Below are 56,514 nucleotides of genomic sequence, written 5' to 3'. Positions count from 1 at the left end.
CATCGTCCGCGCGCGGATTATCGCCGACGGATGTTGCGATGAACGTCGTGCTGCCGGAGCTCGACGGTCGCTTGCTGGCGCGGCCGATCGCATTCAAGGGCGAGATGCCGGCGGATGACCGGCTGCAATTCGCCGCCATGCGTTACGTTCCGCAGGTGGATCGCATATCCTTCGTGGCGCGGCTCGCTGTGCGGTGGGCACGGTTGCGCGCGTTGCCGGCGCGCGAGCGTCGCATCGCGCTGATGCTGTCGGACTATCCGGCCCGTGGCGGACGCCGCGGCTATGCCGTCGGGCTCGACACCAGCGAGAGCGCAGCGGCCATCGCGCAGCTGTTGGGAGAGGCCGGATACGATATCGGCGGTCAGCCTCCGGCGTCGAGACAGGTTGAAGCGCTGCTGCGTGACGAGGCGGATGAGCTGGTCGTACCGCTTGCGGACCATCGGCGCGCTCTCGCGCTGTTGCCGCCCGACCTGCAGCGCGCCCTGCATGACAATTGGGGCGAGGCGGACGCCGACCCGGCGTTTCGCGACGGCGCGTTTCGCTTTCAGGTGCTGCGCGCGGGCAAGCTCGCAATCCTGCTGCAACCGGATCGCGGCAGCCGCGCCGATCGCAAGTCCGGCTACCACGACACCAGCGTGCCGCCGCGGCATGCCTATGTTGCGCTCTATGCCCATTTGCGCGAGGTCGAAAAGATCGACGCGCTGATCCATCTCGGCGCGCACGGCACGCTGGAATGGTTGCCGGGCAAGGCGCTGGCGCTGTCGAGCAATTGTTGGCCGGAAGCCGTGCTCGGTCCGCTGCCGATGATCTATCCCTTCATCGTCAACAATCCCGGCGAGGCGATGCAGGCCAAGCGGCGGTTGTCGGCCGTGACGCTCGGACATCTGACGCCGCCATTGTCTCAGGCCGGTCTGCATGGACCGTTGCTGGAGCTGGAGGGGCTGGTCGAGGAATATGCCGAGGCCGACGGTCTCGACAGACGACGCCTGACGCTCCTGGAGGACGAAATCATCGCCCGGGCGTGGCAGAGCGGGCTCGCCGCCGATTGCGGCCTCGAGCGCACGATGAGCGGCCGCGAGGCGATCGCGCAGCTCGACGCGCAATTGTGCGACATCAAGGAGCTCGCTGTGCGTGACCGTCTGCACGTGTTCGGCCAGGCACCCGACGTCGCAGCGACCAGTCTCCTTGCCGATTCGATCATGGCAGCGGCGGAGCTGGCGGGTGGCACGATCGACCGCATGGCCGTCGAGGCGCGCATCGCCGGGAGCGCTGCGGCCGAAGGCAGCGCGCTGCTCGCAGCGCTCGACGGCCGCCGCGTGGCCGCTGGTCCTGCCGGCGCGCCGAGCCGCGGCCGCCTCGACGTGCTGCCCACCGGGCGCAATCTCACTGCGATCGATCCGCGCGCGATTCCGACCCGCACGGCCGCGCTGGTCGGCGTCCGCGCGGCCGACGAGGTGATCCGGCGCTATTTGCAGGACCATGGCGACTATCCGCGGTCGCTGATGCTCGATCTCTGGGCCTCCGCTTCGCTGCGCACGGGCGGTGACGATCTGGCCCAGGCGCTCGCCTATCTCGGCGTGCGGCCGCGCTGGGATCTCAATTCGAACCGCGTCACGGGCGTCGACGTGCTGCCGCTGGCGATGCTCGACCGTCCCCGCATCGATGCGACGCTGCGGATCTCGGGGCTGTTTCGCGACCTGTTCGAGGCGCAGATCGCGCTGTTCGATCTCGCCGTGCAGAAGGTCGCGTCGCTCGACGAGGACGATGCCGACAATCCGCTGGCTGCGGCGCGGCGCCGCGGCGAGAGTCTCGCGCGCGTGTTCGGCGGCGCGCCGGGCAGCTACGGCGCCGTTGCCGCCGACCTGGCGCTGGGGATGAACTGGGAGAGCCGGTCGCAGCTCGGCGAAGCCTATCTCGACAGCACTGGTTTCAGCTTCGGGGGAGCGCATGACGGCGTCGCGGCCTCCGACACGTTCCGCGCGCGCGTGCGCAGCGCCGATGCGCTGGTGCATCCGCAGGACGATCGCGAGCGCGATCTGCTCGACGGCGAGGAGGTCGCCGACTTTGCCGGAGGCTTCGCGGCTGCCGCGGCGTCCCTCGGCGTTTCGCCCGCTTTGCTGCATCTCGACACCAGCCGTCCCGAAGCGCCGACCGCGCGCACGTTCAGCGAGGAGATCGCGCGCGTGGTGCGCGGCCGCCTCACCAATCCGCGCTGGATCGCGGGAATGCTCGGCCATGGCCATCGCGGCGTCGCCGAGATCGCGCAGGCCGTCGACGCGCTGTATGCCTTTGCGGCCACGTCGGACACGGTTGCCGAGCACCTGTTTGATCTGGCGCATGGGGCGCTGCTGCGTGACGAGGCAGTGTTGGACGCCATGGTCGCGCGCAATCCGGCGGCCGTTGCGGCGATCACGTCGCGATTCGAGGATGCGCTGCGCCGGCAGCTGTGGGTGCCGCGCCGGAATGCCGTCGCGGACGAGCTTGCGCTTGCCCGCAGCCGTCTGACACAAACGGAGAGGGCGTCGTGACGGCCGCGGTCGACATCAAGGGCTGGTGTCCCGGCGCACGCCGGCCGATGCCGAGCGGCGACGGGCTGATCGTGCGCGTCCGGCCACATGGCGGTGCATTGCAGGTCGCAGCCTTGCGCGACCTTGCCGAGGCCGCGCGGCGCTTCGGCAACGGCCAGATCGATCTCACCCGCCGCGCCAATCTGCAGATCCGGGGCGTGGCCACCGAGGGGCTGGCGCCGTTGTGGGAGCTGATGGCCTCGCTCGCGCTGCTCGACGACAGCGCCGAGCAGGAGGCGATCCGCAACATCGTGATCACGCCGCTGGCGGGACTCGACCCGGCCGAGTTCCTCGACATGCGTCCCATCGCCGCGACGTTGGAGACGCTGCTCGCGGCCGACCGATCGCTGCTTGCGCTGCCGGCCAAGTTCGGCTTTGCACTCGACGGTGGCGGCGTGCTGACGCTTGCGGATCTCGCAGCCGACATTCGTCTGGTCGCCTGTGTCCAACATCAGAAGGCTTGCGTCGCCGTCGGCATTGCGGGGCGCGACGGCGTCGTCTGGCTCGGCACGGCCGCCGTCGCCGATGCGGCAGCCGTCGCGACGCGGCTCGCGCGCGATGTGTTGCAGCACAGCCCCACGCGTCGTGCCGCTGCGTTGCCGCCTGAGGCGATCGCTGCTCTGCGTGCCGGGCTGGGTCTCGATGCATTGGATGCGATCGCGATGGTCTCGGCAGCCGCGGAGCCGCAGCAACGACGCGGCGCCTTCGCCTTGACCGAGCAGGCCTGCGCCGTCGGCTTCGGCGCTCCGTTCGGCCGTGTCGACAGCGACATGCTGGTGCGGCTCGCGGCACTCCTGGAGACCTACGCGATCTCCGAGGTCCGGCTGTCACCCTGGCGCACGCTCTATGTCGCTGCGGACCGCAGCCATGCCGAGCCGCTCGTTGCAGGAGCGGCCCGGCTGGGCCTGATCGTCGACGACGTCGATCCGCTGATGCGCATCGATGCCTGCTCCGGCGCCGGCGGCTGCCCGTCGACGTCGCTGGCTGTGCGCGCGCACGCCCGCCTGCTGGCCGGCGCGATGGCTCGCGCGCGCTTCGCAGGCACCTTGCATGTCTCGGGCTGTGCCAAGGGCTGCGCGCGCTCGGCTGCTGCCGACCTCGTGCTGATCGGTGATGGTCGACGGTACCGCATCGTCCGCGACGGAACGGTGAAGAGCGAGCCGTGCGGCAGCCTCGATGCGGCCGATCTCGACGTGGCCGGCGCTGGGCTGTTCGAAGCAAGAGAGAAGGCCGATGTCTGAGCTGCGCGACTACATCAAGGACGGTGCGGAGATCTATCGCCGCTCGTTCGCGACCATTCGCGCCGAGGCCGACCTCTCGCGCTTCCATGGACTCGAAGAGAAGATCGCGGTGCGCATCATCCACGCCTGCGGCATGGTCGAGATCACCTCCGACATCGAGATGTCCGATCAGTTCGCCGCCGCAGCGCGGGCCGCGCTCGATCGCGGCGCACCGATCCTGTGCGATGCCAAGATGGTGGCGCAAGGCATCACCCGAGCGCGATTGCCCGCCAGGAATGAGATCGTCTGCACGCTCGACGACGTGAAAGTTCCGGCTTTGGCGGCGCAGCTCGGCACGACGCGCTCAGCGGCGGCGTTGGAGCTGTGGCGACCGCATCTCGGCGGTGCGCTGGTGGCGATCGGCAATGCGCCGACCTCGCTGTTTCATCTGCTCGACATGCTCGATCAGGGCGCGCCGCGGCCGGCAGCCGTGATCGGAACGGCGGTCGGCTTCGTCGGGGCGCGTGAATCCAAGGAGGCGCTCGCGGCCGACGGCCGCGTGCCGTATCTCATCGTGAAGGGCCGCAAGGGCGGCAGCGCGATGGCCGTTGCGGCCGTCAATGCCGTTGCGAGTGACGTCGAATGAGCCTGCTCGACACCATCGCGGGCTCGGCACATCCGGGCACGCTCTACGGCATCGGCGTCGGCCCGGGCGACGTGCGCTATCTCACGCTGCGCGCGGCCGGCCTCGTCCGATCCGTCGATGTCGTGGCGTTCTTTGCCAAGCGCGGCATCGAGGGCAATGCCCGGCGAATCGTGGCACCATTGATGGAGCCCGGCCGCCATGAGCTACGGCTGGAATATCCCGTCACCGAGGAGGTGCCTGTCGCCGATCCGTCCTATCAGGCGCAGATCGGCGGCTTCTATCATCGCGCAGCCGACAGCATCGCGGCCCATCTTGCCGCGGGCCGATCGGTCGGCCTGTTGTCGGAAGGCGATCCCTTCTTCTACGGCTCCTTCATGCACATGTGGCGACGGCTCGAGCGGGATCACCCGGTCGAGGTGGTTCCCGGCGTGACAGGTATGTCCGGATGCTGGACCAAGGCCAATGCTCCGATCACCTGGGGCGACGATGTGCTCTCGGTGCTACCGGGCACCCTGGCGGAGGACATTCTGCATGACCGGCTGACCCGCTGCGAGGCGGCCGTGATCATGAAGGTCGGGCGCAATCTCGCCAAGGTGAAGCGCGCCATCACTCAGGCCGGGCTGCTCGATCGCGCCATCTACGTCGAGCGCGGCACCATGGAGGCGCAGCGCGTCGCGCCGCTGGCCGAAGTGGTGCTGGATCGCGGCCCGTATTTCTCGATGATCCTGATCCCCGGACAGGGGCGACGGCTATGACGGGCATGCTGACCATCGTCGGTGTCGGCCCGGGGCGTCCCGAGCTGATCACGCCGGCGGCGTCGGCGGCGATCGCCGACGCAACCGATCTGATCGGCTACGGACCTTATCTCGACAGGGTGACGACGCTTCGCGCAGGACAGACCCGCCATGCCAGCGACAATCGCGTCGAGCTCGACCGCGCCCGGCACGCGCTGGCGCTTGCCAGCACCGGCAAGCAGGTCGCCGTGGTCTCAGGCGGCGATCCCGGCGTGTTCGCGATGGCCGCTGCCGTGTTCGAGGCCATCGAGGCTGGCCCGTCGACGTGGCGCGATCTGGACATCCGCGTCGAGCCCGGCGTCACCGCGATGCTGGCTGCTGCAGCGGAGGTCGGGGCGCCGCTGGGCGGCGATTTCTGCGCGATCTCGCTGTCCGACAATCTCAAGAGCTGGACCACCATCAGGCGCCGGCTGGAGGCTGCGGCTGCAGCCGACTTCGTCATCGCGCTGTACAACCCGCTCTCCAAGGCGCGGCCGCATCAGCTCGGCGACGCCTTTGCGCTGCTGCGGCAGATCAAGCCGCCGTCGACCGTGGTCGTAATGGTGCGCGCCGCGGGCAGCGGCGACGTCAGGCAGATCATCACGACACTGGGCGACGTCGATCCCGACAACGCCGACATGCGCACGCTGGTCCTGATCGGATCGACCGCAACGCGCCTGATCGCGCGCGAGGGCAAGGCGCCGTTCGTCTACACGCTGCGCCGCGAAGTCGAAGGCGGCGCATGAGCAAGCGCGGTCTCCAGCCAGAGCAGGGCGGCGCCTGCGCTATCCAGAGCCACGCCATGCGGCTTGTCGGGCCGCGCGATCATCACCACGGGGAGATCGAGCCGCCGCGCCGCCGCGATCTTCGGATAGGTCGCGGCTCCGCCGGAGTTCTTCGAGACGACGAAGGCAATACGTTCACGCGTGAGAAAGTCATGCTCTTTCGCATCGTCGAACGGTCCGCGATCGTAGACGAAGCGGATGTCAGGCGGCAGCGGAATGTCACCGGGCGGATCGATCGTGCGGGCGACGTAGTGGTGTTGCGGAGCTGCGGCGAAGGCCGCCAGCTCCAGCCGGCCCAGGCTGAGGAATACGCGCGCAGTAGCGGTCCCGAGTGCGCCAGCGGCGGCGTCCGCACTCTCGACCTCGATCCAGCGATCGCCTTGGCGGCGCTGCCACGCCGGGCGCAGGATCGATGCCAGCGGCAGCGAGAGCGCATGGCAGGCCGCGACCGCATGCCGGGAAATCTGGTCGGCATAGGGATGGGTCGCATCGATCACCGCGTCGACGGCATGATCGCGCAGCCACGCTTGCAGTCCGGCAATGCCACCGAAGCCGCCGATGCGCGTCGGCAGCGGCTGCGGCTTGGGCGAGATGGTGCGGCCGGCGAGCGAGAGCGTCGCCTCGAACCGGCTGTCGTCGGCCAGCAGCCGCGCCAGCTCCGAGGCCTCGGTCGTCCCGCCGAGAATGAGGATGCGCATGCGGGGCAGGGTCCATGGTGAATCCGGGCGCAACTTGCAACGCGGCGCGCTGGCTGTCCATCGTCGGCATCGGCGAGGACGGTGTGGACGGGCTTTCGGAGCACGCGCGGCGTCTCATCGCGCAGGCGGAATTGGTGGTCGGCAGCGTGCGTCATCTGGATCTCGCGGCCTCGCTTGTGAGAGGCGAGCGGCTGGCTTGGCCGAGCCCGCTGCAACTGGCGTTCGGGCAGATCGCGGCGCGCCGGGGAACGCCGGTCGCCGTGCTGGCGAGCGGCGATCCCTTCAACTACGGCGTCGGCAAGCAGCTGATGCAGCGCTTCGATGCAACTGAGATGCTCTGCGTCCCGCAGCCCTCGGCGTTCAGCCTTGCAGCGGCGCGGCTCGGCTGGCCGCTCCAGGATGCGGCCCAGGTCACGCTGCATGGCCGCGCGCTCGAGGGCATCATCCGCCATCTCGCGCCGGGGGCTCGCATCCTGGCGCTGGCCTGGGACGGATCGACCGCTGGAAAGCTTGCTGCATTGCTGACGTCCCGGCGCATGGGGCGCTCGCGCCTGACGGTTCTGGAGGCGATCGGAGGACCGCAGGAGCGGGTGCGCCGCGTGACGGCGGATGAGTTCGATCTGTCGGACATCCATCCGCTGACCACGCTTGCCATCGAGGTCGAAGCCGGCCCTGACGCGCCGGTGATCCCGCTGACGTCGGGCCTTGCCGACGATCTGTTCGAGCATGATGGTCAGCTCACCAAGCGTGACATCCGTGCCGTCACGTTGGCCGCGCTCGCGCCGCGACCAGGCGAATTGCTCTGGGACGTCGGTTTGGGGTCGGGCTCCGTCGCGATCGAATGGCTGCTGCGTCACGGCGCGCTGCGCGCGATCGGCATCGAGGCGCGGCAGGATCGCGCCGACCGCGCCATGCGCAACGCGCTTGCGCTCGGTGCTCCCGATCTGAAGGTCGTCATCGGGCGCGCGCCGGCGGTGCTCGCCGATATCGAGCCTCCGGACGCGGTGTTCATCGGCGGCGGCATTTCGGAGCCGGGCCTGTTCGAGGCGGTCTGGTCGAAGTTGAAATCTGGCGGCCGCCTTGTCGCCAACGTCATCTCGCTCGAAGGCGAGGGCCGGCTGTCGGATCTATTCGGCAAGCATGGCGGTGAGCTCGTCCGCGTCGCGGTGTCGCGAATAGAGCCGGTCGGCCGCATGCATGGCTGGCGGCAGGCGATGCCCGTGACGCAATGGCGAGTCACCAAGCCATGATCGCGCTCGGGATCGGTTGCCGTCGCAACGCCAGCTCCGACGATGTCGACGCGGTCGTCGCGCAGGCCTTGGCCGCTGCGGGTTTGGCCGCCGGCGATATTGCCGTGGTCGCGACTGCGGCGGACAAGTTGGACGAGTCCGGCGTGACCGAAGCAGCGATGCGGCTGCGGCGGCCGCTACGGGGCATCGGCATCGCAGACCTCGCGGCTGTCGCGGAGCTCGCCGTCACCCGAAGCGATCTCGTGCAGCGGCTCAAGGGTGTTCCGTCCGTGGCCGAGACCGCAGCGCTGGCGGCGGCCGGCCGCAATGCACGCCTCATTCTGCCGAGGCTGGCCAACGCCTGCGCGACTTGTGCAATTGCGCAAGGCGACGGCCCGGTGGAGCCGGCAACATGACGGTGCATTTCATCGGCGCCGGGCCCGGCGCGCCCGATCTGATCACCGTGCGCGGTCGCGACCTGATCGCGCGCTGTCCCGTCTGTCTCTATGCCGGCTCGCTGGTTCCGGCAGCGCTCCTCGCGCATTGCCCGCCAGGCGCCCGCATCATCGACACCGCACCGCTGGCGCTCGACGAGATCATCGCCGAGATGGCTCAGGCCACGGCCGCTGGCGAAGACGTGGCGCGGCTGCACTCCGGCGATCTCTCGATCTGGAGCGCGCTAGGCGAGCAGTTGCGGCGGCTCGATGCGTTGAAGATTCTCTACACGGTCACGCCGGGGGTGCCGTCGTTCTCGGCGGCCGCGGCCGCGTTGGAGCGTGAGCTCACGCTTCCGGGTCTCGCACAATCGGTCGTGCTGACACGCACGTCCGGCCGCGCTTCCGCAATGCCGGAGACGGAGCAGCTGTCGCTGTTCGCGCAATCGCGCGCGACGCTCGCCATCCATCTGTCGATCCATGTGCTCGACAAGGTCGTCGACGAGCTGCGTCCGCATTACGGCGAGGATTGCCCCGTCGCGATCGTCTATCGCGCAAGCTGGCCGGAGCAGCGTATCGTGACCGGCACGCTGGCGTCGATCGTCGGCCAGGTCGCAAGCTCGGCCATGGAGCGCACCGCGTTGATCCTGGTCGGCCGCGCGCTCGGCTCGGAAGATTTTCGCAACAGCGCGCTGTACGACGCCGACTATCAGCGGCGCTTCCGCGGGAGGGGCGAATGAGCCGGTCCGCTGCTCTGCCCGACCAGCCGGCCGTCGCGGTCGAACACGGCGACATCGAGCGCGATGTCATTGGCGCCGAGGGCGCGGCGGGCCGTCTGCCAGGCGGCCCGCGCGACGATCTCGCCCGCCGGGAATCCGATCCGCTCGGCCTCCTGCAGCACCTGCAGCGCGGTGTTGGCGCCACGCGCAAGTGCGACCAGCGCGTCCGGCGCCTCCGCATTGCGCAGCGTGTCCGCGAGCCAGCCGAGATCGACCTCACCGGCGCGCGAATGCAGGTCGAGCAGGCCCTGGCCGAGCTTGGTCATCTTGGCGAAGCCGCCGGCCACGGTGATGCGCGGCACCGGATGCCGGCGCAGATATTTCAGCATGCCGCCTGCGAAGTCTCCCATGTCGATCAGTCCAGCCTCCGGCAGGCCGTAGAGCTGCTGCACGGCCTTCTCCGAGGTGCTTCCCGTCGCGCCGGCGATGTGCGGCAGGCCGGCCGCGCGTGCGACGTCGATGCCGCGATAGATCGAGTGGATCCAGGCGGCGCAGCTGAAAGGCACCACGATTCCGGTGGTGCCGAGAATCGACAGGCCGCCGATGATGCCGAGACGCGGGTTCAGTGTCTTCCTGGCCAGTTCCTCACCGCCGGGAATGGAGATCTCCACGACGACATCGCCGTTCGCGCGGAGCGCTGTGGCGGCTTCGTCGATCGCGGCCGTGATCATCTGGCGAGGTACGGGATTGATCGCGGGCTCTCCCGGCGGCAGCGGCAATCCCGGCCGCGTCACGGTGCCGACACCCGCGCCCGCGCGGAACGTCACGCCGGTCTTCTCGGCACCGCGCTGCACCGTTGCCTTGATCAGCGCGCCGTGTGTGACATCGGGATCGTCGCCGGCGTCCTTCACCACGGCAGCGGTCGCGCTCGCCGTGCTGGTCTCGTGCATCGCGACGGCGAAGCTGACGCGGCGGCCGCCGGGCAGGGCGATCTCGACCGTGGCCGGACAGCTGCCGGTGATCAGCAGCTCATAGGCCGCGCGTGCGGCTGCCGTGGCGCAGCTGCCGGTGGTCCAGCCACGTTTCAGCGGTCGGCGCGGAGTGCCAGCGGTTCCCGTCATGGCTCCTCGCATAGCACATTTTCCTGGGACACAGCGGTGCGCGGGCCATGACCACGACGGTGCCTCGGGGGATCATCATTGCAGCGCCGCGTTCCGGCGCCGGCAAGACCACCGTCACGCTCGGACTGCTGCGGGCGCTGGTCCGGCGTGGCACGCATGTGCAGCCGTTCAAATGCGGCCCCGACTACATCGATCTCGCATTTCACACGGTCGCGGCACAACGGACGAGCTACAATCTCGACGGCTGGGCTATGTCCGTGCCGCAATTGATGGAGCTCGTCGGCGGTGTCGCTGCCGACGCCGATCTTGCCGTCGTCGAGGGCGTCATGGGCCTGTTCGATGGCGCGCCGCAGCCCGGCCGTTCGGGGCGCGGCTCGGCTGCGGATCTCGCGGCTTTGCTCGGCTGGCCGGTGGTGCTCGTTCTCGATGTCAGTGGCCAGACCGAGACGGCTGCGGCCGTTGCGCTGGGTTGCGCGCGCTTTCGCGACGATGTCACCGTTGCCGGGGTGATCCTGAATCGGATCGCGAGCGAGCGGCACCGCGCATTGATTGAGCCGGCTTTCGCAACGGTCGGCATCAAGGTGCTGGGCGCGCTGCCGCGCGATCAGCAATTGTCATTGCCGGAGCGGCATCTCGGACTCGTCCAGGCGCAGGAGATCACGGCGATCGAGGCGCATCTCGATCGTCTTGCGGCGTCCATCTCCGCATCGGTCGAGCTGGATGCGGTGCTGGCATGCGCCCGGCCCATGCGTGCGAGCGGCCGTCCTGCGCCGACGTCCGGCTTCGGCATCAGGCCGCCGGGGCAGCGCATCGCCCTCGCATCCGATGCCGCGTTCTCGTTCAGCTATCCGCATCTGCTGCGGCAATGGCGTGCTGAGGGCGCGGAGATCGTGCCGTTCTCGCCGTTGAACGATGAGGCGCCAGATCCGGCAGCGGACGCAGTCTGGCTGCCGGGCGGCTATCCCGAACTCCATGCAGGACGATTGGCTTCGGCGTCGTCGTTCCTCGGCAGCCTGCGCGCGATGGCTGCGCGTGGCGTGGCCATTCACGGCGAATGCGGTGGCTACATGACGCTGGGAGCGGGTCTGGAGGATGCCGGGGGCACGCGGCATGCGATGGCCGGACTGCTGTCGCTCGAGACCTCCTTCGCCAGGCGACGCCTGCATCTCGGCTATCGCCGCGCAACCCTGTTGGCAGACTGCAGCCTCGGCCGGAAGGGCGCCTGCGTTTACGGCCACGAATTCCACTACGCGACAATCCTGAGCGAAGCTGATGATCCCCTGATCGACTGTCGCGATGCTGCCGGCCGCGCGATCGCCGAGCGTGGTGCGAGGCGGACGACCGTGACGGGATCGTTCCTGCACGTCCTGAGCGGGGAGGCCGCATGAGCGCTACGAAGCGAGAGCCGCCGCAATTCGATGCTGCGTTCAAGGCTCGCTTTGCCGAGCTCGTGCGTTGGCGCCGCGACGTCCGCCGCTTCCGCAGCGATGCCGTAAGTCCTGAGCTGATCACACAGCTGCTGTCCCTCGCATCCCATGCGCCGTCGGTCGGCTTCTGTCAGCCCTGGCGTTTCGTGCTGGTCGAGAGCGCCGGCCGGCGTGCCGCAATCATCGAGAATTTCAGGCGCGCCAACCAGGCCGCGCTTGCGGGCTATGATGGCGAGCGGCGCGCGCTCTATGCGAGCCTGAAGCTCGAGGGGCTGGCGCGGGCGCCGGTGCACCTCGCCGTCTGCGCCGACGAAGGCGCCGCGACCGGTCATCGACTCGGTCGCGCGACGATGCCGGAAACGCTGCGCTACTCCGTCGTCGCGGCGATCCAGACGTTCTGGCTGGCGGCGCGTGCGGAAGGTCTCGGCGTCGGCTGGGTGTCGATCGTCGATCCGGCTGAGGTCTGTCGGGAACTCGAGCTGCCGCCCGACTGGACGCTGATCGCCTATCTCTGCGTGGGATGGCCGGAAGAGGAGCATGACGATCCCGAGCTGGAGCGTCACGGCTGGGAAACGCGGCTCGATCGAACGGCGACCGAGCCGCTGAAGCGCTAGGTCAGATCAAGACGCCATCGCGAGCGCAGGCGCGTCCAGGATGACAGGCTGAGCGGCCGCCGGTGCTGTGGGCGTCAGCTGAAACCGCGTGCCGTGCAGCGTGACCGTGAGCGGAATGCCGCGGAAATCGTCGTGGAACGCGTGGATGCGGCGCTGCATCTCGGCCGGGCCGATGTCGGCGGGCATGTTGCACATCTCGGCATACATCTTTCGGGTGCTCCGGATTCCGCTCCACTCGATGGGAAGAACCGGGAGCGGACCGGAGTGGCAGGCGAGATCACGCGACATGCGCCAGAACAGATAGGCCAGCCGCACGAACGTCATCTGCTCCAGCCCTCGGACATTCACGCCGTTCGGGATATCGAACGTCTCGACGCCGATGATCGCCCCGCAGTCGACGCGGGCCTCCATCACATGGGCCGTGGCGCCGAAACGCGTCGCGCCGTCGTACATCGCAAAATGAGCGGGCGCCCAGCCCGGATAGTCCGGCGGCGCCGGATGAAAATTGTAGGCGCCATGGCCGAGCGCCTGAAGGATGTCGACAGGAACGATCACGCCGGTGGTGAAGGCCAGCAGGCGGGCCGTGGCGAGCACGTCATGCTCGATCGCCTGCAGGTCCTGCAAGGTGACGGCGCAACGGAACGCGAGCGCCGGATTATGCGCCTTGAGAAGCTCGGTCAGGGCAAGCTGCTGATCGCGGCTGCCGGTCAGGAGGATGATCGTGTCGAGCATGGTTGGGGATTCCTTGTTGAGCTCAGTGTCCACGGCCATCGATGCCGATCGGTTGGCGCGTGGCGTCTCCAGCGGTGAGTGAGCGGAACATGTCGGGAGGTAGCTGCTGCCCGGGCACGACCTCGAGTACCCTGTTGTCGGCGAGAAACGCGGCCTCCCTGGCGACCCGCACGTCCCGTTGCCAGGAGCAGAGTGAAAGCTCGAGACGGGAGAAGCCGCCATTGTCGTTGGTGAACGCGCTGGTCAGCGCCTGAATGCTCGCCGCCGTCTCACGCGCATTGCTGCCTTCGACGTCGTGCAGGATCACGGTGATGGCCCGTTCGCAGGCCTGGTCCGATTGAACGATGAGCAGGGGATCGCGAGCACCGGCGCGGCCTGCCCGCCGCGCCGATCGAACCATCTCGGCAAACTCCGGATTCGGACCGAGATCGGCGGTGGTCGGTCTCAGATCATGAACGATCGCGGCGTCTCTCGCTCCAGTCTCACCGGCGAGCGCGTGATACGAGCGCGGCAGCCAGACCGTATCGAGCGGCATCTGCGACGCAGCCAGGCTCCAGGCCTGATCGATGAGATAGCCGTCCCACACATCCGGGTGGGACGACGCGATCTCACGCCAGATCGTCAGCAGCTGTTCGGCGGCTTGCGACCGTCCGAAGTAGAGCGTGCGCGCCGACATCTCCCAGCCGTTCCACTTGTGAACGGCGAAGTCGCAATCGGCGTGGAGCGGCAGCGACGGGACGGATTGCAGCATCACGCCTGCGTCCACGAAGAGCAGCGGAGCGCCATGCCGCCGCCTCATGCGCAGAATGAAATCCGCCTTCTCCGCCGCGCTGACGACATCGCGCTGACGCGTCTCGACCGGCTCGATCTCGAACGGCAGCCCCAGACGTTCCAGCGACCTCCGGAGATGATAGACGTGCAAGTCGCCGACGCTCTTGGGATGGCAGGAGACGATGCGCATCACATCCGCTGCGCGCGCAGCTTGAGGCTGCCGCCAGTCGCGTCCGCCCCACCATAATTCGTGCGGACCGTCCGCCGACGTCCCCACCGTACCGAATTCCGTCAACTTCGATTTCAGGAAATCGAATGCGGCATTTTCGCCGAACGGGATCGCGACGGCGTCACGAGCTGTCAGCGTGCGGCAGAGCAACTCGGCGCCCGCCCCCGTCGGCGGGTCGATGACGACGACGGTGCGTCCGTCGCGCGGCGACGGGAGGTTGCTCCAGGGAACGAGAGGGCCGAACGTTCGCGACAGCCATTGCAGGCGGCGTCCCTGTTCGTTGCCGAGCCTGACGCCGTGCCTCCGCAGGGCTTGCACCGGATCATGATCAATGGGGTTCGGGTCTGGTCGCGACATGCCGGGTCCTCCTGCACAGTAGAACGGATCACGGCAGCCAATCAGGCGCACCGATCGCAAAGTCGTCGGCGCTGAAAGCGGAAAGTGTGATCTATTACTCCGACACGGGGCGCGCGTGTTTCATTTCCGGATGTTGCAGATGACCTGATCGACATTGCAGCAGACGGCAAGATGCCGCGTTTAGCCCCAGCATGGATCGATCATGCCTTACGATGCATGACCGGGTTTGACGCCAAAACGCCTGTCTATAAGGCTGAAAAGCAATGTGCAGTGCAGGCCATCGTCCTTGCACGGCGCCGCGACAGGATCGCTTGCTGAATCGTTGCGATACCATTCCGAAACATTCAGCAATGCGCGCGCAAAATTCGGCGCGCGACGCATCACGTCGAGCGCTTTCAATCTCATTGCTGCCTGCAACTACAACGTATGAGCCTGCGAGATCAGGCGCACAAAGCTGCAAATAATCGTCGTGAGATTCAGAATCTGCATCGTGACAACTGACAGAGTCGAAAAATGCGATAATTTCGTCGATGTGATTCGGAAAAATTTGCCGGGGTGTGACGAGCGCTGCGGGAGTTTCGAGTCCCACGCAATGACGTGCCTTGTGAACCCGCAGGATGCGTCATCGATCGTGTTAGTAAGCGTCGCAGCTGCGTTTTCTGCTGAATTCGTCTTCCGGAATGAATCCCAGCCATGCCGACCTGCGGCTTCACGTCGTCCATGATCCTCCATCGCGTCAGTCTCATGCGGCAGATTTTGCCCGGCTCCCGGCAAAATATTCCAGCTAAGAGTTTGAAAAATAACGAAAATACTCCGCCTGTTTGCTCCGGTCGCAGCGTTCAACGATCGGAAGCCGTCTGCGAGCTGCGCTTTCGGCATTGCGGGTTGGAGAGTCGGATATGAGCTACGCGCTGGACGTCTGGGCCCCGGCCGATGGCATGTCTTCGAAGGAGCCGGCACCAGTGGATGGTGCGACGGTGCCATGGAGCGAGTCGGCCAGCACCGTCCCGGATTGCGCGCCGGCCGCCGAGGCCGCGGTGTTCGACGAGGACAAGGAGTTGCTGGATCGCCTTGCGACCGGCGACGAAACTGCGTTCCGTCTTCTTGTCGAGCGTCACATCGACCGCGCCTACGCCATTGCCCTGCGGATCGTCGGCAATGCCGCCGATGCCGAGGATGTCGTGCAGGACACGATGTTGAAGGTGTGGACCCATCGCGGACGCTGGCAGCATGGCCGCGCGAAATTCTCGACCTGGCTGTATCGCGTCGTCAGCAACCGCTGCATCGACCTCCGCCGCAAGCCACGCACCGAGAATGTCGATGTCGTTCCCGAAGTGGCGGACGGCCAGCCCGATGCGGCAAGCGTGATCGAGCGTGCCGAGATGAGCAGCATTCTCGAAGCTGCAATGCAGCGTCTGCCCGAGCAGCAGCGGATTGCCGTGATCTTCTCCTACCATGAGAACATGAGCAACGGCGAGATCGCCGAGGTGATGGATACGACGGTCGCCGCAGTGGAGTCGCTGTTGAAGCGCGGACGGCAGCAACTGCGCGAGATGCTGCGCCGTCATGAGCGCGACATCCGCGGCGCCTTTACGGATTGCTAACCATAAAATTCCCGGCGCAGGAGAATTCCCGCCTGATTCCCTCAGGCGCTTCCGTTTGATCGGTCAGACGGAGCCGATCCGCACCGTCAGTCCTTCCACGATGCGGCGTGTCTTGCCGATCATTCAGGAGTCCTCACCGTGCCCGCAATTTCGACCAACGTCGCCGCCAACTCGGCCGTCCGCTATCTGAACATCAACTCCGCGCAGGAGACGAGCTCGCTCTCGAAGTTGTCGAGCGGCTCCCGCATCACATCCGCATCCGACGACGCTGCGGGCCTTGCGATCTCCACCCGCATCTCCTCGGACATCACCACGCTGCAGCAGGCCGCGACGAACGCATCGCAGGCCACGTCGATCCTGCAGACCGCGGATGGCGGCGCCTCCAACATCAGCGACATCCTGGCGCGCATGAAGTCGCTGGCCTCGGAGTCGGCGTCGGGCACCACGGTCGGGACCAGCCGCACCTACATCCAGTCGGAATTCTCGCAGCTCATCAGCGAAATCACCTCGATCGCGACCGGCACGCGCTACAGCGGCCAGAGCCTGCTCGACGGCACCAGCACCTTCTCGGCCGGCGTCTCGGTGCTGGTCGGCTCGTCCGCCACCGACACCATCGACATCAAGCTGTCGGACCTCACCGCCAGCACGCTCGGCGTCTCCGCCCTCGACGTCAGCACGCAGACCGGAGCGACCGCTGCTCTGACGGCCTTGGACACGGCGATCGACACCGTATCGAAGGCCCGCGCCGACATCGGCGCGCAGGAGTCGCGCTTTAACTTCTCCGCCGATTCCATCTCGACGCAGACGCAGAACCTGCAGGCCGCCAATTCGGCGATCAAGGACGTGGACATCGCATCCGAGCAGGCGAAGCTGTCGTCGGCCCAGGTGAAGACCCAGGCCGCCGTGTCGGCGGAAGCCGCCGCGAACCAGATCCCGCAGTACCTCTTGAAGCTGCTGGGCTGAGCCGCGATCTGCCGGACCGGCGTCATGCCGGTCCGGCGCCTCGTTCAAAGGATGTCGACGAATGACCGTGAGCAGCGCCACCTCGAGCACGAGCAGCACGACGACGTCGTCATCCTCATCATCGACGAGCTCGAGCAGTTCGCTCACGACATCGGGAACGAGCACCACGAGCACCATCGACTGGACCGCTCTGATCGAGTCCGCGGTGAATGCCAAGCTCACCCAGGCGACCCAGATTTCCACCAAGATCACGGCCAACGAGGCCAAGATCACCGCCTATGAGACGCTGCAGACGGCGCTGAAGACGCTCTCATCGGGACTGTCGTCACTGGCGACGTCGATGGTGAACTCGCTCGCGACCAACGCCTTCGCGACGCGGGCGGCCACGATCAGCACCACCGGCGACGTCAGCGCCTCATCCGCTCTGTCGATGTCGGTGAGCAACGGCGCGGCGACCGGCAGCCACACGCTGACCATCAGCCAGATCGCCACCGCCCACAAGGTGACGGGAACGGCGCAGTCCAGCCAAACCACGGCGCTCGGCTATTCCGGCACATTCTCGCTCGGCCTGTCCGGCGGCAGCACGGCCGACATCACGATCACGAGCGGCATGTCCTTGCAGGACATGGTCGACGCCATCAATGCGCAGACCTCCACCACGAATGTCGAGGCATCGATCGTTCAGGTCTCCAGCAATTCCTACCAGCTCGTGCTGACCGGCACGCAGGACGCAGCCGACATCACCTATTCCAGCTCGTCCGGCGACGACATCCTCAACCAGCTCGGAGTGACCGACAGCTCGGGTGCCTTCGCCAATGTGCTCCAGACTGCGCAGGCGGCGGAGTTCACGCTGGATGGGATCAGCCTGACCCGGAACACCAACGACATCACCGATGTTCTCAGCGGCGTCACCTTCGACCTTCTGCAGGCGACCCCGTCGGGTGCCACGCTGAACATCACCATCGGCACGGACACGAGCCAGATCTCGTCTGCACTCCAGACCTTCGTCACCGACTACAACGCATTCCGTGATGCCGTTCTGGCGCAGCAGACGACCAACTCGGATGGGACGGCCTCGTCCAGCTCGGTTCTGTTCGGCGACGGCACGATGCGCGACATCATGAACACGCTGCAATCCGTGCTTGGATCCTCGGTCGGCGGCCTGACGATGGCTGACCTTGGCCTGTCGTTCAACGAGAAGAATGAGCTCGAGCTCGACACCGGCACGCTGTCGACGATCCTCAGCACCAATCTCAGCGGCGTGACGACGCTGCTGTCGGCTCAGACGAAGACATCGTCGAGCCAGCTCAGCGTGGTCAATACTGGAACCTCGCCGCAATCCTTTACCCTCGATCTCACGGTGGATTCGTCCGGCAATCTGTCGGCCGCGTCGGTCGGCGGCGACAGCTCGTTGTTCACGATCAGCGGCAACACCATCGTCGGCAACTCCGGGACGATCTACGCCGGCATGGCCTTCACCTACACCGGCTCGACCTCGCAATCGATCACGGTGACGTCGACACAGGGGCTTGCCACCCAGATCTACCAGCTCGCGAAGACCGCCTCATCCAGCACCGGATCCTTGCAGACGCTGATCGACAATCTGACGTCCCGCGACGAGACGCTGCAGGCCAAGGTCAACGACATCAAGAGTGCGGCGGCGACGTTTCAGACCCAGCTCACGGCGCAATATGCGAAATACCAGGCCGCCATCGAGAGCGCCAACAACATGCTGACCTACCTCAAAGCTCTCCTCAACGCGAGTTCCAGTAACTGATGACCCAGAGTTCAATGGCCCAATTTGCAAGTCAGGCTTATCGCGGCGCCGCCGTGGCGGTGCCTCCGCTGCGGGCCGTCGTCATGCTCCTCAACGGAGCCGTGAGCTGTCTCCAGAAGTCGCTGCAGGCGCAGGAAGCGCGCCGCTTCGAGGAGGGGCACGGGCACCTGACCCGCGCGATTGCCATCCTGCGCGGATTGAGTCTGCATCTCGATCCCAATCGCGGCGGGGCGGTCGCCGACCAGCTGTTCGCGACCTACAACGCTCTGATCCTCGCCGCCTTGCGCGCCTATGGTCGCCCTCACATGCGCGAGAACTTCCAGCGGATCACGGCCGGTCTGCTGGAGCTTCGCGATTCGTGGGACGCCGTCGACGCCGCTGCACGCGGGGCGCGCATGTCGGGTGATTCGGCCAGCCGCCGGTAGCAGCCGCCGAATCACGTAACTGTTGCGCTGCAGAAATCTCGCGAAACCGAACGGAAACAGCCGGCATTGTCTCAAGGCTGCGGTATTCGGTGCAGCCTTTCATGCATACGCCTCCCGGAACTTACGGGTTTTGACCGGCCTGCTTGCGGTCGTTCGTCACAATTGGCCAATATCAATTTCGTTCGCCGGGTGAATACTTTAAGAGGGACGGAGTAACGCTGGACCGAGCGGACGATGGACGTCAGGGAATTCGAGGATCTGATCGACCGCCTGGGAGAGGACATCTCCCGATGGCCCGCCGAGCGGCGTCAGGCCGCGGCCGAGTTGCTCGCGTCCTCGCCCGAGGCCGGCCAATTGATCTCCGAGGCCCGCCTTGTCCGTGAGGCGTTGTCGTCCCCCCCGGTTCGCGCGCCCGCCGGTCTTGCCGCCCGTATCGCGGCAGCGGCCAACCGGGAAACGCCGGAGGAGGCTACGGCTGTCTCTGCGGACGCTCATCAGGCCGGTTGAGCCGCCTGCCGGGCACGTTGTCCTGATCGCCGCGCCCGCGTCATCCTCTCACTGATCGAACTTGCTCAGGTCTGCCGCATCCGGCGCGTTGCGCTCGACGCGATGATCGCGGCGACGCGACGTCGTTCATGCGGTGGCCGCGCAGCCAGCTGGGCGCTCCAGAGCAGCCGGGCGGTCCGACATTCCCGATTCCGTCGCTTCCAGGCGATCGCTCGGATGAGCCGCGCTGCCTATCACCACGATGCGCCGCACCAGGCGATTTTTGCCGCCTCTGCCCAATGGCGCGGCGGCAAATTCTGCCGCCATATCAACTAATTCGCCCAACTAATTGTGCGCCTGAATTCGGCGCTCCGGCCGTTTGATCAGCAGACGCCTTCACCGCCATCGGAGGCGCTGTGTCCCGCCGTTTGTCACGGCGAGAGCCGGAGTTCTGCCATGACCGTTTCCGCGACGAGCTCGTCGACCACGACCACCTCATCGACCTCATCGTCCAGCGACTCGCGAACGACGCTGAGTTCGAGCGACTTCCTTCAGCTGCTGGTGAGCGAACTACAGAACCAAGATCCGCTCAACGCGACCAGCGTGACCGACTTCATCAATCAGATGACGTCCTATGCCAATTTCACCCAGCAGCAGTCGATCAACACAAGCATGAATTCGCTGGCCAGCTCGTTCTCGAGCCTGGTGACGCTGAACTCGGTCAACTACATCGGCCACACTGTCGAAGCCAAGAGCGACACCGCCGTCCTCTCCAACGGCTCCGCGACCTTTGGCTACTCGCTCTCTTCGGCCGCCTCGACTGTCTCGGTTTCGATAAAGGACTCCTCCGGAAGCACGGTCTGGACCGGCACAGGGACCGGCAACAAGGGAAGCAACTCCTTCAGCTGGGATGGCACCGATTCCAGCGGCAATCAGCTCAGTGACGGCGGCCAGTACACGATCTCCGTTACTGCCACCGACTCGGCCGGCAACTCGGTCCTCAACTACACGACCATCACGGGGACGGTGACCGGCATCGACACCTCGACCAGCACGCCGTCGCTCACCGTCGGCGGCGTACCGGTCAGTGCCAGCAACATCATCGGCGTCACCTCCTGACCGCACCATTCGGAGTAGAATCATGAGTCTTTCTGGAGCCCTTTCATCGGCGATCTCGGCGCTCAACGCGCAGAGCTCGTCGCTCGCCATGATCAGCGACAACATCTCAAACGCCGATACGACCGGATACAAGACCACGTCCGGCCTGTTCGAGCAGCTGGTGACGGCGTCGAGCAGCTCCAAGGCCTATTCGTCTGGCGGTGTGTCGGTTTCCGGCCGTTCCAACATCACCCAGCAGGGGCTGCTGGCTGCCACGACCAACGCGACCGACGTCGCAATCCAGGGGGCGGGATTCTTCGTTGCCACCAACTCGACCTCGGCCGGCGGCGAGACCTTCTACACGCGCAACGGCGCCTTCTCGACCGACAATGCCGGCTATCTCCAGAACAACGGCTATTATCTGGAAGGCTGGCGTACCGACGCCAGCGGCAACGTGGTCGGCAACGGTCTCGAGCCGGTCAACACCAAGGTGGCGCTGACGAATGGCGGGGCCACCACCAAGACCTCGCTTGCCGCCAATCTGCCGGCGGATGCCGCGAGCGGCGACACCTTCAGCAGCTCGATGACGGTATACGACTCGCTGGGGCAGGCACACACGCTCAATGTCAACTGGACCAAGTCGGCGACGGCGAACGAGTGGACCGCCGATATCGCCCCCGCCACCGCCTCGGACGGCACCGTGACCAGCGGCACCTATACGATCGATTTCAATTCGGACGGATCGCTCAGCACGGTCTCCTCGACCAATCTCGGCATCACCTGGAACAACGGTGCCGCTGCTAGCTCGATCACGCTCAGCTTCGGAACCACCGGCGGCGGCACCGATGGTCTGACCCAGCTGGCGTCCGGAAGCACGACCCCGAGCGTTTCGAATTTCAGTGCCAACTCGGACGGCATCTCCTTCGGCACGCTGAGCAGCATCGCGGTCGGCAAGGACGGTCTGGTCGAGGCGACTTATTCCAACGGCCAGACCGTTCCCATCTATAAGCTCGCGGTGGCCACCTTCTCCGATCCGAACGGGCTCGTGGCGCACTCCAGCGGCATGTACACCGCCACGGCGACGTCGGGCAACGCGACCCTGCAGGCGTCGGGCGAGAATGGTGCGGGCACCATCTACGGCAGCGAGCTCGAGTCGAGCACGACGGATACGACCGGCCAGTTCAGCAACATGATCTCGGCACAACAGGCGTATTCTGCGGCCTCGCAGGTGATCTCGGCCGTCAACAAGATGTACGACACCCTGATCTCGTCGATGAGGTGAGCATGGCCGATCTGATAAAGGAGCGGCTCGGCGAGGGCGAGATCCTGCTGAAGAAGCTGCGGCGGCTGAGGCTGCGCGCCGCAGGTGCCCGCAGGGATGATCGTGCGCGACTACTGGCGCTGATGGACGACATCGAGACGGTCCGCCGGAAGCTCCTGCGCGAATGCGCGCTGCTCGAGGAAGAGTTCCGGGTCGCCGCGGTCCGCGTGACGGCATTGAACACCTATGCGCGGGTCGCGCAGACGAGCCGCCGGCCACCGCGTGAAAACTAGGATTGGGAGCGACAGGATGAAACAGGCAATCCAACCCGACCGACGGCCGGCAAGCGAGAGTGAGGTGAGGACCTTGATCGCGCTGATCGACGAGCTGATCGCGGTGGTGTCCGAGGAGAATGCAGAGCTCGCCAAGGGCCTGCCTGCCTCACGCTCCAAGCAGCTCGACGACAAGAACCGGCTCGCTGGGCTGTTCGAGCAGCGGGTGGCCGACTGCGCCAGGCAGACGGCGAGCCTTGATGTGCGGGATCGCGTCCTGCGCGAGCAGCTCATGGAGCACATTCTCGATCTGCGCAGCGCAATGGACGAAAACCTGGTGCGGCTGCGGGCTGCGATCGAGGCGAGCAATCGCAGGATCGAGGCGGTGATGCAGGCGATCCGCGAGCAGATCGCAAATGCCTCGCCCTATGGCGCCAGCGGACGCCGCGCTGCGCCTCCGACCTCATGCGGGACCAATGTCAGGGCGTGATGGGCATCCAGCGGGAGTAGGGCGATGTCGCTCGATATAGCACGTCTGGTCGCGTTCAGTGGCATCTCGACGACCGAGCTGCAGATCAGCGTCGCGTCGTCGAACATTTCGAACGCCGACACCAAGGGCTACACACAGAAGTCCGCGAACCAGATCGCCAACGTCACCGCGGGCGTTGGAACCGGGGTATCGATCACGGGCATCTCGAGCAATGTCGACAAGCTGCTGCTGAAGTCCCTGATCGGCGCCAATTCGGAGCTCGGCGCGGCCGACACCACGAACAACTACCTGACGCAGCTGCAGCAGCTGTTTGGCAGCGCCTCGTCCTCCGGCACGTCGACCACGGGCACGTCGCTGGCAAACTCGCTGGCGTCGCTGGAATCGGCCCTGTCGTCGCTGGCGAGCTCACCGAGCAGCGTCTCGCTGCAATCGGCCGTCGTCAGTGCACTCGACGACTTTGCGAGTCAGCTGCGCAGCACGTCCAGCGGCGTGCAGGCGCTGCGGGCCGATGCCGACAAGGACATCGCCTCGTCGATCCAGAGCGTCAACGACGATCTCCAGCAGATCGCGGATCTCAACGTCGAGATCCGCAAGATGGCTGCGTCCGGCCAGTCGACCGCCGATCTCGAGGACGAGCGCAACACTGCGCTGCAGGATCTGTCGTCCTACATGAACGTCAGCTACTACACGGCGTCGAACGGGGATCTTCAGGTCTACACCTCGTCCGGACGCGCGCTTGTCGACAGCTCGGCCCATACGCTGAGCTATACCGCGTCGGCCAATGTGTCGGCCTCGTCCAGCTATGCATCCGGCGGCTTCAGCGGCATCTTGGTCGATGGCGTCGACGTCACGTCCCAGATCACATCGGGTGAGATCGGCTCGCTGATCACGCTGCGCGACGAGACCCTCCCGGCTGTGCAGACGCAGCTCGATCAGCTCGCCTCGCAGTTGAAATCGGCGCTCAATTCGATCACCAACGGCGCATCGGCGGTGCCGCCGCCAATCAGCCTGACGGGATCGGCGAGCGTCAGCAGCACGACGGCGCTGTCGGGGTCGGGTACGGTCCGGATCGCCGTGGCCGATCAGAGCGGCAGCCTCGTCTCCTACCAGGATCTCGATCTGTCGTCCTACGCGACCGTGGGCGATCTGGTCACGGCGCTCAACGGCATATCCGGCGTATCGGCCTCGATCGATGGAAGCGGTCATCTGTCGATCAGCGCGACGTCGTCGGCCAACGGCATCTCGATCAACGACATGACGAGCGCGATCGGCGGCAGCGGCTTTTCCGATTATTTCGGCATGAACGATCTCGTCACGGGCTCGGGTGCTGCCGATTTCGCCGTGAACAGCAGCATTCTCAGCGGTGCTGCCGGCCTGCCGACCGGGACGCTCGACAGCTCGGCGACATTGGCGGCCGGCAGCCAGGTGCTCACGGCAGGCTCGGCGACGGTCATCAGTCGGCTCTATGACAAGCTGACCGGCTCGACCAGCTTCTCGTCCGCCGGAGGCTTGAGCGCGACCACCGGAACCTTTGCCGATTACGCGGCATCGATCGTTGCCAACGTGGCCAGCAAGGCCTCGCAGGCGGCGAGCGCCTACACCGCGAAATCCACCGCTCAGTCGAGCTATGCCAACTCGCTGTCGTCGCAGTCGGGCGTCAATATCGATGAGGAGACGGCCCGGCTGAGCTCGCTGCAGAACAAATACGCGGCCGCCTCGCAGCTGATCTCCGTCATCAACAGCATGTTCTCGTCGCTGCTCAGCGCCGTGCAGTCGACCTAGTTCGGAGCATTCATCATGACGATGCGGGTTGCGACCTTCGCGAACTCCGACCAGATGATCGCCAGCGCACTGCGGACGCAGGCGACGATGGCCAGGCTGCAGGTGCAGGAAGCGTCGGGGCTGAAGTCGGGATACCTGGCCGACTACGGCGCGGACACCCAGCATGTGGTCAATCTGCAGGTGTCGGTCACGCGGGCGCAATCCTACATCGATGCCGCGACGCTGGCCGACAGCAAGGTGCAGGTCATGTATTCCGCGGTCGGTCAGGTGTCCGATATCGTCAGCCAGTTGCGTACCGCCTTGAGCGCCGCGAGCTCCGGCAGCAGCACGGGAACAGCGTCCGCCATCAGCTCGGCGCAACAATTGTTGGAGCAGATGGCCGGTATTCTGAACACCCAGTATGACGGGCAATATCTGTTCGGCGGGGCTCGAACGTCGACGGCCGCCGTCGACACCTCGACCTTCGCTTCTGGAACCGGCTCGCTGACCACCGTCGACACCGGCTACTACCAGGGTGACAGCGAGCTTGCCACCGTGCGGGTCTCCGACGGTCAGTCGGTCACCTATGGCGTGACAGCGGACAATTCCGCCTTCGAGGAGGTCATGCGGGTGCTGAAATTCGTCGCGAACAGCTCGACCCTGTCCGGTAGCGATATCACCTCGGCGCTGACGCTTGCAGATCAGGCCGTGGACGATGTGGCCACCGTCCAGGCGAAGCTGTCCGATGCCGCTTCCCGCATCGAGACCGCAAAGTCGCAGCAGACCGACTTCAAAAGCTACGCCGAGAGCCTGGCGACCGATCTCACCAGCGTCGACGTCGCCGCGGTGACCGCGCAGTTGTCGACCTATCAAGCGCAGCTCACGGCGTCCTATACCGCGATCTCCAAGATCCAAAGTCTCAATCTGGCAAGCTATCTCCGGTGAACCGGTAGGTGGGGGGCCGCAGGGCAGGGCGCGGAACGGGTTGCAGCGGGACGACGCCGGCCGGATTCTAGGCGGGCGCGCGATCCTGGGAGCCTTGGCGCGGGGCGATTGCAACCATACCGCCTCCAAGAGGTTTGTTGACGGGCAACTCGTCGGCGGACCTCTCATGGATCAAGCAACTCAGCCACGAACGATCGGCCATGGCCTGCGGCCGGTCGCGGACAACCTCTGGATCGCCGATGCCGGCCGCATCAGCGCCGCCGGCCTTCCGATGCCGATTCGCATGACCGTGATCCGCCTGTCGAGCGGCGACCTGCTGCTGCACTCCCCGACGCGCTTCTCTCACGCGCTGCGCGACGAGCTGGAGCAGCTCGGGCCGATCAAATATCTGGTCGCGCCCAACGTGGCGCATTGGATGTTCCTGCCGGATTGGCAGGCGGCTCTGCCGAACGCGCGCCTGTATGCAGCGCCAGGCCTTGCCGACCGCCGCCAGATCCGGCGCAACCGCCTGCGCATCGACCGCGAGCTGACCGATGTCACGCCGGACGAGTGGTCCCCGGATCTTCAGCTGGTTCTGATCTCCGCCCCGATGTTCACCGAGGTCGAGCTGTTCCATCGACCAAGCCGTACGCTCATCCTGACCGATCTGGTTCAGAACCTGGCGCCCGAGGGGCTGGGGATTCTGCCGCGTACAGCGGCTCACATGCTCGGAATCACGGCGCCGGACGGCAAGGCGCCGGCCCATCTGCGGCTGCTGCTTCGTCTCGGAGGCCGTGCCGTCCGGCTCGCGGCCGCGCGACTGGTCGCGCTGGCGCCCGAGCGGGTGGTGTTTGCCCATGGCCGGTGGTTCGAGAGCGGCGGTACGCAGCAATTGCGTCGGTCGCTCGGCTGGCTTCTCGATTCGTCGCCGGAGGCGCGGCGGCTGATGCGCGACCTGCGGGGAACCCGCATCGTCATCACCGGCGCCTCGAGCGGCATCGGCCGGGCGGCGGCGCTGGCTTTGGCCCGGGAAGGCGCCAGCCTTGTGCTGGCAGCCCGGCGTGAAGAGGTGCTGAAGGCCGTTGCCGTTGAGTGCGAGACGCTCGGCGGGCGCGCCATCGCCGTCGCGACGGACGTCACGGACGCGGAAGCGGTCCAGCGCCTGGCCGAGCAGGCGGTGCAGACATTCGGCAGCATCGACGTCTGGATCAACAACGCCGGCACCGGTGTGTTCGGCGCCTATCAGGACGCGGACATCGCGCTTCACCGCAAGACGATCGAGGTCAATCTGCTCGGCACGATGAACGGCGCCTATGCCGTGCTGCCGATCCTTCTGCGACAGCGGCGAGGCACCCTGATCAACAACATTTCGTTGGGCGGCTGGGCGCCGACTCCGTTCGCGGCCGCCTATACAGCCAGCAAGTTCGGCCTGCGCGGCTTTTCGGCCAGCCTGCGGCAGGAGCTTGCTGCTCACGAGCACATTCATGTCTGCAGCGTGTTCCCGGCCATGGTCGACACGCCGGGTTTCGTTCACGGCGCCAACATGTCCGGCCGCAACCTGGATCCCGGTCCGCTGTTGTATCGTCCCGAGGACGTCGCCGAGACGTTCGTGCAGCTCATTCGTGCGCCGCGCGACGAGGTTGCCGTCGGATGGCCGGCGCGGCTTGGCCAGATCTCCTACGCGCTGGCACGCCGCCCGACGGAGCGCCTCATGAGCACGGTGTTCCGCTTCCTGCTTGCACGCGCCAAGGGCGCGCCGCGCACCACTGGTGCCGTGCTTGCGCCGATCCCGGCGGGGACTGCGGTGAGCGGCGATTGGCTTCGGCGCAAGCAGCTTCCGCCTGCCGGGCAGCTCAGCAAGATGGGGCTGGCGATCGGGCTCGGGGGCATCGCGTTGCTTCTCATCGTGCGTGCAGGCCGGCCCGCGCGGTCCTCTCATCGTCGCAGCCCGCGTTGACCTGGAGGCGCCATGCTCGGCAAGCTCGATTGGTCGGCCATTCCGCTTGGCCAGCCCATTCCACTCGTGGCCGCAGGGCTTGTGCTGGTCGCGATCCTCGGCGTTCTCGGCTGGGTGCTCGCGAAAGGACATTTTCCGTATCTCTGGCGTGAGTGGATCACGAGTGTCGATCACAAGCGGATCGGCGTCATGTACATCCTGCTCGCCTTCGTGATGCTGCTGCGCGGCGGCACCGACGCGATCATGATGCGCACGCAACAGGCGGTAGCGTTTCACTCCAACGGCTATCTGCCGCCCGAGCACTACAACCAGATCTTCTCGGCTCACGGCACGATCATGATCTTCTTCGTCGCGATGCCGTTCGTGATCGGATTGATGAACCTTGTGGTGCCCTTGCAGCTCGGCGTGCGCGACGTCGCGTTTCCGACGCTGAACTCGGTCGGCTTCTGGCTGACCGCGAGCGGCGCGCTGCTGGTCAACGTCTCGCTCGTCGTCGGCGAGTTCGCCCGCACCGGCTGGCTGCCGTTTCCACCGCTGTCCGAGCTCACTTATTCGCCGGGTGTCGGCGTCGACTACTACATCTGGGCACTCGAGATCTCCGGGATGGGAACACTTGTCAGCGGCATCAACCTGGTCACCACCGTACTCAAGCTGCGAACCAGGGGGATGAGCTATCTGCGCATGCCGATGTTCTGCTGGACCACGCTGGCGTCGAATCTGCTGATCGTTGCGGCCTTCCCGATTTTGACCGCGACGCTGACGATGCTGATGCTCGATCGCTATTTCGGCTTCCATTTCTTCACCAACGAGGCCGGCGGCAACATGATGATGTTCATGAACCTGATCTGGGCCTGGGGGCACCCCGAGGTCTACATCCTGGTTTTGCCGGCCTTCGGCATCTACTCCGAGGTGGTTGCGACATTTTCGAGCAAGTCGCTGTTCGGCTATCGCTCGATGGTGCTGGCAACGATGGCGATCTGCGTCGTCTCCTTCATGGTCTGGCTGCACCATTTCTTCACGATGGGCGCAGGCCCCGACGTGAACGCCATCTTCGGCATCGCCAGCATGATCATCGCGGTGCCGACGGGCGTGAAGATCTACAATTGGCTGTTCACGATGTATGGCGGGCGGGTGCGGTTCACGACGCCGATGCTGTGGTCGGTCGGGTTCATGATCACCTTCATGATCGGCGGGCTGACGGGCGTGCTGGTCGCGGTGCCGCCGGCGGACTTCCTGCTGCACAACAGCCTGTTCCTGGTCGCCCACTTCCACAACGTGATCATCGGCGGGGTGCTGTTCGGCGTGTTCGCGGGCATCACCTACTGGTTTCCAAAGGCCTTTGGATTCCGTCTGTACGAGAGCTGGGGCAAGGCGGCATTCTGGTTCACCCTGATCGGCTTCTACGCCACCTTCATGCCGCTCTACATTGTCGGTCTGCTCGGCATGACCCGGCGCATGCAGCACTATGACGTCGCCGAGTGGCGTCCCTGGCTGGCTGCGGCGACGTTCGGCACGGCGCTGCTCGCAATCGGTGTCACCCTGCAGATCCTCCAACTCGTCTTCAGCATCCGCGACCGCGGGCAGCTTCGCGACACCACGGGCGATCCCTGGGACGGTCGCTCTCTGGAGTGGGCGACGTCGTCGCCACCGCCGGTATTCAACTTTGCCGTGCTGCCGAATGTGACGGGGCAGGATGCGTATTGGCGGATCAAGGAAAACGCCAAGGACCAGCAGCTCCACAACCGGACAAAAGACTATCAGGATATCGAGCTGCCAAGGAATTCCCCCACGGGGTTCGTGTGCGCGTTCTTCGCCACCATCATGGGATTTGCGCTGATCTGGCACATCTGGTGGATGGTCGCGCTCGGCGCAATGGGGGCGTTCGCGACATTCGTCGTGTTTGCCTGGCGCGATCACGACGAATACGTGATCCCGGCTTCGGAGGTGGCGCGGATCGATCGGAGCATCATCGAAGCGAGGCACGGACTCTCGCAGGCGACGGGCGGAGCCTGACGGGCGATCGGTGCGAGCGGGGAGCCGCCCGCACCGACGTCACCATCGCATCACCAGCGGTGATGCACGCCGATCACGCCGCCATGGCCGTGGCGGTGGCCGAAATGGCGCCCGCCGTGCCAGCCATGATGTCCGAAGCCGGGACCGCGGTAGTAGCCGTAGCTGTGCCGCCACGGACGGGGGTGGTGATAGTAGCCGTAGCTGCGATAGACCGGGCGCGGCGCGTAGCCGTAGCCATAACCACCGTAATAGGGACGATAGGTGTGGGCCGGGTAATACCCGCCATAGCCGTACGGGTAGCTCGCATAGCGATAGCCGCCATAGCCATAGGGCGCATAGCCGCCGTAATAGCTTGGTGCGGCAATTGCCGACCCGATCACGGCACCGGCCAGGAGGCCGGCTCCGATCGCCGCACCGCCGCCCCAGCCACCGTGATGCCAGCCACGATAACCGACTTGGACGACGTTCGAGGTCTCGGTCGGCTTCGCCGCCGCCGACAGCGACATCAGCGGCGCTGCGGAGGCCGATTGCAGCGTGGACAAAGAGATCGCGCCGGCGATCGCGAGGGGCGCGGCGGCCTTGAAGGTCATCATTCTGATTTCTCCCGGAGTGTCTGGGTCTTGCTCAAACTAAACGACCGAGGCTTGGTTGCAGTTTTCGCGGAGGACGGATTGTCGCGCCACATTCGTCGTAGGAACGCGCGATGCCAGACCTCCGGCATCGCGCGGAACTTCAGCGACGGCCACAGGGATGGCGGCGGCCATCCTTGCCGCGATAGGTGCCGGAGCGCGCGTCATAGGACCGGTGACGCAGCGAGCAGGAGATCTCCGACGGGCTCGCCTGCGCACGACTGTCGGCGATTGCGCTGCCGGCGGCGAGGCTCCCGAGAACGGCCGGGCCCTTGCTCTCGTGATGGGGCCGGTAGCCGTATTGATAGCCGTGACGACGGCCGAGGCCGGGGTGCCAGTCGTGGCCGCCACGCCAGTGGCGGTACGCGATTCCCTGAGGTTCGCCCGGATGCGATGTCGATGGCGGGGCCGGATGGGTCGGCAGCAGGGGAGCCGCAACTACGGGGGACGCAAGCGACAGCACGACGGCTCCGAGAATGGCGGCCGGTAGACGGTTTCGCAGTTCCATCTGCGTTGCTCCTTTCCGTCGACCACATAGGAGGAGCAACGTTTCGCCACAACTGCCCGGCCCGCGTCACGGTGCCGCCCGATCGAGGGCACAACGTCGCAGCGGCGCCATGTTGTCGCAGCGGCCTCTGTCCATCAGGACCGCTTGCGGTTGGTCTCGAGCATCAGCTTGCCTGCATCAGCGCCGCGGTGCGACGCCCGTCGACGGCGGCGTGGTTTCATTGCGCATGCCGGGCGGGCTCGATGCACCCTGGCCAAGCGAACTAATCGATCAGTGCGTCGAGCAGCGCATCCGGGCATTCCGCCATCATCGTATGTCCCGCACCCGGCAGCACGATCGTGCGCGCCGACGCGATCGCGGCGGCCAGCGTCTTGCCGGCCTTGACGGGCGTCATCATGTCCTTCTCGCCGAGGATCAGACGGGTCGGCACCGTGATCTTGGCCGCTGACGCCAGCGCATCCTGATAGTTGTTGCAGGCGGAGAGATCATTGAACAGCACGCCCGGTGCGCAGCGCTCCAACGTCGCCTGCGCTCCGCCATGCATCCACAGGCCCGGTGCGCGACTGCCGCCGAGCTCGGCGGCAAAACCGAGTCCCCAGATCGAGACCATGTCGATCGCGGCGTGATCGTTCGCTTCCGCCGCCTTGAGGAGATCCGGCCCGACCGTCATCGTCGCCGCGGTGCCGATCAGGCTGAGCGCCGAGACCCGGTCGGGATGACGCGCCGCGGCATCGAGCGCGATCAGCGAGCCCATCGAATGGCCGATCAGATGCGCCGGCTTCGCGTTCACGGCCTGCAAGAGCGCAACCACCCAATCGGCCATCTCGGCGATGGTCGGCAGCGCCGGTCCGGCGGAACGGCCATGACCCGGCAGGTCGGGCGCCAGCACCGTAAAGCCGTGATGCGCAAACCAGCGGCTGTGCAGCGCCCAGACCGAATGATCGAAGCCTGCGCCATGCACGAGCACGACGGCGGGAAGGGACGGATCGAAGTCGCGGCCGCCGGTGGCGGCGAAGACCTCGCGATCACTGATGCTCAGCTGCATGGCTCACACCTTCTGCGAGGCGCGCAGCGCCTGTGCGAGATCGTCGATGATGTCGGACACCGCCTCGATGCCGACCGAGAGCCGGATCAGCTCCTCGCCGATCCCGGCGGCCGCGAGCTGGGCTGCGTCCATCTGCTGATGCGTGGTCGAGGCCGGGTGGATCACCAGCGTCTTGGCGTCGCCGACATTGGCGAGATGGCTGATGAGCTTCAGGCTCTCGATGAACTTGCGCCCCGCTGGGCGTCCGCCCTTGATGCCGAACGACACGATCGAACCGGCGCCACGCGGCAGGAGCTTGCCCGCCAGCGCATGGTCGGGATGCGATTCGAGTGAGGGATGCAACACCCAGTCGACGGCCTTGTTGGCCGTGAGCACGTCCAGCACTGCGCGCGTGTTGGCGACATGGCGCTCCATGCGCAAATGCAGCGTCTCGACGCCCTGCAGCAGATGGAAGGCGTTGGTCGGCGACAGGCAGGCGCCGAAATCGCGCAGCCCTTCGGTGCGCGCGCGCATGATGAAGGCGGCCGGGCCGAACTGCTCGTCGAAGACGATGCCGTGATAGCCGGCATAGGGCTCGGTGAGCTGCGGGAATTTACCGGAGCCGCGCCAATCGAAGCGGCCGCCATCGATGATCGCGCCGCCGATCGCGATGCCGTGGCCGCCCAGCCACTTCGTCGCCGAGTGCATCACGATGTCGGCGCCTTGCGCGATCGGCTGGCTGAGATAGGGCGTCGCGAAAGTGTTGTCGATCAAAAGCGGCACGCCGGCGTCGTGCGCGATCGCTGCCACCTTGGGGATGTCGAGCACTTCCAGGCCGGGATTGCCGAGCGTCTCGCCAATCAGCAGCCGGGTATTCGGCTTGATGGCGGCGCGGAAGCCGTCGTGATCCCTGGGCTTGACGAAGCTGGTGGTGATGCCGAAGCGCGGCAGCGTGTGGGCCAGCAGGTTGATGGTGCCGCCATAGAGCGAGGAGGAGGCGACGATGTGGTCGCCGGCATTCAGAAGCGTGGCGATCGCCAGATGCAGCGCCGCCTGGCCGCTCGCGGTGCAGACAGCGCCGACGCCGCCTTCGAGCGCCGCCAATCGTTCCTCGAGCACGGCCGTGGTCGGATTGGAGATGCGGGTGTAGATGTGGCCGGCGCGTTCGAGATTGAACAGGGCAGCGGCGTGCTCGGTGTCGTCGAACACGTAGGACGTGGTCTGGTAGATCGGCACCGCGCGGGCGCCGGTCGCGGGATCCGGGTGCTGGCCGGCATGCAGGCTCAGGGTTTCGAAAGCGGGCGGTTTCGGCGGCGGCATGCGGGCTATGCTCTCGTCTGACTGCGGGTTCTGCTTTCTGCCACAGATTTCAGCGGGCGTCAGCGACCGGTGGCCTCATGGTTCGAGACGCGCCGTGCCCGAGATCGCCTCGTCTCGCAACGGGCTGCTTACGGCGCGGCGCTCCTCACCATGAGGGTTGAGCGCTGAGGGCGACGCTGCACACCGGACCACGTACACGCCGATCCTCTCTCCGTTCACTGCATTCACCCCTCACCCTGAGGAGCCCGCCCACAGGCGGGCGTCTCGAAGGGCGAGGCCCGGACCTTGGTCTCCGAGCCTCATGGTTCGAAACGCCGCAAGAACGGCGCCCGCAGGGCGACGATCCTCAGCCGAAGCTCTTCGGGAACAGGCCGGACGCGGCGATCTCGGCGATGGCCAGCCGCGGGCTCGGCTTCTCGCGCTCCTTCAGCATCGCCGGCAGCTTCCCGCCGTCGCCCTTGCGGCCGACCGCGATCGCGATCTCGACGGCGAAGCCATCGGGCACGCCGAGCGCCGTCTGCGCGGCGGCGACGTCGAAGCCGCTCATGCCGTGTGTGGCCCAGCCGGACAACGCGGCCTGGTTGGCGAAATTGGCCCAGGCGGCGCCGGCATCGAAGGAATGCGTGCGCGTCGGCGCCGGCTCGGTCTTGCCGGCCGGAATGAAGGTCTTCTTCGACAGCACATAGACGATCGCCGCCGCATGCTGCGCCCAGCCGCGGTTGAACTCGATCAGCGGGGCCAGGAAGGTGTCGAATTCGGCGGAGCCGCGCAACGCGTAGAGGAAACGCCAAGGCTGTGAATTGTAGGAGGAGGGCGCCCAGCGCGCCGCCTCGACAAAGGTCAGCAACTCCGTCTCCGGCAGCGCCTCGTCGGTGAAGCCGCGCGGCGACCAGCGGTCGACGAAGATGCGATGCGCCGGGTGCTCGGTGGCGCGGTCGGTCGGCGGGGGAAGGTGGGTCGTCACAAGGCAGCTCCTTGGTTCAGGCACGTCGTCGGGCCTCGTGCTCGGCTTCGCTGCGGAGCACAATCCTCGGTTCCTGTCTGTCTCACGGCGCCCTCGGTGTCCAGATCGCCAACGCAGATGTGTCCAGCTTCGCTGGCAGCACACGTTCGGCGAGAAAAGCGTCGGCGATCTTCTGCTGCTCGGCGAGGCCGGCTGCGGTGACCGCGCCGACCCGGTAGGAGCGGTGGCTGTTCGCCTCCTCGACCGTGGCCGCATCGATGCCCCAGAGCGCCGCGAACTGGCTCGCCGCCGCGGCCGGATCGGCTTTCACCCATTTGCCGGTTTCGACGAGCTTGCCATAGATGACGTTGAGCGCGTCGCCATGCTTGGCGACGTAATCGGCCGATGCGAGATAATAGCGCTTGTAGCTGGCGAGCCCACCGGCGCCGTCGGCGAGCACCCGGGCGCCCGATTGGCGGATGGTGCTGCTCAGGAACGGATCCCACGCCACCCAGGCATCGACATTGTTGCTGACAAAGGCGGTGCGGCCGTCGGCTGGCGGCAGATAAGCCGGGGTGATGTCCTTGAACGAGAGTCCCGTCTTGGCAAGCGCCGACAGCAGCAGATAGTGACTGCCGGCGCCTTTGGTCACCGCAATCTTCCTGCCCTTGAGGTCGGCGAGGGTCTTGATCGGCGATGCCGTGGCCACGAGGATCGCCTGCGCCGACGGCGAGGCGGCTTCCTCGGCGACATAAGCCAGCTTCGCGCCCGCAGCCTGCGCGAACACCGGCACGGTGTCGGCGACATCGGCGCCCAGATCGATGCTGCCGATATTGATGGCCTCGAGCAGCGGCAGTCCGCTGGAGAATTCGTGCCAGGACACTTTGATGTCGAGCGGCGACAGCGCCTTCTCGAGCTCGCCATTCGTCTTGAGCAGTGCCATCAGGGTGGAGGATTTTTGATAGCCGATGCGCAAGGTCTCGGCCGCCTCAGTGCGCGATGTCGCGAGTGCGCCCAGCACGCCGATGCCCAGCATCAGGACGCCGCGACGGAGGAGATGGAAGGGCCGCGCGCGGCGCGGGCCGCTGATCGATGATGCCATCGGAAATCTCCTGACGGGGGATTGATCGCATGTGTCAGAAGGATCATTCGCAGGATCGACTGCCCGGCGCAATTTTGCAGATCGGTTCAGATGGAGAGGAAAGTTCTTCATTCGATGGGGCCGCGAGAACTTTGTTCCTTGCCGGCTGTCAACGAGCCAGCCGTCGATGTGCTCGCGGCGCCTGAGCGTCCGAGATGTGTCTGCCGTTCGTCCCTCTTTTCGAGAGAGGGCGCAGGGAAGGCCGGGCGTCGACTGACACCCATGGCCCGCGTGCAAAAAGGAAAGCACGCGGCGGTCACCACAGGATCAGCCGGACATCCGGCCTTCCCTGCGCGATGGGCTTACGGCTTATACGCGATCTCCCCGGTGCGCCGGGCTTTCTGGCCACCGTTGCGCATGATGCTTGCGCATCAGCGCGTGATACTAGCGTCGGAGTATCAGGACCACGCGACTTCGCCGTCCGGCTCTCCTCGTTCGTCCGCGCGCATGACGCACGCTGCGACGAGAACCGGCCACCGCATCCCACCCAACGTTTCGTGACGTTCGCGAAAGCGCCCCTCGATCGGGCGGGATGCGCAGATATGATCATGACTTCGGTAAAAAAGAAACAAGAATATTTTTCGCTGCCGGACTGGACAGGGCAAATCAGCTTGAGATCGCGGGTGAATTTCACGTGTTGGCGCATGCGGCTGTGGGAATGCCTGTCATGCCGTCGCCTCCCCACCGCTGCGCAAAGCAGTGCCCTCGCCCCTTGTGGGAGAGGGCATCTAGGAACGTGCGGCAGGCTCGGTTGGGTGAGGGGTATGCCTCCAAGAGTTCGGCTCGCGGAGACATACCCCTCACCCAACCGCATGCGCGGATGGGCCACAGATGCCCTCTCCCACGAGGGGCGAGGGCGCATGAACTGGGACCGGCTTCGCTGCGGCATTGGGAGGGCGCAGATCGACTCTCGAATGACGAGGGCGGAGAGTGCGTTGCCGCAACGCCGGCCCGCCTAGCTTTTCGACCGCGCCTTCTTCGGCCGCGCGCCAGCCCTCTCCAGATACGCGCAGAACATGTCGGCCATTGCATCGGCATAGGCCGTGATCTCGGCGCGGCTGCGCGGGGTCTCCGAGAAGTGCTTGCCGACCTGGCCCAGCGTCGTCTTGATCAAGTCGGCGGCTCGCGCGCGCTCGGGGTCACTTGCGTCGGGCAGCGCCTCGCGCATGAAGGCCTTCATGGCGCGGCGGCCGCTCGCTTGGGCAGCTTTCGATTCCGGAGCATCGCGATAGAGCGGGGCGGCGTCGTCGAGCGCGCCGCGGACCGCGGCCTCTTCGCATTCCGATTGCAGGAAGGCGTGGACCAGCGCGCGCAGCCGTGTGAGCGGCGAGCGGCTCTTGTCATCCAGGATGCCGTGCAGCAGTGCCGTCGTCTGCTGCCACTCGTCGCTCTGCAGCCGGAACAGGATCGCGGCCTTGTTCGGGAAGTATTGATACAGCGAGCCGATGCTGACGCCCGCTTTCTCGGCGACGCGGGCGGTGGTGAAACGCTGCGCGCCTTCCGTCGTCAAAACCTGAACAGCCGCCTGCAGGATGGCCGCGACGAGGTCGGTCGAGCGCGCTTGTTGTGGCTGTTTTCTCGCGGAAATCTGGGCTTTTCGAGCGGGAGCCATGGCGCGGTCCGGAATGCGATTAGCGAATGCGAATGATTAGTCGTATTCTGACCTGGACGCAAACGACACATCTCGGGGAACGGAGAACGATCATGGTCACCCTCACCACCCAGCCCGTGGCGCCGCTGCTGGATCGCCTGCTGACCGAGGCCGCGCGGCTGCGCCCGGAGACGAGCCCGATCTTTGCCGGCATGGCCGAGCGGGGCGAGCAGCTGATGCGCAGCAAATCCGGCCATGTCGAGCTCTACGCGCAGCTGAAGGATTTTCCACTGCCGGTGTCGCGCGACACGGGCACGCTGCTCTACATGCTGGCGCGCAGCTGCGGCGCGAAATCGATCGTCGAGTTCGGCACCTCGTTCGGGATCTCGACGCTGTTCCTTGCCGCGGCGTTGCGCGACAATGGCGGCGGCCGGCTGATCACCACCGAGTTCGAAGCGTCGAAGGTCGCGCGGGCCCGCGCCAATCTTTCCGAGGGGGGCCTCGCCGATCTGGTCGAGATCCGTCAGGGCGACGCGTTGCAGACGCTGCGCGGCGATCTGCCGGAGACGATCGACCTGGTGCTGCTCGACGGCGCCAAGCCGCTGTATGGCGACATCCTCGCGCTGCTCGAAAACAGGTTGCGTGCGGGCGCGCTCATCGTGGCCGACAATGCCGATTATTGTCCGGAGTACCTTGCTCATGTCCGCTCGCCTGCGAACGGCTATCTCTCAGTACCGTTCGGCGACGAGGTCGAACTGTCGATGCGGATCGCACGCCCGTAGCCCGCATGAGCGCCAGCGACATGCCGGTTCGGCGCCGGCGTGTGTGGCCGCGGCGGCTCATGCGGGCTACGGGACCGGGCCTCGGTCTCGCCGATCGGCACGCCCGTTCGGAGCCCGGGAGTTGACGGACGGGCAGCGATTGGTCAGGAGGAGAGTCCCGTCATCATGCGCGACCCAGCCTGCATGCCTCGCATTCTCCTGATCAATCCGAACAGCTCGGCTGCGACCACCGCAATGATGGTGTCGATTGCGGCGGCCTGCTGTGCCGGCCGTGCCGAGGTGGTCGGCGCGACCGCAGCGCGGGCGCCCGCCATGATCGTCGATCCCGCGGCGCTGGCGGCGTCCGCGGCGGAGGTGGTCGAGATCGGACGCGCGCATGGCGAGGCTTGCGACGGCATCATTGTCGCCGCGTTCGGCGATCCCGGCGCAGCCGAGCTTCGCAGCCTGTGCACTCAGCCGGTGATCGGGATCGGCGAGGCGTCGATGCAGGCGGCCGCGCAGGGTGGGCGGCGTTTCGGCGTCGCGACGGTGACGCCTTCGCTGGTCGCCAGCATCGCTGATCTTGCCGACAGGCTCGAGCTGTCGGCGCAATTCACCGGAACGCGCCTGACGCAAGGCGACCCCGCGGCGCTCGCGGTCGATCCGACGCGGCTTGCTGCGGCGCTGGCCGAGGCGACGCGGGCCTGCATCTCGGACGGCGCTGGCGCCGTGATCATCGGCGGCGGGCCGCTGGCCCAGGCGGCCGATCAGTTGCAGCCGCAATTTTCCGTGCCGATCATCAAGCCGATCGCCGCGGCGGTTGCCCAGCTGCTGCAGCGGCTGTCGACCTGAGCGGCGCGCGACAGGCTTACGGCCGATAGGCTGCCGCCGGATGCGGCGCGGCGAGCCGGGCGCGTCCGAACATCTTCTCGCGCAAGGTGCCCGGCTGATACGCCTTCTTGTAGCGGCCGCGCCTGGTCAGCTCCGGCACCAGCATGTCGGCGACGTCGGCAAAGCTCTCCGGCGACAGCGCGAACGCCAGGTTGAGGCCGTCGACGCCGGTCTGCTCGACCCAGCTCTCGATGAGATCCGCCACTTTCCCCGGCGAGCCGACGAACACCGGCCCGATGCCGCCGATGCCGACATGCTCGGCAACCTCGCGCACGGTCCAGATGCGGTCGGGATCGGCGCGCGTGACATTGTCCATCGCGCTGCGGCCGGCGTCGTTGAGGACGTGGCGGACCTGCTGGTCGAGCTCGTAGGTCGAGAAGTCGACGCCGGTCCAGCCCGACATCAGCGTCAGCGAGGCCTCGTGGTCGATGTAGCGGCGATAGTCGGCGAACTTCGCTTCCGCTGCCGCATCCGTCTCGCCGAGCACGACGGTGGCGATGCTGAAGATCACGATGTCGTTGGCCGCGCGGCCGGCCTCGACCGCGGCTTGCCGGATCGCGGCGACGCGCGGCGCGATGATCTTGGCCGATGGGCCGGACATGAACACGCATTCGGCATGCCGGCCGGCGAACACGCGGCCGCGCGGCGAGGTGCCGGCCTGGTACAGCACCGGCGTCCGCTGCGGCGACGGTTCGCAGAGATGGATCGCGTCGATCTGGTAGTTCTCGCCTTGATGGCTGACGCGGTGGACTTTCGCCGGATCGGTGAAGATGCCGCTGGCGCGATCGCGCTTCACGGCGTCGTCCTCCCAGCTGCCTTCCCAGAGCTTGTAGACGACCTCCATGTACTCGTCGGCGACGTCGTAGCGATCATCGTGGCCGGTCTGTCGCTGCTTGCCCATGCCGCGCGCGGCGCTGTCGAGATAGCCGGTGACGATGTTCCAGCCGATGCGGCCCTCGGTCAGATGATCGAGCGTCGACATGCGCCGCGCGAACGGATAGGGCGGTTCATAGGACAGCGTGCAGGTGACGCCGAAGCCGAGATGCTCGGTGACGGCGGCCATGGCCGAGATCAGCATCATCGGATCGTTCACCGGCACCTGGATGGCGTGACGCAGCGCGGCGTCCGGATTGCCGCCATAGACGTCGTAGACGCCGAGCACGTCGGCGAGGAAGAGGCCATCGAAGCGGCCGCGTTCCAGGGTCTTTGCGAGGTCGAGCCAATAGGGCAAGCGGTTATAGTCGGAGGAGCGGTCGCGCGGATGCCGCCACAGGCCGGGCGACTGGTGGCCGACGCAGTTCATCGCAAACGCATTCAACCGGATGTCCGCAGCCATGATGTCCCTCGATCTTGTCGGGTCGAGAAATGGCACGGTTCGACGGTGGTTTTCAATCATGCCTGCGCGCACGGCCGCTTGCGGGTCGCGCAGGCTTGGCTATGGTCTGACACGATCAAGCGCTGCAAAGCAAATGACGGCGCGTGCCCGCATGGTGGGAGGACGAAGGTGATGATGATCCGGATGTCGGCGCTGGCTGCGCTTCTACTGACCACGTCAGCCGTGGCAACCGCCCGCGCGGACGAGTTCAAGGCGGGCTGCGCCGCGCTCGCGCAGGGCTTTCCCGGCAGCGGCCGCATCGTCACGGCGGAGTTCGTCGCGGCCGGCGGCGTGCAACTGGCGCCGCCGGCTCCGGCCGGCGCGACAGCCCCTGCACCGGATCACTGCCTGATCCGCGGCAAGATCAACGAGCGCACCGGCATCGACGGCAAGCCTTATGCGGTTGGCTACGAGCTGCGATTGCCCGCGACGTGGAATGGCAAGTTCGTCTTCCAGGGCGGTGGCGGCGTCGATGGCGTGCTGCGACCGGCGCTCGGCCTGTTGACCGGCACCACGCCGCCGAACGCGCTCTCCAACGGCTATGTCGCGGCCTCGACGGACGCCGGCCATCTCGAGGAGCCCGGTCCGCTCGGGCCGTATCTGTTCGGCCTCGATCCGCAGGCGCGGCGCGACAAGGGCTACAGCTCGATTCCGCCGGTGGCGGCTGCCGCCAAGGCGGCGAGCGAGAAGCTCTACGGCAACGCGCCGCGCCGCTCCTATTTCGCCGGCTGCTCCAATGGCGGACGGCAGGCGATGGCGGTGACACAGCGCTTTCCCGAGCTGTTCGACGGCGTCGTCGCCGGCGCGCCCGCCTACCGCGTGCCGCTGGCCGGCATCGACGTGATCGCGCAGGAGCAGGCGCTGCTGGCGATTGCGCCGCCCGGCCCCGACGGCAAGGCCGATGTCGGCAGCGCGCTGACGGATGACGATCTGAAGCTGGTGGCCGACGGTGTGACCGCGGCGTGCGATGGCGCCGACGGCGCCAAGGACGGCATGGTGCAGGACGTCATGGCCTGCCGCTTCGATGCGGCGGTGCTGGCCTGCAAGGACGGGCAGAACGCGCAATGCCTGTCGCCGCCCAAGCTGAAGGCCGTCAAGCTGATGTTCGATGGCAGCCGCAATGCCATGGGCGGATTGATCTATGAGCGCTGGCCCTACGATCCCGGCCTGGCCGCGCCCGGCTGGCGGGCCTGGAAGCTCGGGACGCCCAAGGCCAGCCCGCCGAACGCGCGCAATCTCACGCTCATTCCGGGCGGCGTGGCCTATGACTTCATGAGCCCGCCGCAAACGCCCGACGATCTCGTCGCCTGGGTGCGCAATTTCGATCTCGACCGCGACACGCCGAAGGTGATGAAGGGCGCGGATGGCTTCGACGCCGGCATGGAATATGAGGCGGCGACCTCGACCGATCTCGATGCCTTCAAGTCCAAGGGCGGCAAGATGCTGTTCTACCACGGTGCCGCTGACCCGATTTTCTCGGCGCTGGATACGATCGACTATGTCGAGCAGCTGAAGAAGAAATACGCCGACGCCGACGGCTTCGCGCGGCTGTTCCTGGTTCCTGGCATGAACCATTGCGGCGGCGGACCCGCAACCGACCAGTTCGATCTGCTGAGCGCGCTCGATCAATGGGTGGAAGGCAAGGCGGCCGCACCGGAGGCGATCCGCGCGACGGCGCGGCGTGCGCCGGACGTACCATGGCCGGGCCGCACGCGCGATCTCTGTGCGTTCCCGAAGGTCTCCATCTACAAGGGCAGCGGCAGCCTCGAGGAGGCGGCGAATTTCGAGTGTCGTTGAACGGCGCGTGTGCGTCGTTGGTGCGGCGTGCACGATCGCTTGATGGGCGGTTGACGCGGGATGAGGACGTGCCGATCTACCGGCCAGCGCCGGCCTGCCTCCGCAGCGTAGCGGCTCCCATCAGCCCTCACACCGTTCCCTCATGGTTGCCGTCAAGACGCGAGCCTTCACCATCTTGTACGAGCTCGAGCATGCCCAGACGGAGCTGATCGGGAAGTGCGTGGCGTTGAGCGACGGCAAGGCGGGAACCGTGGAGCAGGTCTATCTCGACGAGCTGCACGGCCTGCGCATCACGATCAGCGGCCATGACGGGCGGTGGCCGGTGTCGACCATCAAGTTCGCGCAGCGCTGAGCGGCGACGCCGGTCCGGCGTCTTTGGACCCCTCAGACATGCAGAGGATCGAGGGCGTGTCGCATGGTCACATGCATCATCGCGGCGCTCAGCGCCGTTCGTCGTATCGGCTGGCGAAGCTCTCGATCAGGCGGCGGAGCTTGGCCCGGTGCACGCGACGTGCGGCTTCCGCGGCAGGCAGCCAGACCAGCTCGCGTTGGCCGCGCTCGGGATAGCGTCCGTGCTGCTTCTTGACCTTGAGCGGATACAGCTCGACGTCGCAGAGGATCTTGCGCTTGCCCTTGCGCTTGGCGTGCTTGAAGCGGCCGAGCGGCTGGCGGCCGATCTTGCCGCGCAGGCCGGCCTCCTCATAGGCCTCGATGGCCGCGACACGATGCGGGCCCTTGCGCAGCATCGGCGAGCCCTTGGGCACCGACCATCGCTGCTTGCGCCGCGTGGTGATGAGCAGAATGCTGAGCTGTGCGGCCTCGATACGAAAGGGGAGCGCGGCAAATTGCTTGTTCTTCATGGGACCCCCCTTTCATGGCTTGAATCGAACCGGACAGCCCGTTGATTGGTTCCTGATGGGGCGGCAATTAAACCTGCGCAATGAATATCAAATGATACGTGATGGAGCCGTCGCAGCGACTAGCATCAGCTCGCCCGGCGCCGTCGCTCGCGCCCTGCGAGCGCTGACGACGTGGTTCGACGCCGATTCACTTATGTTGATGCGCGGTTCAGGACCTCATTTAAGGTTGTTCATGCGTATCGACGAAACCGGATCCAATCTCGCATGGAAATAGAAGTTGAGAAGAAACGGCGCCGGCGTGTCAAGCAGACGATGACGTTGGCCGAGCGGTTGCAACAGGCGGCGCGCGAGGCGCGCGATATGGCGAACCGGCTGCCGCCCGGAATCGAGCAGGCCAGGCAGCTGCGCCGCGCCCGCGAGGCCGAGGCGATCGTCGAGCTCGACCGCTTCCTCACCGCTCCAGCACGCAGCACCCCGACGCGATCGCGCTGACCCCCGACGATCAGCCGCGCAGGGCGACGCCGGATGTCACAGGCAACATCGTCGCAGCTGCATCTTTTTACTGCAAGCGGGCACGAATTGATGCAGCCATCGCTGCAACAACGCGCTTGACAGGATAGACGTCCTAAGCGACCGTAATGTCCACGCGTTGGGCACAGCAGCCCATTGGACGCGAGCACGATCAAACCATTTCCAACACCGCGCTGATCGAAGCGTGTTTGGTTGGTGGCGAGGGCGCCCTCGGCTTGACAGCCGACGGGCGCTTTTTTTGTTTTGGGACGCGGGATGACACGGACGACGTTTCGCATCGGGGTGATGTTCTCGACGACGGGCTCGTACAGCGTCGTCGCGCGCTCGATGCTCAATGGCGCCCAGCTCGCGCTCGCCGAGGTCAACGCCGCCGACGGCCCGATCACGCTGGAGCCGGTCGTGGTGAACCCGTCCGGCGATCTCGCCCAATATCGCGCGCTGGCGCGAGAGTTGTTGAGCTCCGGTATCCGCCAGGTGGTCGGCTGCTACACCTCCTCGAGCCGCAAGGAGGTGATTCCCTGCTTCGAGAAGTTCGACGGGCTGCTGTGGTATCCCTCGCATTACGAGGGCTTCGAAAGCTCCGACAACGTCATCTATACCGGCGCGGCGCCGAACCAGCACGTGCTGCCGCTGGTCGAGTATCTTGCCTCGCGCGTCGGCACGCGCGCCTTCTGCGTCGGCTCGAACTACATCTGGGCCTGGGAGAACAACCGGATCTTCCGCGAGGCGCTGACCGCGCGCGGCGGCACGGTGCTGGCGGAACGTTATCTCACGGTCGGCGATACCGAGTTCGATCAGGTCATCGCCGCAATCCTGGAGCAGCGTCCGGACGTCGTCTTCAACAACCTGATCGGCACCAGCGCCTACGCGTTCTTCCGCGCCTTCCGCGCCGCCTGCCGAGCGGCGGGCATCGACCAGGCCAAGGAGATTCCGGTCGCGAGCTGTACGCTGTCCGAGCCGGAGCTCAAGGAGATCGGCACTGAGGCCGTCGACGGCCATCTGTCGTCGAGCGTCTACTTCGCCTCGCTGAGCTCGCCGGAGAATTCAGCCTTTCTGCACGCCTACACGGCGGCGTTTCCCGATGGTCCGGTGGTCTCGGCGGATGCCGAAGCCTCCTACATCGCCGTCAAGCTGCTCGCCGCGACCTTGGCGCAGGCCGGCAGCGACGAGTCGCGGCTGGTGCGCTGCGCCGTCGCCAATCAGCGTCTGCTGGCGCCGCAGGGCGAGGTGCGGATCGATCCGCAGACCTTCCATGCCTGGCTGACGCCGCGCATCGCACGCTCCTCCGCCGATGGCCAGTTCGAGCTGCTGCTCGAAGCGCGGCAGCCGATCGCGCCCGATCCCTATCTCGTGCAGTCGTCGCCACGCTTCGCGACCTCCATGCGTCCACCACTGCTCCGAATGGTGAAGTCATGACCTTCCGATTGCTGCAGAATTTTAAAGGTGGCCGCGCGCTGGTGATCACCCGGCGGGCAGGGTGGGAGACCACCCTGGAGACGACGCTCGCCAAGCTCGGCGTCGCCTGCGAATACCCTGACATCGTCGACGGCCGCGCACAGCTCGATGCGTCTGCGCTCCTGCCCGAGCGCGACATCCTGTTCATCGACGGCGACCTCGAAGGCGCGGTTGCGCTCGAGGTCAGTCCGGCCTCGAAGCTGCCGCCGGTGCCGGTGATCGGTCTCGTCGGCGTCGAGGCGCCGAGCCGGCTCAAGGCGCTGGTCAATCTCGGCGCCACCTCGTTCCTGCGCAAGCCCGTGCATGGCGGCGCCGTGTACACCGCGCTGTTCCTCGGCATCAACCAGTTCCTGCTGCGCACCGACATGTACGAGAAGCTGCAGGACCTGGAAAGCCGCCGCCGCGGCCGCCGGGCCGTGATCCGCGCCGTCGTGTCCCTGATGCAGGAGACCGGTCTCAACGACGACGATGCCTATTCCGCGCTTCGCCGCGACAGCATGCGGGCGCGGCAAAGTCTGGAGCTCTATTGCGAGGAGTTCCTGAAGAGACGGGCGATGCCGCCCGATACGCCGAAACGCCCGAGCAGCACCACGCTGCAAGGCGGCAACAAGCAAGCGATGTAGGAGCATCACATGACCAGATCTGGAATGCGGGGGCTGCGTGCCGCAGCCCTCACGGGGACGCTTGTCTTCGCGGCAGGCGCATATGCCGCCGAAGCGCCGATCAAGCTCGGCGTGCTGGAAGACCAGTCCGGGGACTTCGCCGCCGCCACCATCGGCAAGGTCCATGCCATCCAGCTCGCGGCCGAGGAGATCAACAAGGCCGGCGGCATCATGGGCCGTCCGCTGGAGCTCGTGACCTACGACACCCAGTCGGACAACACGCGCTACCAGGAGTTCATGCGCCGCGTGCTGCAGCGGGACAAGGTCGACGTCGTGTTCGCCGGCTTCTCCTCGGCCTCGCGCGAGGCTTATCGCCCGATCGTCGACCAGTTCAACGGCTTCGCCTTCTACAACAACCAGTATGAAGGCGGCGTCTGCGACGGCCACATGGTCGTGACGGGCGCGGTGCCGGAGCAGCAGTTCTCGACGCTGATCCCGTACATGATGCAGACCTATGGCAAGAAGGTCTACACGCTCGCCGCCGACTACAATTTCGGCCAGATCTCGGCCGAGTGGGTGCGCAAGATCGTCAAGGAGAACGGTGGCGAGATGGCCGGCGAGGAGTTCATCCCGCTCGGCGTGTCGCAGTTCTCGCAGAGCATCCAGAACATCCAGAAGGCCAAGCCCGACTTCGTCGTGACCCTGCTGGTCGGCACCGCGCAGGCCTCGTACTACGAGCAGGCGGCGTCGGCCAACGTCAACCTGCCGATGGCCTCCTCGGTCAACGTCGGCCAGGGCTACGAGCACAAGCGCTTCAAGCCGCCGAGCCTGAAGGACATGTACGTCACCACCAACTACATCGAGGAAATCGACACGCCGAAAAGCAAGGAATTCCTGGCCAAGTTCAAGGCCAAGTTCCCCAACGAGCCCTATGTGAACCAGGAGGCCGAGAACTCCTACCTCGCGCTCTATCTCTACAAGCAGATGGTGGAGCGGGCGAAGTCGACCAACCGCGACGAGATCCGCAAGGTGATCGCGATGGGTGACGTCTGCATGGACGCCCCGGAAGGCAAGGTCTGCATCGACCCCAAGAGCCAGCACATGTCGCACACGATCTACCTCGCCAAGGTCGGCGCCGACCATTCGATCTCCTTCCCGAAGGTCTGGGAGGACATCAAGCCGTACTGGCTGGGCGACGCCGGCTGCGACCTGACCAAGAAGGATCCGATGGCGCAGTACACGCCGTCGAATCCGCCGCCGAAGCCCTGATCGGCGGCCGCGGCCGCTCCGGCGTCCCCTCACGCCGGAGCGGCCCGTTGCTTCATCCCCTCACGCATCCGAACCCCACATCGATCGAAGACATGGACATCGCAACCCTGGCATTCTCTGCGCTCTACCAGTTCGGCGACGCGTTCGCCTTCCTGGTGCTCTCGGCCTGCGGGCTCGCGGTCATCTTCGGCATGATGGGTGTGATCAATCTCGCCCATGGCGAATTCATCATGTGTGGCGCCTATGTCACCGCGGCGACGGTGCATGCCGGCCTGCCGCTGCCGCTCGGCATTCTCTGCGGCACCTTGGCGTCGGCCGTCGTCGGCGTGCTCGTCGAACTGCTGGTGATCCGCCATCTCTATGAGCGGCCGCTCGACACCATCGTCGCCACCTGGGGTCTCAGCCTGATCGCGACGCAGGGCACCCTGATCCTGGTCGGGTCGACCATGGCCGGCGTCGGCACGCCGTTCGGCAGTTTCCAGGTCGGCGCCTATTCCTATTCGATCTACCGCATCGTGTTGTTCGTCGCCGCGCTCGCGGTGCTCGGCGCGCTCTATGCCTTGTTCAACTGGACGCGGTTCGGCGTGCTCGCGCGCGCCACCATCCAGGTGCCGCATATGGCGGCCGCGCTCGGCGTCGACACCAGGCTGATCTACAGCCTGACCTTCGCCTGCGGAGCCGGGCTCGCGGGCCTCGCCGGCGGGCTCTACGCGCCGACCATGACCTTGGTGCCGACCATGGGCGCGACCTTCATCATGGAGGCGTTCGTCACGGTGGTGATCGGCGGCGCCGACGTCTTCCTCGGCACCGCGCCGGCCGGCGGCATCCTTGCCATCGTGAAATCCGGCATGACGTCGTGGCAGGGCCAGCTGTTCGGCCAGATCGGCCTCCTGATCGCCGTCATCATCGTGGTCCGGGTGCTGCCGAAGGGCATCTCCGGCTTCGTGCTGCGCGAGCGGACCTGAGGAGGACGCCGTGACTGGACTTGCTTCCCTGTTCCGCCGTCTCGAAGGACCGCAGACGCTCGGCCGTGGGCCTGCGTTCTGGGCGCTGTTCGCGCTCGTGCTCGCCGGCGCGATGGCGTATCCGCTGTTCAGCGACGGCTACACCGTCGGCAACACCGTCTACTTCTTCGTCTGGGTGTTCATCGCGCTCAGCCTGAGCCTGATCTGGGGCTACGGTGGCTCGCTGTCGTTCGGCCAGACCGCGTTCTTCGGCATCGCCGGCTATGGCTACGGCATCCTCACCATCAATTTCGGGGCGTCCTACGGTTTCACCTGGATCGCGCTGCTGCTGGCCATCGGCATGGCCGCCCTCGTGGCCGCACTGCTCGGCTACTTCATGTTCTTCGGCCGCATCGCCGGCGTTTTCCTCGGCATCGTTACGCTCGCGGTGACCTTGATGCTCGAGCGCTTCATGGCGCAGACCGCCGGACCCGAATGGCGCATCGGCGCCGCCCGCCTGAACGGCTTCAATGGCATGAGCGCGATGCCGCCGCTGACCATCCCCTGGTTCGGCGGCCCGATCGTGCTGTTCGCCGATGTCGGGCTGTACTACGTCGTGCTCGGCATGCTCGTTCTTGTCTATCTCGGCTTGCGCATCCTGATGAACTCGTCATTCGGCAACGTCATCGTCGCCATCCGGGAAAATCCAGAGCGCGCGGAAATGCTGGGCTACGACATCCGCAAATATCAGCTGATCACCTTCGTCATCGGTGCCGCGCTCGCCGGCCTCTCCGGCGTGCTCTACACGGTGTGGGGGCAGTACATCACGCCCTCCAGCATGGGCATGACGGCGGCATCGCTGCCGCTGATCTGGGTCGCCGTCGGCGGCCGCAGCGATCTCACCGCGACCGTGATCGGCACGCTGGTCGTGCTGTCCGGCTTCCAGGCGCTGACGATCTACGGCAGCCAATATGCGCTGGTGTTCATGGGCGTGCTGCTGGTGCTCACCGTGCTGATCGCACCCAATGGCCTCGTGCTCGGGGTCATCAAGGGGATCACCAAGCTCGTGACCCGGCGGAAGCAGGAGGCCGTGTGATGGCGCTGCTGCAATTGCGCGACGTCAACAAGCATTTTGGCGGCCTGCACGTCACGAACTCGGTGAACCTCGTGCTGGAGCAGGGCGAGATCCACTGCCTGATCGGGCCGAACGGCGCCGGCAAGAGCACCTTGTTCCGCCTGATCCTCGGCGAGCATCATCCCGGCAGCGGCCAGATCACTTTCGCCGGCGAGGACATCACCGCGCTGAAATCCTTCGCGCGCATCCGCCGCGGGCTCTCGGTCAAGTTCCAGGTGCCCGGCGTGTTCAAGGGCCTCTCGGTTCGGCAGAACCTGGAGATCGCGCTGCAGAGCCGGCTGCATGGCGCTGCGCTGGCGAAAGAGATCGATCGTCTGCTGGCCTTTCTGAACCTGGAGGCCGAGCAGGCGCAACTCGCCGGCAATCTCAGCCACGGCCAGAAGCAGTGGCTGGAGATCGGCATGGCGATCGCGCTGAAGCCGCGGCTGCTGCTGCTCGACGAGCCGACCGCCGGCATGTCGCCGGAGGAGACGCACATGACCGGCGAGATGGTGCGGCGGCTCAACGCGGCCGGCATGACCGTGCTCGCGATCGAGCACGACATGGCGTTCGTGCGCCAGGTCGCGCAGCGCGTCACCGTGCTGCATCTCGGCCAGGTGTTCGCGCAGGGCTCGATCGACGAGATCGTCGCCGATGAGCGCGTGGCTGCGATCTATCTGGGGCAGGCGCATGCGTAAGGAAGTCATCCTCACCACCGTCGGGCTGCGCGCCGGCTATGGCGGCAAGCCGGTGCTGCAGGGCCTGGAGGTCGAGGTCCGCGAGGGCGAGATCGTCGCGGTGATCGGCCGCAACGGCGTCGGCAAGTCGACTTTGATGAAGAGCCTGATCGGGCTGGTGCCGGCGATGTCCGGCTCGATCGTCTATCGCGGCGAGGCCGTCGAGCACCTGCCGGCGCACAAGCGGGCGCGGCTCGGCATGGGCTATGTGCCACAGGGCCGCGACGTGTTTCCGCGGCTGACGGTCGGCGAGAACATCGCGGTCGGCGCGGCGATCAAGGGCGGCGGCATTCCGGAGGAGGGGAAGCAGCGCGTGATCGGCGCGTTCCCGATTTTGCAGGAGCGCTGGGGCCAGCGCGCCGGCACGATGTCCGGCGGCCAGCAGCAGCAGCTCGCGATCGGCCGCGTGCTGATCGCGGATCCCAATCTGATCCTGCTCGACGAGCCGTCGGAAGGCATCCAGCCGAACATCGTTCAGGACATTGCCCGCAACATGGTCGAGCTCAACCGCCGGACCGGCGTCACCATCATCCTCGTCGAGCAGAATCTCGACATGATCCGCGCCATGGCGCAGCGCGCCTACGTCATGGACAAGGGCCGCATCACCGCGAGCCTTGCGCGCGAGGCGCTCGACGACGCCGCCGAGATGCGCCGCCACCTCGCAGTCTGAAGAAACTCGAAACGAGCACAAGGAGAACGAGCATGGCCTGGCAGTCGGAATCGATCATGGCCCGCAAGGGCGTCGCCAAGGGCGCGCGCGGCGCACACCATGTCATCACCGAGAAGGATCAGGGCAAGTATCACTACGTCTACGGTCCCTATGTCGAGCCGGTGCTGACGATCGATCCCGGCGCTGTCGTCTCGGCCGAGACGCATGATGCGTTCGAGGGCGCGATCAAGCATGAGACCGACAGCCCGTCGAAGATCCTGAACTTCCCGTTCCTCAACCCGCAGAACGGCCCGATCTACGTCAACGGCGCCGAGAAGGGCGACACGCTTGCCGTGTACATCGAAAGCATCGTCCCGCGCGGGCCGCAGCCGCGCGGCACCACCGTGATCATGCCGGAGTTCGGCGGGCTCGTCGGAACGGGGAATACCGCGTTGCTCAATCCGGCGCTGCCCGAGCGCGTGAAGAAGCTGGAGATCACGGCCGAGAAGGGCACGGTCTGGAACGACAAGATCACGCTGCCCTATGAGCCGTTCATCGGCACCATCGGCACCTCGCCGGAGATCGAGGCGATCTCCTCGCTCGTCCCGGACTATTACGGCGGCAACATGGATCTGCCGGATGTCGGCACCGGTGCGATCATCTATCTGCCGGTGAATACCAAGGGGGCGCTGCTCTATCTCGGCGATTGCCATGCCGCGCAGGGCGACGGCGAATTGTGCGGGGTCGCGATCGAGCATCCGACCGTCACGACGGTGCAGGTCGACCTCATCAAGGGCTGGAGCATCGCCTGGCCACGGCTGGAGACCAAGGATTTCATCATGACCATCGGCTCGGCCCGGCCGATGGAGGATGCGGCGCGCATCGCCTATCGCGAACTGTGCCGCTGGATGGCCGCCGATTACGGCTTCGACGAGATCGACGCCTACATGCTGCTGACGCAGGCCGGCCGCGTCCGGCTCGGCAACATGGTCGATCCGAAATACACGCTCGGTGCCTCCATCAAGAAGCATTTTCTGGTCTGAGGTTGCCGACGATGCCGATGACGTACAAGGTCGCCACCGTCCAGTTCGAGCCCACTCTGGCCGAGAAGGAGCGCAACATCGAAGGCCTGCTCGCGCTGTGCGAGCAGGCGGCGGCGTCGGGCGCGAAGCTGATCGTGACGCCGGAGATGGGGACGACAGGCTATTGCTGGTACGATCGCGCGGAGGTGGCGCCTTACGTCGAGAAGGTGCCGGGCTCGAGCACCCACCGCTTCGCGGCGCTGGCGAGACGGCATGATTGCTACATCGTGATCGGCATGCCGGAGGTCGATGACGACGACATCTACTACAACAGCGCGGTGCTGATTGGCCCCGACGGCGTGATCGGCCGGCACCGCAAGACGCATCCCTACATCTCCGAGCCGAAATGGGCCGCGGCCGGCGACCTGCACAACCAGGTGTTCGAAACGCCGATCGGCCGCATCGCGCTCCTGATCTGCATGGACATCCATTTCGTCGAGACGGCGCGGCTGATGGCGCTCGGCGGCGCCGACATCATCTGCCACATCTCGAACTGGCTCGCCGAGCGCACGCCGGCGCCGTACTGGATCAGCCGCGCCTTCGAGAACTCCTGCTACGTGATCGAGAGCAACCGCTGGGGGCTGGAGCGCACCGTGCAGTTCTCCGGCGGCAGCTGCGTCATTGCGCCCGATGGCAGCCTGCCGGCCGTGATCGACAAGGGCGACGGCATAGCCTTTGCCGAGATCGATCTCGCATGGGCGCGGGCACGCAAGGTGCTCGGCGAGCCGGTGTTCGCGCATCGCCGACCGGAGCTGTATCCTGAGCTGCTCACCAATACCTACAGCTGGAACCCGCGCGACTTCTTCGGGCTCTACGGTCACCAGCCATGGCCGGTGGGCAAGCGCTCCCGGATCAGCGCGGCGCAGTTCACGCCGACGTCGGATGTCGCGGCCAATTTGGCCCGCATCGCCGAGCTCGCGGCTATGGCGAAGGGGGAGGGCGCCGAGCTCGTTGTTTTCCCGGAACTTGCGGCAACGGGGCTGACCAATCCGGCCGAAACGGCTGAACCGATCCCAGGCCGCATCACGGCCGCACTCAGCGAGATCGCGGCTGGCCAGGGACTAACCGTGGTCTGCGGTCTTGCAGAACGAGACGGGAACGCCATCTATAATTCAGCCGTCCTGGTCACACCCGACGGTAAAATCACCACCTACCGCAAGACCCACCTGACCACGGCCGAGCGCAGCTGGGCCACGGCCGGAGACGAATGGGCGGTCGTCGACACGCCGATGGGGCGGATCGGCATCCTGATCGGCCATGACGCGGCGTTTCCGGAGGCGGGCCGGGTGCTCGCCTTGCGCGGCTGCGACCTGATCGTGTGTCCTTCGGCGGTGAAGGGGACCTTCAGTGCGGCGCATGCAGGGACCGAGGTGATGCAGCCGGCGCCGATCCCGACCGGGGCCGACGCGCATCATTGGCATCACTTCCGTGTTCGCGGTGGCGAGAACAATGCGTACTTCGCATTCGCGAATGTGTGCGACGCCGCGAATGAGTATCGCGGGCTCAGCGGCGTGTTCGGTCCGGATACGTTTGCGTTTCCGCGCCGCGAGGCGATGATCGAGCGCGGGGAGGGGGTTGCGACGCTCGAGATCGACACCAGCAATCTCGACAGCGTCTATCCGACCAACGTCGTCCGGCGGAAGGATCTCGTCTGCATGCGCATGCCGCACTCCTATCGCGCGCTGGTGCAATCGAAGGCGAGCAATTTCTGAGCTTGCGCGCGCCATCCGTTCCAAAATGGAACGGATGCGGCATGTGACGGCGCGCAGAGCGGGGTGCGACGACGCTGTCCACATTTCTTCACAGCCGTCGCAAAAAGTTCTTGCGCGGGATGCGGCGTCGCACTATCTCACCACCACGCCAGCCGGACATCACCGATGACTGAGGCCCCCGAACTTCCGGGACCAACGTTGTTTTCCTTGATGTTTCTTCTTCCGACTGGCTCTTGAGTTTTTCTTCAGAAAAGCTCTTGACGGTCTCGAAAAATCAGCTATTTGAAGCGCCCCGGCAACGGAGACTTCGACGGCGAAAGAGACCGAAGAAGGTGCACTAATTAGTTCGGAGCGACTGAGTTCGCGAACTAACAAGTGCGGGCTGTTTGACAAGTGAAGATGAAGAAAGAGAAACGTGGACGGCGGAGTCCTTGCGGGTCTCGGGATTGAGCTTCGGCTTGGTTTCGAGATCGGACGAGAAGACTTCGGCGGACAATGTTTCAAAGGTAACACCATGGTTTTCGCGCTGTGAAGCGTGGAGATCGATTGGTGGGACCTCGTCAAACGTTGTGATCAGCCGGTTCAAAGCTTCAAGTTCAACTTGAGAGTTTGATCCTGGCTCAGAGCGAACGCTGGCGGCAGGCTTAACACATGCAAGTCGAGCGGGCGTAGCAATACGTCAGCGGCAGACGGGTGAGTAACGCGTGGGAACGTACCTTTTGGTTCGGAACAACACAGGGAAACTTGTGCTAATACCGGATAAGCCCTTACGGGGAAAGATTTATCGCCGAAAGATCGGCCCGCGTCTGATTAGCTAGTTGGTGGGGTAATGGCCCACCAAGGCGACGATCAGTAGCTGGTCTGAGAGGATGATCAGCCACATTGGGACTGAGACACGGCCCAAACTCCTACGGGAGGCAGCAGTGGGGAATATTGGACAATGGGGGCAACCCTGATCCAGCCATGCCGCGTGAGTGATGAAGGCCCTAGGGTTGTAAAGCTCTTTTGTGCGGGAAGATAATGACGGTACCGCAAGAATAAGCCCCGGCTAACTTCGTGCCAGCAGCCGCGGTAATACGAAGGGGGCTAGCGTTGCTCGGAATCACTGGGCGTAAAGGGTGCGTAGGCGGGTCTTTAAGTCAGGGGTGAAATCCTGGAGCTCAACTCCAGAACTGCCTTTGATACTGAAGATCTTGAGTTCGGGAGAGGTGAGTGGAACTGCGAGTGTAGAGGTGAAATTCGTAGATATTCGCAAGAACACCAGTGGCGAAGGCGGCTCACTGGCCCGATACTGACGCTGAGGCACGAAAGCGTGGGGAGCAAACAGGATTAGATACCCTGGTAGTCCACGCCGTAAACGATGAATGCCAGCCGTTAGTGGGTTTACTCACTAGTGGCGCAGCTAACGCTTTAAGCATTCCGCCTGGGGAGTACGGTCGCAAGATTAAAACTCAAAGGAATTGACGGGGGCCCGCACAAGCGGTGGAGCATGTGGTTTAATTCGACGCAACGCGCAGAACCTTACCAGCCCTTGACATGTTTGGGACCGGTCGCAGAGACGTGACCTTCTCTTCGGAGCCCGAAACACAGGTGCTGCATGGCTGTCGTCAGCTCGTGTCGTGAGATGTTGGGTTAAGTCCCGCAACGAGCGCAACCCCCGTCCTTAGTTGCTACCATTTAGTTGAGCACTCTAAGGAGACTGCCGGTGATAAGCCGCGAGGAAGGTGGGGATGACGTCAAGTCCTCATGGCCCTTACGGGCTGGGCTACACACGTGCTACAATGGCGGTGACAGTGGGAAGCTAAGGGGCAACCCTTCGCAAATCTCAAAAAGCCGTCTCAGTTCGGATTGGGCTCTGCAACTCGAGCCCATGAAGTTGGAATCGCTAGTAATCGTGGATCAGCACGCCACGGTGAATACGTTCCCGGGCCTTGTACACACCGCCCGTCACACCATGGGAGTTGGCTTTACCTGAAGGCGGTGCGCTAACCAGCAATGGAGGCAGCCGACCACGGTAGGGTCAGCGACTGGGGTGAAGTCGTAACAAGGTAGCCGTAGGGGAACCTGCGGCTGGATCACCTCCTTTCTAAGGATGGCTCTTCAGTCTGACCTTCGGGTCACGATCTTCGGATCGCGCACTATCGAGCTGTTTTAGAAACATCAGGGACCAGCACGATCGCCAGATCGGGTTGAGTTCCATTGGCGGGATTTCGCCGTCTTCGTTTCTCTTTCTTCGCGGACGAACACGCTGCCTGGGGCTGCGCGGTTGCTGTATCAGCCTTTCGGGGCAGGGCAGTGACGAGCTTCGAGCGTTAGGGCTTGTAGCTCAGTTGGTTAGAGCGCGCGCTTGATAAGCGTGAGGTCGGAAGTTCAAGTCTTCCCAGGCCCACCAATCTTCGCGCCTGCCGGCGCTATCGCCTGGCAAGCCATTTGGTAAGCCAATCGTCTCGACGATCGCGCTACATTGCATTCGTCTTTCCGAGTAGGGGGCCTTAGCTCAGCTGGGAGAGCGCGTGCTTTGCAAGCATGAGGTCGTCGGTTCGATCCCGACAGGCTCCACCAGCCTTCGCAGGCTACGCCTGCTTCGGCTCGGCAAGCCAGCCGTGCAGCGAAGGCTGCCGCGCCGGAGCCCGATAGGGCGTAGGCGGGCTGTATCGAGCGTGTTCAATTCGTCCGCGAGACAACATTTCGCATTGTCTGGTCCTCACCGGGACGACAGGCAACTGCGTGTTATCTGACATCGTGAAGAGGAGATCGATCCGAGTTGGGTCGTGCAATGAGCGCCACCGCGCAAGCGGTCCGCGTTCGACTTTGCATCGACGCCTTCACTATCTCCGGGTCATTTCGGCGCAGGCTGGAAGCTGTGAAGCATCCTGTCTGTTGTAAATGACTCTGTTCGCCGCGCTTGACCGCACGGCGATCGGTTCGATCTTAAGAAGCAAGCTGGTCTTTCTAATCAGTGTCCTGCAGCTCACTAACGCTTGTCCTTCGGGGCAGGTGGGGAGCTGACAACATTCTGCCGAGTGTGTGGACATTGATAATGAGAGCAATCAAGTGCCTTAAGGGTGTTCGGTGGATGCCTTGGCGCTGAGAGGCGATGAAGGACGTGCTACGCTGCGATAAGCCGTGGGGAGCTGCGAAGAAGCTTTGATCCGCGGATTTCCGAATGGGGAAACCCACCTTCGATAGCCGGAACTCCAAGACCTTTGGTCTTGGGGTTTGAATAGGAGACTAGGATGATCCCGAGCCGTGAGGTTTTGGATTTCCGGTTATCAAGAGAAGGTATGAGACTTCTGAATACATAGGAGGTTTCAAGCGAACCCAGGGAACTGAAACATCTAAGTACCTGGAGGAAAGGACATCAACCGAGACTCCGCTAGTAGTGGCGAGCGAACGCGGACCAGGCCAGTCATGAATGTAAGCCAACCAGAACCTGTCAGGAAAGCAGGGCCTCAGAGGGTGATAGCCCCGTATGGGTAATGCGAACATTCATGCTCGAGTAAGGCGGGACACGTGCAATCCTGTCTGAACATGGGGGGACCACCCTCCAAGCCTAAGTACTCCTCAGCGACCGATAGTGAACCAGTACCGTGAGGGAAAGGTGAAAAGCACCCCGACGAGGGGAGTGAAATAGACCTGAAACCGGACACCTACAAACAGACGGAGCCCAAGATGCGTTCTGGGTGACGTCGTACCTTTTGTATTATGGGCCAGCGACTTAATTTAACGAGCAAGCTTAAGCCGATAGGCGTAGGCGCAGCGAAAGCGAGTCTGAACAGGGCGTCAAGTTCGTTGTATTAGACCCGAAACCTAGTGATCTAGCCATGAGCAGGTTGAAGGTGAGGTAACACTCACTGGAGGACCGAACGGGTGCCTGTTGAAAAAGGCTCCGATGACTTGTGGTTAGGGGTGAAAGGCCAATCAAACTGGGAAATAGCTGGTTCTCCGCGAAAGATATTTAGGTATCGCCTCGGACGAATACCTCAGGGGGTAGAGCACTGGATGGGCTAGGGGGACTTACCGTCTTACCAAACCCAACCAAACTCCGAATACCTGAGAGTACTATCCGGGAGTCACACGGCGGGTGCTAACGTCCGTCGTGGAGAGGGAAACAACCCTGACCTACAGCTAAGGCCCCCAATTCGTGGCTAAGTGGGAAAGGATGTGGAAATCCCAAAACAACCAGGAGGTTGGCTTAGAAGCAGCCATCCTTTAAAGAAAGCGTA

Annotated in this window: 51 protein-coding genes, 2 tRNA genes and 2 rRNA genes (2 of these 55 cut by a window edge); 41 read left to right on the top strand and 14 right to left on the bottom strand. The window is 65.4% G+C overall.

The genetic code is table 11. The annotated features are described in order from the left end of the window. The 5 genes in view from cobN to cobJ are tightly spaced (each overlapping or abutting the next) and all read left to right on the top strand, a layout consistent with a single transcriptional unit that may run on beyond the window. Positions 1-2,528 carry the 3' portion of a cobaltochelatase subunit CobN gene (gene cobN / locus QX108_RS08530; RefSeq protein ID WP_315779777.1) on the top strand. Its footprint begins 895 nt before the window's first position, so 2,528 of the gene's 3,423 nt are visible here — the last part of the coding sequence; the start codon falls outside the window, past its left edge; the stop codon is at positions 2,526-2,528. Further along, a complete protein-coding gene (cobG, locus tag QX108_RS08525) occupies positions 2,525-3,808 on the top strand; it encodes a precorrin-3B synthase (RefSeq protein ID WP_315779779.1) in 1,284 nt (427 codons plus the stop codon). The genes cobN and cobG overlap by 4 nt, the downstream gene beginning before the upstream one ends. Next, entirely contained in the window at positions 3,801-4,433 is a 633-nt protein-coding gene (locus QX108_RS08520; protein WP_315720943.1) for a precorrin-8X methylmutase, read from the top strand. The genes cobG and QX108_RS08520 overlap by 8 nt, the downstream gene beginning before the upstream one ends. Then, complete coding sequence (locus QX108_RS08515; protein WP_315779782.1) at positions 4,430-5,188, top strand: precorrin-2 C(20)-methyltransferase; 759 nt, start codon at positions 4,430-4,432, stop codon at positions 5,186-5,188. Before QX108_RS08520 ends, QX108_RS08515 begins: the two co-directional genes overlap by 4 nt. Continuing rightward, positions 5,185-5,952 carry a precorrin-3B C(17)-methyltransferase gene (gene cobJ / locus QX108_RS08510; RefSeq protein ID WP_315779784.1) on the top strand — a complete coding sequence of 256 codons (768 nt, stop codon included), beginning with the start codon at positions 5,185-5,187 and terminating at the stop codon, positions 5,950-5,952. Before QX108_RS08515 ends, cobJ begins: the two co-directional genes overlap by 4 nt. Here cobJ and QX108_RS08505 read toward each other — a convergent pair. After that, complete coding sequence (locus QX108_RS08505) at positions 5,916-6,689, bottom strand: cobalt-precorrin-6A reductase (RefSeq protein ID WP_315779786.1); 774 nt, start codon at positions 6,687-6,689, stop codon at positions 5,916-5,918. The genes cobJ and QX108_RS08505 overlap by 37 nt on opposite strands. Positions 6,690-6,703: 14 nt before the next feature. Here QX108_RS08505 and cbiE point away from each other — a divergent pair, with 14 nt between their 5' ends. The 3 genes from cbiE to cobM are packed head-to-tail and all read left to right on the top strand — an operon-like array spanning position 6,704 to position 9,092. After that, positions 6,704-7,939: a precorrin-6y C5,15-methyltransferase (decarboxylating) subunit CbiE gene (gene cbiE, locus QX108_RS08500; RefSeq protein ID WP_315779788.1), complete on the top strand. Its 1,236-nt coding sequence runs from the start codon at positions 6,704-6,706 to the stop codon at positions 7,937-7,939. After that, positions 7,936-8,334, top strand: a complete 399-nt coding sequence (locus QX108_RS08495) for a cobalamin biosynthesis protein (RefSeq protein ID WP_315779790.1) — start codon at positions 7,936-7,938, stop codon at positions 8,332-8,334. Before cbiE ends, QX108_RS08495 begins: the two co-directional genes overlap by 4 nt. Continuing rightward, a complete protein-coding gene (cobM, locus tag QX108_RS08490) occupies positions 8,331-9,092 on the top strand; it encodes a precorrin-4 C(11)-methyltransferase (RefSeq protein ID WP_315779792.1) in 762 nt (253 codons plus the stop codon). Before QX108_RS08495 ends, cobM begins: the two co-directional genes overlap by 4 nt. Here the strand turns inward: cobM and QX108_RS08485 are convergent. Further along, a complete protein-coding gene (locus QX108_RS08485; RefSeq protein ID WP_409998485.1) occupies positions 9,062-10,192 on the bottom strand; it encodes a cobalt-precorrin-5B (C(1))-methyltransferase in 1,131 nt (376 codons plus the stop codon). The genes cobM and QX108_RS08485 overlap by 31 nt on opposite strands. A 47-nt stretch (positions 10,193-10,239) precedes the next feature. On the opposite strand from QX108_RS08485, the gene QX108_RS08480 reads away from it, so the two are divergent. Together QX108_RS08480 and bluB are read left to right on the top strand one after the other, a co-directional pair. Next, a complete protein-coding gene (locus QX108_RS08480; RefSeq protein ID WP_315779796.1) occupies positions 10,240-11,580 on the top strand; it encodes a cobyrinate a,c-diamide synthase in 1,341 nt (446 codons plus the stop codon). Then, complete coding sequence (bluB, locus tag QX108_RS08475; RefSeq protein WP_315779798.1) at positions 11,577-12,233, top strand: 5,6-dimethylbenzimidazole synthase; 657 nt, start codon at positions 11,577-11,579, stop codon at positions 12,231-12,233. The genes QX108_RS08480 and bluB overlap by 4 nt, the downstream gene beginning before the upstream one ends. A 6-nt stretch (positions 12,234-12,239) precedes the next feature. Here the strand turns inward: bluB and QX108_RS08470 are convergent, their stop codons facing one another. The 3 genes from QX108_RS08470 to QX108_RS08460 form a co-directional block, all read right to left on the bottom strand. Further along, positions 12,240-12,965, bottom strand: coding sequence for a formyltransferase family protein (locus tag QX108_RS08470; protein ID WP_315780555.1), 726 nt, complete (start codon positions 12,963-12,965; stop codon positions 12,240-12,242). Between the two features lie 22 nt (positions 12,966-12,987). After that, positions 12,988-14,322, bottom strand: coding sequence for a hypothetical protein (locus tag QX108_RS08465; RefSeq protein ID WP_315779800.1), 1,335 nt, complete (start codon positions 14,320-14,322; stop codon positions 12,988-12,990). Positions 14,323-14,529: 207 nt separating this feature from the next. Then, positions 14,530-14,721, bottom strand: a complete 192-nt coding sequence (locus QX108_RS08460; protein ID WP_315779802.1) for a hypothetical protein — start codon at positions 14,719-14,721, stop codon at positions 14,530-14,532. A 500-nt stretch (positions 14,722-15,221) separates the two neighbouring features. On the opposite strand from QX108_RS08460, the gene QX108_RS08455 reads away from it, so the two are divergent. The 13 genes from QX108_RS08455 (at position 15,222) to cyoB (ending at position 29,353) form a co-directional block, all read left to right on the top strand. Further along, positions 15,222-15,926 (top strand): RNA polymerase sigma factor, encoded by a 705-nt coding sequence (locus QX108_RS08455; protein WP_315779804.1) that lies wholly within the window; start codon positions 15,222-15,224, stop codon positions 15,924-15,926. Between the two features lie 138 nt (positions 15,927-16,064). Then, entirely contained in the window at positions 16,065-16,889 is an 825-nt protein-coding gene (locus QX108_RS08450) for a flagellin (RefSeq protein WP_172114872.1), read from the top strand. Between the two features lie 61 nt (positions 16,890-16,950). Next, positions 16,951-18,666: a flagellar filament capping protein FliD gene (gene fliD / locus QX108_RS08445; RefSeq protein WP_172114874.1), complete on the top strand. Its 1,716-nt coding sequence runs from the start codon at positions 16,951-16,953 to the stop codon at positions 18,664-18,666. Further along, the gene (gene fliS / locus QX108_RS08440; protein WP_172114876.1) at positions 18,666-19,091 is read left to right on the top strand and encodes a flagellar export chaperone FliS; all 426 of its coding nucleotides are present in this window, start codon (positions 18,666-18,668) and stop codon (positions 19,089-19,091) included. Before fliD ends, fliS begins: the two co-directional genes overlap by 1 nt. A gap of 234 nt (positions 19,092-19,325) precedes the next feature. Beyond that, positions 19,326-19,598, top strand: a complete 273-nt coding sequence (locus QX108_RS08435) for a hypothetical protein (RefSeq protein ID WP_172134666.1) — start codon at positions 19,326-19,328, stop codon at positions 19,596-19,598. Between the two features lie 435 nt (positions 19,599-20,033). Continuing rightward, the gene (locus tag QX108_RS08430) at positions 20,034-20,696 is read left to right on the top strand and encodes a flagellar hook assembly protein FlgD (RefSeq protein WP_315720930.1); all 663 of its coding nucleotides are present in this window, start codon (positions 20,034-20,036) and stop codon (positions 20,694-20,696) included. 22 nt (positions 20,697-20,718) lie between these two features. Beyond that, positions 20,719-21,957 (top strand): flagellar hook protein FlgE, encoded by a 1,239-nt coding sequence (gene flgE, locus QX108_RS08425; protein ID WP_315720929.1) that lies wholly within the window; start codon positions 20,719-20,721, stop codon positions 21,955-21,957. Positions 21,958-21,959: 2 nt separating this feature from the next. After that, a complete protein-coding gene (locus tag QX108_RS08420) occupies positions 21,960-22,229 on the top strand; it encodes a hypothetical protein (protein WP_315779809.1) in 270 nt (89 codons plus the stop codon). A 16-nt stretch (positions 22,230-22,245) separates the two neighbouring features. Beyond that, positions 22,246-22,698 carry a flagellar protein FlgN gene (locus QX108_RS08415; RefSeq protein ID WP_315779811.1) on the top strand — a complete coding sequence of 151 codons (453 nt, stop codon included), beginning with the start codon at positions 22,246-22,248 and terminating at the stop codon, positions 22,696-22,698. 24 nt (positions 22,699-22,722) lie between these two features. Further along, positions 22,723-24,480, top strand: a complete 1,758-nt coding sequence (gene flgK, locus QX108_RS08410) for a flagellar hook-associated protein FlgK (protein ID WP_315779813.1) — start codon at positions 22,723-22,725, stop codon at positions 24,478-24,480. Between the two features lie 15 nt (positions 24,481-24,495). After that, complete coding sequence (locus tag QX108_RS08405) at positions 24,496-25,404, top strand: flagellin (RefSeq protein WP_315779815.1); 909 nt, start codon at positions 24,496-24,498, stop codon at positions 25,402-25,404. A 166-nt stretch (positions 25,405-25,570) separates the two neighbouring features. Then, positions 25,571-27,340 (top strand): SDR family oxidoreductase, encoded by a 1,770-nt coding sequence (locus tag QX108_RS08400; RefSeq protein WP_315779816.1) that lies wholly within the window; start codon positions 25,571-25,573, stop codon positions 27,338-27,340. Between the two features lie 12 nt (positions 27,341-27,352). Continuing rightward, complete coding sequence (gene cyoB, locus QX108_RS08395; RefSeq protein ID WP_315779820.1) at positions 27,353-29,353, top strand: cytochrome o ubiquinol oxidase subunit I; 2,001 nt, start codon at positions 27,353-27,355, stop codon at positions 29,351-29,353. Between the two features lie 50 nt (positions 29,354-29,403). On the opposite strand, the gene QX108_RS08390 is transcribed toward cyoB, so the two are convergent. From QX108_RS08390 to QX108_RS08360, 7 genes are all read right to left on the bottom strand, one after another. Next, complete coding sequence (locus tag QX108_RS08390) at positions 29,404-29,946, bottom strand: hypothetical protein (protein WP_315779822.1); 543 nt, start codon at positions 29,944-29,946, stop codon at positions 29,404-29,406. Positions 29,947-30,085: 139 nt separating this feature from the next. Then, a complete protein-coding gene (locus QX108_RS08385; RefSeq protein WP_315779824.1) occupies positions 30,086-30,490 on the bottom strand; it encodes a BA14K family protein in 405 nt (134 codons plus the stop codon). A 262-nt stretch (positions 30,491-30,752) separates the two neighbouring features. Further along, positions 30,753-31,535, bottom strand: coding sequence for an alpha/beta hydrolase (locus tag QX108_RS08380; protein WP_315779826.1), 783 nt, complete (start codon positions 31,533-31,535; stop codon positions 30,753-30,755). 3 nt (positions 31,536-31,538) lie between these two features. Next, positions 31,539-32,834 carry an O-acetylhomoserine aminocarboxypropyltransferase gene (locus tag QX108_RS08375; RefSeq protein WP_315720919.1) on the bottom strand — a complete coding sequence of 432 codons (1,296 nt, stop codon included), beginning with the start codon at positions 32,832-32,834 and terminating at the stop codon, positions 31,539-31,541. A 346-nt stretch (positions 32,835-33,180) separates the two neighbouring features. Continuing rightward, positions 33,181-33,798 carry a nitroreductase family protein gene (locus QX108_RS08370; protein WP_315779828.1) on the bottom strand — a complete coding sequence of 206 codons (618 nt, stop codon included), beginning with the start codon at positions 33,796-33,798 and terminating at the stop codon, positions 33,181-33,183. Positions 33,799-33,880: 82 nt separating this feature from the next. After that, positions 33,881-34,813, bottom strand: coding sequence for an aliphatic sulfonate ABC transporter substrate-binding protein (locus QX108_RS08365; RefSeq protein WP_315780557.1), 933 nt, complete (start codon positions 34,811-34,813; stop codon positions 33,881-33,883). A gap of 1,060 nt (positions 34,814-35,873) precedes the next feature. Continuing rightward, the gene (locus tag QX108_RS08360) at positions 35,874-36,530 is read right to left on the bottom strand and encodes a TetR family transcriptional regulator (RefSeq protein WP_315779830.1); all 657 of its coding nucleotides are present in this window, start codon (positions 36,528-36,530) and stop codon (positions 35,874-35,876) included. Between the two features lie 92 nt (positions 36,531-36,622). On the opposite strand from QX108_RS08360, the gene QX108_RS08355 reads away from it, so the two are divergent. Beyond that, positions 36,623-37,291, top strand: a complete 669-nt coding sequence (locus tag QX108_RS08355) for an O-methyltransferase (protein ID WP_315779832.1) — start codon at positions 36,623-36,625, stop codon at positions 37,289-37,291. A gap of 183 nt (positions 37,292-37,474) precedes the next feature. After that, positions 37,475-38,122, top strand: coding sequence for an aspartate/glutamate racemase family protein (locus tag QX108_RS08350; protein WP_315780559.1), 648 nt, complete (start codon positions 37,475-37,477; stop codon positions 38,120-38,122). A 16-nt stretch (positions 38,123-38,138) separates the two neighbouring features. Here the strand turns inward: QX108_RS08350 and QX108_RS08345 are convergent, their stop codons facing one another. Beyond that, a complete protein-coding gene (locus QX108_RS08345) occupies positions 38,139-39,497 on the bottom strand; it encodes an LLM class flavin-dependent oxidoreductase (protein WP_315779834.1) in 1,359 nt (452 codons plus the stop codon). Positions 39,498-39,668: 171 nt separating this feature from the next. On the opposite strand from QX108_RS08345, the gene QX108_RS08340 reads away from it, so the two are divergent. Then, positions 39,669-41,333 carry a tannase/feruloyl esterase family alpha/beta hydrolase gene (locus QX108_RS08340; RefSeq protein WP_315779836.1) on the top strand — a complete coding sequence of 555 codons (1,665 nt, stop codon included), beginning with the start codon at positions 39,669-39,671 and terminating at the stop codon, positions 41,331-41,333. A 142-nt stretch (positions 41,334-41,475) separates the two neighbouring features. After that, complete coding sequence (locus QX108_RS08335) at positions 41,476-41,685, top strand: PRC-barrel domain containing protein (protein WP_315720913.1); 210 nt, start codon at positions 41,476-41,478, stop codon at positions 41,683-41,685. Between the two features lie 88 nt (positions 41,686-41,773). Here the strand turns inward: QX108_RS08335 and QX108_RS08330 are convergent, their stop codons facing one another. Then, positions 41,774-42,193 carry an NUDIX hydrolase gene (locus QX108_RS08330; RefSeq protein WP_315779838.1) on the bottom strand — a complete coding sequence of 140 codons (420 nt, stop codon included), beginning with the start codon at positions 42,191-42,193 and terminating at the stop codon, positions 41,774-41,776. 312 nt (positions 42,194-42,505) lie between these two features. On the opposite strand from QX108_RS08330, the gene QX108_RS08325 reads away from it, so the two are divergent. The 14 genes from QX108_RS08325 to QX108_RS08260 all read left to right on the top strand — a co-directional run. Next, positions 42,506-42,685: a hypothetical protein gene (locus QX108_RS08325; RefSeq protein ID WP_409998484.1), complete on the top strand. Its 180-nt coding sequence runs from the start codon at positions 42,506-42,508 to the stop codon at positions 42,683-42,685. A gap of 294 nt (positions 42,686-42,979) precedes the next feature. Further along, entirely contained in the window at positions 42,980-44,140 is a 1,161-nt protein-coding gene (locus QX108_RS08320) for a transporter substrate-binding domain-containing protein (RefSeq protein ID WP_315779841.1), read from the top strand. Further along, on the top strand, positions 44,137-44,802 hold the full coding sequence (locus tag QX108_RS08315) for an ANTAR domain-containing response regulator (protein WP_315779843.1): 666 nt from the start codon (positions 44,137-44,139) through the stop codon (positions 44,800-44,802). Before QX108_RS08320 ends, QX108_RS08315 begins: the two co-directional genes overlap by 4 nt. Before the next feature lie 9 nt (positions 44,803-44,811). Continuing rightward, positions 44,812-46,050, top strand: a complete 1,239-nt coding sequence (locus tag QX108_RS08310) for an urea ABC transporter substrate-binding protein (protein ID WP_315779845.1) — start codon at positions 44,812-44,814, stop codon at positions 46,048-46,050. Between the two features lie 92 nt (positions 46,051-46,142). Continuing rightward, positions 46,143-47,015 carry an ABC transporter permease subunit gene (locus QX108_RS08305; RefSeq protein ID WP_315779847.1) on the top strand — a complete coding sequence of 291 codons (873 nt, stop codon included), beginning with the start codon at positions 46,143-46,145 and terminating at the stop codon, positions 47,013-47,015. A 10-nt stretch (positions 47,016-47,025) separates the two neighbouring features. Next, positions 47,026-48,090: a branched-chain amino acid ABC transporter permease gene (locus QX108_RS08300; RefSeq protein ID WP_315779849.1), complete on the top strand. Its 1,065-nt coding sequence runs from the start codon at positions 47,026-47,028 to the stop codon at positions 48,088-48,090. Beyond that, the gene (locus QX108_RS08295; RefSeq protein ID WP_315779851.1) at positions 48,090-48,806 is read left to right on the top strand and encodes an ABC transporter ATP-binding protein; all 717 of its coding nucleotides are present in this window, start codon (positions 48,090-48,092) and stop codon (positions 48,804-48,806) included. The genes QX108_RS08300 and QX108_RS08295 overlap by 1 nt, the downstream gene beginning before the upstream one ends. Beyond that, positions 48,799-49,515 carry an ABC transporter ATP-binding protein gene (locus QX108_RS08290; protein WP_315779853.1) on the top strand — a complete coding sequence of 239 codons (717 nt, stop codon included), beginning with the start codon at positions 48,799-48,801 and terminating at the stop codon, positions 49,513-49,515. The genes QX108_RS08295 and QX108_RS08290 overlap by 8 nt, the downstream gene beginning before the upstream one ends. Positions 49,516-49,547: 32 nt before the next feature. Next, the gene (locus tag QX108_RS08285) at positions 49,548-50,537 is read left to right on the top strand and encodes an acetamidase/formamidase family protein (protein ID WP_315779856.1); all 990 of its coding nucleotides are present in this window, start codon (positions 49,548-49,550) and stop codon (positions 50,535-50,537) included. 11 nt (positions 50,538-50,548) lie between these two features. Then, on the top strand, positions 50,549-52,288 hold the full coding sequence (locus QX108_RS08280) for a nitrilase-related carbon-nitrogen hydrolase (RefSeq protein ID WP_315779858.1): 1,740 nt from the start codon (positions 50,549-50,551) through the stop codon (positions 52,286-52,288). A gap of 597 nt (positions 52,289-52,885) precedes the next feature. Beyond that, a 16S ribosomal RNA gene (locus tag QX108_RS08275) occupies positions 52,886-54,374 on the top strand. A gap of 229 nt (positions 54,375-54,603) precedes the next feature. Beyond that, positions 54,604-54,680: transfer RNA gene (locus QX108_RS08270), tRNA-Ile, on the top strand. Positions 54,681-54,774: 94 nt separating this feature from the next. Beyond that, positions 54,775-54,850, top strand: a tRNA-Ala gene (locus QX108_RS08265). A gap of 486 nt (positions 54,851-55,336) precedes the next feature. Continuing rightward, a 23S ribosomal RNA gene (locus QX108_RS08260) occupies positions 55,337-56,514 on the top strand (it continues 1,667 nt past the right edge of the window). The 16S and 23S rRNA genes sit together here with 2 tRNA genes alongside, the layout of an rRNA operon.

This window comes from Bradyrhizobium sp. SZCCHNR1002 (assembly GCF_032381435.1).
GTDB lineage: Bacteria > Pseudomonadota > Alphaproteobacteria > Rhizobiales > Xanthobacteraceae > Bradyrhizobium > Bradyrhizobium aeschynomenes.
The sequence above is the reverse complement of the archived record's forward strand: the minus strand, read 5'-3'. Positions and strand labels throughout refer to the sequence as shown.

Bases quoted from the DNA above. Each gene is read 5' to 3' on its own strand.
- QX108_RS08325 (WP_409998484.1), top strand. From the start codon at position 42,506: ATGACGTTGGCCGAGCGGTTGCAACAGGCGGCGCGCGAGGCGCGCGAT.
- QX108_RS08520 (WP_315720943.1), top strand. From the start codon at position 3,801: ATGTCTGAGCTGCGCGACTACATCAAGGACGGTGCGGAGATCTATCGC.
- QX108_RS08315 (WP_315779843.1), top strand. From the start codon at position 44,137: ATGACCTTCCGATTGCTGCAGAATTTTAAAGGTGGCCGCGCGCTGGTG.
- QX108_RS08435 (WP_172134666.1), top strand. From the start codon at position 19,326: ATGGACGTCAGGGAATTCGAGGATCTGATCGACCGCCTGGGAGAGGAC.
- QX108_RS08515 (WP_315779782.1), top strand. From the start codon at position 4,430: ATGAGCCTGCTCGACACCATCGCGGGCTCGGCACATCCGGGCACGCTC.
- cyoB (WP_315779820.1), top strand. From the start codon at position 27,353: ATGCTCGGCAAGCTCGATTGGTCGGCCATTCCGCTTGGCCAGCCCATT.
- QX108_RS08290 (WP_315779853.1), top strand. From the start codon at position 48,799: ATGCGTAAGGAAGTCATCCTCACCACCGTCGGGCTGCGCGCCGGCTAT.
- QX108_RS08470 (WP_315780555.1), bottom strand. From the start codon at position 12,965: ATGCTCGACACGATCATCCTCCTGACCGGCAGCCGCGATCAGCAGCTT.
- QX108_RS08330 (WP_315779838.1), bottom strand. From the start codon at position 42,193: ATGAAGAACAAGCAATTTGCCGCGCTCCCCTTTCGTATCGAGGCCGCA.
- QX108_RS08305 (WP_315779847.1), top strand. From the start codon at position 46,143: ATGGACATCGCAACCCTGGCATTCTCTGCGCTCTACCAGTTCGGCGAC.
- QX108_RS08485 (WP_409998485.1), bottom strand. From the start codon at position 10,192: ATGACGGGAACCGCTGGCACTCCGCGCCGACCGCTGAAACGTGGCTGG.
- fliD (WP_172114874.1), top strand. From the start codon at position 16,951: ATGACCGTGAGCAGCGCCACCTCGAGCACGAGCAGCACGACGACGTCG.
- QX108_RS08415 (WP_315779811.1), top strand. From the start codon at position 22,246: ATGAAACAGGCAATCCAACCCGACCGACGGCCGGCAAGCGAGAGTGAG.
- QX108_RS08350 (WP_315780559.1), top strand. From the start codon at position 37,475: ATGCCTCGCATTCTCCTGATCAATCCGAACAGCTCGGCTGCGACCACC.
- QX108_RS08385 (WP_315779824.1), bottom strand. From the start codon at position 30,490: ATGGAACTGCGAAACCGTCTACCGGCCGCCATTCTCGGAGCCGTCGTG.
- QX108_RS08375 (WP_315720919.1), bottom strand. From the start codon at position 32,834: ATGCCGCCGCCGAAACCGCCCGCTTTCGAAACCCTGAGCCTGCATGCC.
- QX108_RS08455 (WP_315779804.1), top strand. From the start codon at position 15,222: ATGAGCTACGCGCTGGACGTCTGGGCCCCGGCCGATGGCATGTCTTCG.
- QX108_RS08430 (WP_315720930.1), top strand. From the start codon at position 20,034: ATGACCGTTTCCGCGACGAGCTCGTCGACCACGACCACCTCATCGACC.
- QX108_RS08340 (WP_315779836.1), top strand. From the start codon at position 39,669: ATGATGATCCGGATGTCGGCGCTGGCTGCGCTTCTACTGACCACGTCA.
- QX108_RS08280 (WP_315779858.1), top strand. From the start codon at position 50,549: ATGCCGATGACGTACAAGGTCGCCACCGTCCAGTTCGAGCCCACTCTG.
- QX108_RS08465 (WP_315779800.1), bottom strand. From the start codon at position 14,322: ATGTCGCGACCAGACCCGAACCCCATTGATCATGATCCGGTGCAAGCC.
- QX108_RS08320 (WP_315779841.1), top strand. From the start codon at position 42,980: ATGACACGGACGACGTTTCGCATCGGGGTGATGTTCTCGACGACGGGC.
- QX108_RS08365 (WP_315780557.1), bottom strand. From the start codon at position 34,813: ATGCTGGGCATCGGCGTGCTGGGCGCACTCGCGACATCGCGCACTGAG.
- QX108_RS08495 (WP_315779790.1), top strand. From the start codon at position 7,936: ATGATCGCGCTCGGGATCGGTTGCCGTCGCAACGCCAGCTCCGACGAT.
- cobJ (WP_315779784.1), top strand. From the start codon at position 5,185: ATGACGGGCATGCTGACCATCGTCGGTGTCGGCCCGGGGCGTCCCGAG.
- QX108_RS08405 (WP_315779815.1), top strand. From the start codon at position 24,496: ATGACGATGCGGGTTGCGACCTTCGCGAACTCCGACCAGATGATCGCC.
- QX108_RS08480 (WP_315779796.1), top strand. From the start codon at position 10,240: ATGACCACGACGGTGCCTCGGGGGATCATCATTGCAGCGCCGCGTTCC.
- QX108_RS08400 (WP_315779816.1), top strand. From the start codon at position 25,571: ATGGATCAAGCAACTCAGCCACGAACGATCGGCCATGGCCTGCGGCCG.
- QX108_RS08380 (WP_315779826.1), bottom strand. From the start codon at position 31,535: ATGCAGCTGAGCATCAGTGATCGCGAGGTCTTCGCCGCCACCGGCGGC.
- flgK (WP_315779813.1), top strand. From the start codon at position 22,723: ATGTCGCTCGATATAGCACGTCTGGTCGCGTTCAGTGGCATCTCGACG.
- QX108_RS08310 (WP_315779845.1), top strand. From the start codon at position 44,812: ATGACCAGATCTGGAATGCGGGGGCTGCGTGCCGCAGCCCTCACGGGG.
- QX108_RS08360 (WP_315779830.1), bottom strand. From the start codon at position 36,530: ATGGCTCCCGCTCGAAAAGCCCAGATTTCCGCGAGAAAACAGCCACAA.
- QX108_RS08390 (WP_315779822.1), bottom strand. From the start codon at position 29,946: ATGATGACCTTCAAGGCCGCCGCGCCCCTCGCGATCGCCGGCGCGATC.
- QX108_RS08285 (WP_315779856.1), top strand. From the start codon at position 49,548: ATGGCCTGGCAGTCGGAATCGATCATGGCCCGCAAGGGCGTCGCCAAG.
- QX108_RS08295 (WP_315779851.1), top strand. From the start codon at position 48,090: ATGGCGCTGCTGCAATTGCGCGACGTCAACAAGCATTTTGGCGGCCTG.
- QX108_RS08355 (WP_315779832.1), top strand. From the start codon at position 36,623: ATGGTCACCCTCACCACCCAGCCCGTGGCGCCGCTGCTGGATCGCCTG.
- QX108_RS08505 (WP_315779786.1), bottom strand. From the start codon at position 6,689: ATGCGCATCCTCATTCTCGGCGGGACGACCGAGGCCTCGGAGCTGGCG.
- QX108_RS08420 (WP_315779809.1), top strand. From the start codon at position 21,960: ATGGCCGATCTGATAAAGGAGCGGCTCGGCGAGGGCGAGATCCTGCTG.
- bluB (WP_315779798.1), top strand. From the start codon at position 11,577: ATGAGCGCTACGAAGCGAGAGCCGCCGCAATTCGATGCTGCGTTCAAG.
- cobM (WP_315779792.1), top strand. From the start codon at position 8,331: ATGACGGTGCATTTCATCGGCGCCGGGCCCGGCGCGCCCGATCTGATC.
- flgE (WP_315720929.1), top strand. From the start codon at position 20,719: ATGAGTCTTTCTGGAGCCCTTTCATCGGCGATCTCGGCGCTCAACGCG.
- QX108_RS08335 (WP_315720913.1), top strand. From the start codon at position 41,476: ATGGTTGCCGTCAAGACGCGAGCCTTCACCATCTTGTACGAGCTCGAG.
- fliS (WP_172114876.1), top strand. From the start codon at position 18,666: ATGACCCAGAGTTCAATGGCCCAATTTGCAAGTCAGGCTTATCGCGGC.
- QX108_RS08345 (WP_315779834.1), bottom strand. From the start codon at position 39,497: ATGGCTGCGGACATCCGGTTGAATGCGTTTGCGATGAACTGCGTCGGC.
- cbiE (WP_315779788.1), top strand. From the start codon at position 6,704: ATGGTGAATCCGGGCGCAACTTGCAACGCGGCGCGCTGGCTGTCCATC.